Source organism: Bradyrhizobium sp. 21, assembly GCF_023073335.1.
GTDB lineage: Bacteria > Pseudomonadota > Alphaproteobacteria > Rhizobiales > Xanthobacteraceae > Bradyrhizobium.
This window is the reverse complement of sequence record NZ_JADPJG010000003.1, coordinates 37,789-92,207: the sequence shown is the minus strand read 5'-3', so window position 1 is coordinate 92,207 and position 54,419 is coordinate 37,789. Positions and strand designations below refer to the sequence as shown.

Genomic DNA, 54,419 nt, shown 5'->3' with positions numbered 1-54,419 from the left:
TGAATGCGGTTCAGGGTGGAGTGTTGAGTTTTCTGTTCGTGATCTCAGACCATAACGCGGCTTCCAGCCGCTTTAGAAAGACAGCTATGTCCAAGATGATTCTGATCAACCTGCCTGTACGCGACCTCGCCGCATCAACAGCGTTCTACGTGGCGCTGGGTGGCACGGTGAATCCTCAATTCTCCGGCGCAAATTCGACCTCGCTCATGTTCACGGACGCGATCGGCGTGATGCTGCTGACCCACGACCACTATCGTGAATTCACCCGACGCGAGATCGGCGACGCGCGGCGCGACAGCCAGGCTATGTTCGCCCTTACGGTCGACGACCGCGACGCCGTCGATGCAACGCTGGCTCGCGCGGTGACTGCGGGCGGTCGCGCCGACCCCAATCCCGCGCAGGATCTCGGCTTCATGTACAACCGACACATTGAAGACCCCGATGGCTATGTTTGGGAGATGGTATGGATGAATCCGTCAGCGAACGCTTGATCGCAGACGATCGGACAGTCAGGGGCGATGAGGTCGGACCCATCCCGACATGTGCAACGCGATGGGTCCCGAGCCTAGCTCGTCTGCTTCCGTGATGCCACGAACACGCCGGCCAGCACCAGTGCGAAGCCGATGAAGTGGAACGCCTGCGGGTGCTCGCCCAAAAACGCCATCGCCATGATCGAGCCGAACACCGGCACCACATGGAAGAACGGCGCGGCGCGGTTGGCGCCGATCAGCCGGACGCCGCGATTGAAGCAGAGATAGGCAAGCGTTGACGGAAAGACGGCAACGTAGAACAGGGTCAGCAGGTTGGGTCCGTCGAGCTTCATCACGGGACGCGCGGACAACTCCCAGATCTCCAGCGGGATGAGACAGGCAGCACCGCAGCCGAAGGTGAAGGCGAGGAACGACAGGCCGTGCATCGGCGGCCGCTTCAAGGTCAGCACCGAATACAGCGCGAAGAAGATCAGCGCGACGAGGAAGATGAGATCGCCCTTGTTGAAATCGATGTTCGACAGCGTGGTGAAGTCGCCATGCAGCAGGATGATCAGCACGCCGCACATCGACAGCAGCACGCCAAAAGCCTGCGCCGCGGTGAGCCTGATACCGAGAATGGCCAGCGACCAGAGTGCCACGATGAGCGGTGCGGCGGATTGCAACAGGAGAGTATTGAGCGCCTGGGTATGCTCCAGCGCCCAATATTGCAGCGTGTTGAAGGCGCCGATGCCGGTGATCGAGAGCGTGACCATCAGGCCGAGCTTGCCGCGGATCGCGGGCCAGTCCTGCGCAAGATGTTTCCAGGCGAACGGCAGCACCAGCAGAAAAGCGAAGAACCAGCGCAGGAAAGACAGCGTGACCGGCGGGATATGGCCGGCGGCGAGCCGCCCGACGATGGCGTTGCCGGCCCAGCACAGTGCAGTGATGCCGAGCAGCAGGTAAGGCTGGTTGGCGATCCAGCTGTGGCCGGATGTCTCCGCGTTCGTGGTCTGGCTGGTGGCGGACATTGTGATTGTTATGGCCCCGCGTGGCGTACGCCGGAGGCGTCCCGCCCGGTGAGACCCGGGCCGGCTCATAACCCGGCACCGCCCAAAGACACGGAAATCGAGGCTGCATCAACGGGGGGCAGATGCATCGCGACCATGCAGTGGCGGATGCAGCCTCTCGCGCTTTGGTCGAAGCCATTGCGCTCGCCACGAAGGTTTCTGGATTTTCGGGGGATATCAAAGGCTTGGAGTGCGGTCCACGCCCCGAAAAAGTCCCCTTCTTGCTTGCCTAGAGAGGCTGCTTCCTTTATCCGGTTGGGCTGCCTCGCGTGCGAACGGCCTCTGGCCGGGAATCGGGCTGGGTGCAGGTATGATCCGGGAAAAGTGGGTACCGGTTTTCCGTTGGGTCATGCCACTTACAGAGAAATCTTCGAAGGATTACCCGCGAATGGCCAATGTTGTCGTCGTCGGCGCCCAGTGGGGCGACGAGGGAAAGGGCAAGATCGTCGACTGGTTGTCGGAGCAGGCGGACATCGTCGTCCGCTTCCAGGGCGGCCATAACGCCGGCCATACGCTGGTCATCAACGGCAAGACCTACAAGCTCGCCCTGCTGCCCTCCGGCGTGCTGCGCGAACACAAGCTGTCGGTGATCGGCAACGGCGTGGTGTTCGATCCGCAGGCCTTCCTCGACGAGGTTACCAAGCTGCGCTCGCAGGGCGTCGCGATCTCTCCGGACAATCTGCGCGTCGCCGAGAACGTCACCCTGATTCTGCCCTTGCACCGTGAGCTCGATGCGCATCGCGAATCCGCCAATGCGGCGACCGCGATCGGCACCACGCGCCGCGGCATCGGTCCCGCCTACGAGGACAAGGTCGGCCGCCGTGCCATCCGCCTGATGGACCTCGCCGATCTCGACACGCTGCCGCACAAGATCGACCGGCTGCTGGCGCATCACAATGCACTGCGCCGTGGCCTCGGCCTGACGGAGTTCGACGGCAAGGAGATTTTGAAAGAACTGACCGCGCTCGCGCCTCAGCTGCTGCCCTATGCCGAGACGGTGTGGCGGCTGCTCGACATCAAGCGGCGCGAAGGCAAGCGCATGCTGTTCGAGGGTGCGCAGGGCGCGCTGCTCGACGTCGACCACGGGACCTATCCTTACGTCACCTCGTCCAACACGGTAGCGGCGCAGGCCGCGACCGGCTCGGGCATCGGACCGGGCGCAGTCGGCTATGTTCTCGGCCTGTGCAAGGCCTACACGACCCGTGTCGGCCAGGGCCCGTTCCCGACCGAGCAGGACAACGACATCGGCCGCAAGATCGGCGAGCGTGGCCGCGAGTTCGGCACCAATACCGGGCGGCCCCGCCGCTGCGGCTGGTTCGATGCGGTGCTGGTCCGCCAGGCGGTGCGAACCTGCGGCATCAACGGCTTGGCGCTGACCAAGCTCGACATCCTCGACGGCTTCGACACGATCGAGGTCTGCACCGGCTACAGGCTCGACGGCAAGGAGATCGACCATTTCCCCGCCGGCGAGGGGGCCCAGGCCCGGGTCGAGCCGATCTACGAGACGATCGAAGGCTGGAAGGAGCCGACCGCCAACGCCCGGTCATGGGCCCAGCTGCCGGCCCAGGCGATCAAATATGTCCGCCGGATCGAGGAATTGGTCGGCTGCCCGGTCGCGCTGCTTTCCACCAGCCCCGAACGCGAAGATACTATTCTGGTGCAAAATCCGTTTGAGGCTTAACGATATCTTACCGGGACGTGCGCATAGTTGAGTTGAAATGGCTGATTACTATCCGCTGATCGCCCGCGCCATCGCCGCCCTGGATCCCAATGCTCCCGGCGAAAGCCGTCGCGCGCTCTACGAGCGGGCGCGCACGGCGCTGATCGCGCAGCTCCGCAGCGTGCAGCCCCCGCTGTCCGAATCCGAGATCACCCGCGAACGGCTGTCGCTGGAAGAGGCTGTCCGCAAGGTCGAATCGGAGGCTGCCCAGCGCGCCCGCGAGGCCTCGCGTCCCGGTGGCGGCACCCGCAGCAGCGGCAGCGGCGACGCCTTCCGCCGCGCCAGTACCCGTGCCACCGAGGGCAACTCGCCCGCCCCCCAAACCGCCGGCCCGCCGCGCACCCGCCCGGCTCCGCCGCCGCCGCGCGCCGACCGGCCGTCCTTCAACGTCGACGACCAGGGCGATGCCCCGCGTGCGCCCCGGGCCCCGCGTTTCGACGCACCGCGCCAGCCGGGTCCGTCGGCACCGCCGCCGGAGCCGCCCGCGCCTCCGCCGGCCGGACGTGATCGCGCCAGTGGGCGCCGCCCGCCGGACGTCGGGCCTCCGCCGCCGTTGCCGTCTGCGCCGGGCGTGCGCGGCTTCCGCGATATCACGGCCGATGCCAATGATCTCGGCGGCGCCGCCGCGCAGGCCAACCGCGCCGCGCGTCGCACCTACGCCAACGTGCCCTCGCCCTCGCCGGAATTCGACCGGCTCGAGCCGAGCCTGGAAAATCGCGCCGCCGGGGCGGACGCGCCCTATTCCTACGACGAATCGATCGAGGAAGCCGAGCGCTACGCGCCGCAGTCGCAGCCGCCCTCGCAGCGTCCGCACATCCCCGTTCTCGACCGCGAACCCAAGAAGAAGCGCGCCCGCACCGGTTCCGTCTTCCCGTTCAAGAGCGCGATCGCCGTCGGCATCGTGCTGATCCTGGTCGGTGCCGGCATCCTCTGGGGCAAGCAGCTGGTCCAGACCGCGAGCGGCCTGTTGAAGTCTTCCCCGACCCAGGTGGTGGAGGCGCCGAAGGATCCGTCTCAGCCGCAGAGCAAGCCCAAGATTCCCGATCGCGTCGGCCAGCCTTCGGCCAGCGACCAGCCGGTGGCGCCGGTGGCGCAGAAGGTCGTGCTCTATGACGAGGATCCGTCCGACCCGAAGGGCAAGCAATATGTCGGCTCGGTGGTGTGGCGCCTCGAGCCGATCAAGGCGTCCGGCAACCAGAAGGCCGATGTCGCCGTGCGCGCGGACATCGAGATCCCCGACCGCAAGTTCAAGATGACGATGTCGTTCCGCCGCAACACCGACTCCTCGCTGCCGGCGAGCCACACCGCGGAATTGACCTTCATCCTGCCGCAGGATTTCACGGGCGGCGGCGTCTCCAACGTGCCCGGCATTTTGATGAAGTCGAACGAGCAGGCGCGCGGCACGCCGCTCGCCGGCCTCGCCGTCAAGGTCACCGACGGCTTCTTCCTGGTCGGCCTCTCCAATGTCGACGCCGACCGCAGCCGCAACGTCCAGCTCCTGAAGGAGCGCTCCTGGTTCGACGTGCCCTTGGTCTACACCAACCAGCGCCGCGCGATCATCGCCATCGAGAAGGGCGCTCCAGGCGAGCGCGCCTTCAACGACGCGTTCGCGCAGTGGGGCGACTAGATCTCTACTCCGTGAGACCTCGGCCTGCATGGTTCGAGACGCCCGCCTTGGCGGGCTCCTCACCATGAGGGTTTGATATCTCGCCGCGAAACGAGACCTCATCCTGAGGGCCCGCCCCTTGGGCGGGCGTCTCGAAGGATGGCCGCAGGTACGCTCTCTCTATTGCGCGGCAGCTTCCCGCTTGCGCGATCCGGTCGCGGCTGCGTGCTCGCGGTCCATCACGGCGCGGCAGCCGGGGCTGACCTGCGCCTTTTTCTGCACCATGCAGGCCCTGATCCTGGGAATGTCGGGGATTTCGCTCGAGCACAGCCGCATCGCGTCGCCTGAGCACATCTGTTGCGCTTCGGACGAGAAGGCGAGGCCGGGCGATGTCTGGAATGCGACGGCGGTGGTTGCGACGGCGAAGAGAGTTGCGATCGTCTGGTAGCGTGTCATGCGGAATGCGTCCCCGAGTTCCGTGGATTTGAGCCACTTGGTTTTGGGGCGCCGCACGCGGCTTGATCTGCCGCATGTCACAGCCTTCACGCCGGGACCTCAATCCCGGATGTGGTCGCTCGATCTCTCGTGATGTTCGAATCGAAAAGTGCTGCGCCGCCCAAGCCAAGTATGCGCCATTGTCGCGCAGCCGCAATGGCAAGCAAAAAGGAATTCGCAATTGTTGCGTGCACGTCACGCACAAAAGGCGCGTGCAATCAGATCAACCGATCGGAGGAGGCGCTCGGCGGTTCGGTCTCGCTTGCATCGACGGCTGCGTGCTCCTCCACAGCGGTGACGCCCTTGGCCGTGAGCTCGAACAGATCGCCGTCCTTCATCACGTAGCCGTCGGCAATCAACTCGCCGATCTTGCCGTGCCGGTCGTCGGCAAAGGCGATCGATTGGCTGATATCCCTGAGAATCGAGAGCTGTTCATCGCGCAACATGTTTCACTCTCCATTCTCCGGGATCGATCTCATACTCACATGCCGTGGCTCTGGAACACCTTGCTGCACGACCGCGACAGCTTGGCTCTGTTGGCTTGCAAGCAGCCCTGTACCGCCATGTCATTGCCAAGGTCTTTGCGGCAGAGCCGCGAAGCGTCGCGTGAACAAGCCTGCTGCTCCTGCGGCGAGCCCATATGGCCTTGCGCGAGAGCCGGGGCAGCCGACAGACTGCTCAGTGTTGCCATCGTCAGCGTCGCGAGGAGAAACTTACGGGTCATCGGAGCTCCAGATCCAAAATGATTTCAAGTCCTGTCTGAACTCGTCGCTATGCCGCTTGTTCCCAAGCCGGGCCCGCGCACCCGCTATTCAAGGTTCCCGGGGCGCTGCTATAACAGGGCGAAGGATGAGGGTGCTCGATGAAACGCTATTTCGTGTTTGCGCTGGTTGGTCCGTTCGTCGGCGGGTTCCTGCTGCTGCTGACGACGACCTATCAGTCCGGCTACTGGACGCAGACCAATCTCGGCGAGGTCGGCAAGCTGTTCGCAGTGTTCTTCAAGACCCTGCAATACAGCTATCTGTTCGGCTTCCTGCCCTCGCTGATGATCGGCGCGGTCGACGACATCCTGGTCCACATCCGCCGCATCGGCCCGGTGCTGCGGATGCTGCTGGTCGGGGCGTTCGCCTTCCTCCTGGCCTCGCTGACCTACAGCTCGCGCGGCCCGGATTCGGGCGCGGTGCAGTTCATCCTGTACGGCCTCGTCGGGTTCGTGCCGGCGGTGATTTCGTCCTGGCTCGTGCATAAATATGTCGAGGAGCCGCAGCCAGTGACGGCGCCGACCTGAGGGCGCGACCTTCGATCACGCCGCAGCAACCTCCGCCGCCCTGGCGCGTTTCGTGAAGGCCATGACCATGCCCGAGGACGACATTCTTGCTCCACGCCGATCCGGTTCGGGAAACCGCTCGGGCGCGGCCGCTTCGGGCACCCAGGCGCGCGGGCCGATCATCGATCAGGACGGTCACGAGATCCGGCCCGAAACGCTGGAGCAGGGGTTTCGCGAGTTTCGCTTCGAGTTTGGCAAGAACAATCCGTTAGCTGGCAACCCGTTCGGCAATCTGACCCGCGAGCAGCGGATCGCCCGGATCGAGGCCATCGCCAAGCTGCTCGATGTCGCCTTCATCCTGCCCGGCACCAATATCCGCTACGGGATCGATGGGCTGATCGGCCTGATCCCCGTCGTCGGCGACATCATCACCACCGCGATCTCGCTCTGGCTGGTGCGCGAGGCGAGGGCGCTCGGGGCGCCCTGGTACATCACCGCGCGCATGCTCGGCAATGTCGCGGTCGACGGCGTCGTCGGCATGGTGCCGTTCGCTGGCGACGCCTTCGATGTCATGTTCCGCGCCAACATGCGCAACGTGCGCCTCTTGCGCCGCTGGCTCGACAAGCAGCCGCGGACCTGACAGGTCCCAAACGCAAAAAGCGCAACAGCCTTTCGGCTGTCGCGCTTTCAGTGCACATCGGAGTGCCTTGCGAAAACTTACGCCGCGTCGGCGGCCTCGGTGCTGGCCTCCGCCGGCTTGGGGCGGCGGGGCAGCGGGAAGGCTTCACTCTCATAAAGCGAGCGGATGCCGTTCTGGTCGAAGCGCGCTTCCTCGACCTGCAAATAGGCGCCATTCAGCGAATCCGTCGGCAACTGCTCCATCGCGAACTGCACCGCCTCAGCCGCGGTGCCGAACCGGCGATAGGTGAAGCCAGCGCGCTTCTTCTTGCGGATCGCGGCGGGAAAGAGTTCGGCGGAGGTGTTGAAGTTGAACGGACGCAGTGGACGCATGGTCAAAGACCTCGTGATCTTGTCTGGGGCTTTAAGCGCGTGGGGTTTTGAACGGCGGGGGCCACGATCGGTCGGCCCGCCGCACATGTCATTTTCGCCCTCTAATATAGGCCGATTTGACAAAATTGCGACCCCTGCGATGGGAGATGATGAATCCGTGCATGGCAGCCCCGCAGCCGAAATAAAATGTTTATTTTCAGTGACTTATAAGGCTTACAGCTTGCCAAGCAGCAGCAGCACCAGCAACACCACCAGGACGAGGCCGCCAATCCCCATGCCGGAATGGCCCATCCCATAGCCGTAGCCGCCAACGCGGCCCGACAGGCCGCCGACCAGATAAATGATCACCAGGATGATCAGGATGGTTCCAAGGGTCATGGCATCCTCCCTGGCGGCCGCCGAAAGGCGAGGGTCGGCCACCGCCAGCAGAGAAAAGCACATCGCGCCGCTGGGTTCCACGGGGGAACCCGGCGGCGCGCGGCGTTTTATTTCGGCTCGAGCTTCAGCGCCGCCGAGTTGATGCAGTAGCGCAGGCCGGTGGGCCCGGGGCCATCGGGGAAGACATGGCCGAGATGGCCGCTGCACTTGGAGCACAGCACCTCGGTGCGGATCATGCCGTGGCTGACGTCGCGCTCCTCGTCGACATGGCTCTCGACGGCGGGCTGGGTGAAGCTCGGCCAGCCGCAGCCGGAATCGAACTTGGCATCGGATTCGAACAGCTCGTTGCCGCAGCCCGCGCAGGTATAGATGCCGGCGCGCTGGTCATGTTCATATTCGCCGGAGAAGGGACGCTCGGTCGCCTTCTCGCGCAGCACCGCGTACTGCATCGGCGACAGTTCCTGCCGCCACTGCTCTTCGCTCTTGATGACCTTGTTATCCGTGGTTTTCGTCTTGGTGTCGGGCATGGGTCTCCCGTTGATTTGGTGATCTCGCGATCAGTTGGTGGCCTTGCTGGCACTCACCAGCGTCGGCTTCTCGATGTAATTATCCGCGAACAGCTTTTTCAGGTTCTCGACCTTCGGGAGATCGTTGTAGGCGATATAGGGCTGGTTCGGGTGCAGCGTCAGATAGTCCTGGTGATAGGCCTCCGCCGGATAGAACGCCTCCAGCGCGCCGATTTTGGTTACGATCGGCTTGTTGAAGACCTTGGCGCCGTTGAGCTGGGCGATATAGGCCTCGGCCACCTTCTTCTGCTCGTCGGAGGTGGTGAAGATCGCCGAGCGATATTGGGTGCCGCTGTCGGGGCCCTGCCGGTTGAGCTGGGTCGGGTCGTGCGCCACCGAGAAGTAGATCTGGAGGATCTTGCCATAGGAGATCTTCTTCGGGTCGTATTTGATCTCGACAGCTTCTGCGTGGCCGGTCCGGCCGCTCGATACGGTCTGGTAGTCGGCTGTCGCCTTGGTGCCGCCGGCATAGCCGGAGACCGCGTTGACGACGCCCGCGGTGTGCTGGAATACGCCCTGCACGCCCCAGAAGCAGCCGCCGGCGATCACGGCAGTCTGGATCCCGCTTGCGGGCGCCGCATCCATTGCGGGGGTGGGGATCACGACCGCATCCTCAGCGGCCCGGGACGGTGCGGCAAAGGCCAGCGTCAGGGCGGTGGTTGCGGCGAGCAGGGACAGGATGGCAGGTCGGCGCATGGCGATCCTCTTTCGGAAGCTCTGGCAGTCTAGTGCGGTTGGAGCCGGGCGAACAGCCTGCCCGGCTTTTCAGACATTCGAGATACGGGCCGGCAGGGCGATTGTTACGGCCGGACGGACACGAGTCTGTGAAAAATGCCGCCGAGGAAAGCCCGGCTTGGCGAGGCCGGGAACTCCGCGCTACATGAACCGGCGCGACCGATGATCGACTTAAAGAATGATGGCTGGAGCTGACCTGACAACATGCTGCGCGTCATATCCCTGACCCTCGTCGCCGTGTTCGCCGTCTTGGCCACCTGGTGCGCGATCGCGGCGGCCGATCCGCAACCCGGCGACGACCTCGTCACCTGCCGCGACCGCCAGGCCGATACGCAGGCCAGGGCGCAGGCCTGCGACAACTTGCTCAATGCCGACCGTGTCACCGGCAAGGACAAGGCTGTCGCGCTCTCTGTTCGCGGCAATGCGCTGATCAACAAGCGCGACTACGTCCACGCGATCGAGACTTTGTCGATGGCCGTCGACCTCGATCCCGACAATGTCGTCACGCTCAATTTGCGCGGCCTCGCCCATGAACGGACGGGCCAGGACGACCTTGCGATGGCGGACTACAACCTCGCGCTTCAGAAGCGCCCGACCTACGGCGTGCCCTACAATAACCGCGGCATCATCCAGTTGCGCCGGGCGGCGCTGCAAAGCGCGCTCGACGATTTCAACCTGTCGATCAAATACGCGCCAAAGTTCCTGCTCGGCTACACCAACCGTGCCCGCGTGCGCACGCTGATGAAGGATTATGACGGCGCGCTCGCCGATTTCGCCGAGGCTGAGAAGATCGACCCGACCGCGCAGCAGATCGCCGGCAACCGCTGCATCACCTACGGCATGATGGGCAAGTTCGACCAGGCTCTTGCCGACTGCAACGGCTTGATCGAGAAGCAGCCGAAGAACACGTACGCGATCAACAATCGCGCCGACGTCAACACGATGAAGGGCGACCTCGACGCCGCGCTGAAGGACTACAACACGGCGATCCAGATCAACCCGAACAATGTGCGGGCACATTCGGGTCGCGGCCAGGTCTACGAGCGCAGGAAAGACCTCGCCCAGGCCCGCGCCGACTATCGTGCGGCGGCCTATTCGCTGACGAAGTTCGACGAGCTCGACGTCGCACGCGCCCGCGCGATCGCTCAGGAGCGGCTCGCCGCGCTGACGACGCAAACGCCGGCGGGCGCGCCCACCGGCCGCCGTGTCGCGCTGGTGATCGGCAACGGCGCCTACAGGAACGTCCACGCCTTGCCCAATCCGCCACGCGATGCCAAATTGATCGCAAATGTGCTGCGCGATGTGGGTTTTCAGACCGTGATCTCGGTCAGCGACCTCACCCGCGACAAGTTCTTCGAGGCGCTGAAGACCTTCGCCGACGAAGCGGAAAAGGCCGACTGGGCTGTGGTTTATTACGCCGGCCACGGGTTTGAGATCGGCGGGGTGAATTATCTCGTCCCTGTCGACGCCAAGCTCGCCGCCGACCGGGATGCCGAGACCCAGGCCGTTGCCCTGGAGCAGGTGATCGCCGCGGTCGGTGCCGCGCGAAAAGTGCGTCTGGTGATGCTGGATGCCTGTCGCGACAATCCGTTCGCGCCGGCCATGCAGCACACGCTGTCGCTCAAGCTGGTGGACAAGGGCTTTTCCAACATCGAGCCCGGTGCCGGCTTCATGGTGGTCTACGCGGCCAAGCACGGCGAGACCGCGATGGACGGCGACGGCGGCGCCGACAGCCCCTTCGCCACCGCGCTCGCCCGCGAGATCAAGACGCCGAAGGTCGAGATCCGAAAACTGTTCGACATCGTTCGCGACGACGTCTGGGGTGTGACCAAGCACGAGCAGCAGCCGTTTTCCTACGGCTCGCCGCCGGGGCGGGAGGATTTCTACTTCGTTGCGGGGAAGTGAGGGCTACGTGTGGCGCGCGACGACGCATCCACATGACCATTGTCGTCCCGGCGAAGGCTACACCACAATGCTCAGCCGCTTCGCCGCCCGCGTGATGCCCGTGTACAGCCACCTCGCGCGGCTCTCCTGAAACGCAAAGCTCTCATCGAACAGCACGACGTCGTCCCATTGCGAGCCCTGCGATTTGTGCACCGTCAGCACGTAGCCGTAGTCGAACTCGTCATAGGGCTTGCGCTGCTCCCAGGCGATCGCCTCGACGCCGCCCTCGAAGCAGTCGGCGCGCACGGACACCTTCGTCACCTTGTGACCAAGATCCTCGTCCGGCGACAGCCGCATGCTGAGAATGCGCGACTTCGAGCGCGAGGTGTTGCGCGACTTCACGCGCCACAGCCCGCCGTTGAACAGGCCCTTCTTGCGGTTGTTGCGCAGGCACACCAGCTTGTCGCCGGCGACCGGGAAAACGTCCTCGATGTTCTGGCGCTGCCGCACCCGCATGTTGTACGCGCGTCGCGTGTTGTTGCGGCCGACCAGGACCTGGTCGGCACTCATGACGCGGTCGGGATCGAGCTCCTTGCGTGAGACCACTTCGCTCTCGCCGTAACGGCCGATGTCGAGTTCGCGGCCCTCGCGAACGTCCATCGACATCCGCACGATCGGGTCGTCCTGGGCCTGGCGGTGCACTTCGGTGAGCATCGCGTCGGGCTCGGAATTGGTGAAGAATCCGGCGCCCTGGATCGGCGGCAGCTGCGCGGGATCGCCGAGCACCAGCAGCGGACAGTCGAACGACATCAGGTCGCGGCCCAATTCGGCATCGACCATCGAGCACTCGTCGATCACGATCAGCTTGGCCTTGGAGGCCGGCGCATCGTCCCACAGCTCGAAGCTCGGCTGCTCCTCGCCGGATTCACGGGCGCGGTAGATCAGCGAATGGATCGTGGAGGCCTCGTCGCAGCCCTTGTTGCGCATGACCAGCGCCGCCTTGCCGGTAAAGGCGGCAAACTTCACCTCGCCGTCGACACCGTCGGCGATATGCCGCGCCAGCGTCGTCTTGCCGGTGCCGGCAAAGCCGAACAGGCGGAACACCGGCGGCGTGCCGTTGCGGCCGGGTTTGGCCTTGAGCCAATCGCCAACGGCTTTGAGCGCGGCGTCCTGATGAGGGGTGAAAGTGGCCATGTCTGTCTTGAGGAGGGAGCGAAACGGAGCGATTCGCCATCCCCAAAACTAACCATTCGCACCGCCGGTTCAAGCGCAGCACAAACGCATTGAAGGTCGTTTCCCTGCCGCCCATCCTTCGAGACGCCCGCCTTTGGCGGGCCCTCAGGATGAGGACGGAGTCCGCGGTAGCAATTTCGGCAGGCAAAGATGTCGCTCAGCCTCATCCTGAGGAGACCGCAAAGCGGTCGTCTCGAAGGACGAGGCGCTTGCTCAGGCCAAGCGGCTCAAACCGGTCCTATTGCCAGCCTGGAACGCCGCGCATGTCGGGCAGATGGTGGGCGATGCCCTTGTGGCAGTCGATGCAGGTCTTTTCCTTGGTGAACAGGAAGCGCTGGTGGGCGACCGAGGCCCGCGGCGACTGTTTTGTGATGTCCATGGAATCGGCGCTGTGGCAGTTGCGGCATTCCAGCGAATCGTTGGACTTGAAGCGCGCCCATTCATGCGCCGCCAGCTCGAGCCGGTGATCCTGAAATTTCTCCCGCGTGTCGATCGTGCCGAAGATCTTGCCCCAGACCTCCTTGGAGGCCTGCATCTTGCGCGCGATCTTGTCGGTCCAGTTGTGCGGAACGTGGCAGTCCGGGCAGGTCGCCCGCACGCCGGACCGGTTGGTGAAGTGGATGGTCGACTTCAGCTCGGCGAAGACGTTGTCCTTCATCTCATGGCAGCCGGTGCAGAATTTTTCGGTATTGGTCAATTCCAGCGCGGTGTTGAAGCCGCCCCAGAAGATCACGCCGGCAACGAAGCCCGCGAGCACCAGCGTGCCGAGTGCGAAGACCGAGCTCGGCCGGATCAGCACCTGCCAGAGCTCGAGTGCGAAGTCCCAGCAGCGCAGGACGAAGCCGCGCTTGGACTTCAAGTTTTCCCGTGGCTCGTCAGCCGTCGTCATCGGCGGCCACCGGGGCTTGCGCGCGACAGCAGTGTGTCTATGTCGATGAAGTCGTTGCTGACGGGCGGATTGGCGCTGTTCTGCGGCACGTGGCATTCCGTGCAGAAGAAGCGGCGTGGCGAGATCGAAGCCAGGAACTGGCCGTCGCGGTCCATGAAGTGAGTGATCGAGACCATCGGCGCCTGCGATTCAGCGGTGCGCGCCCGCGCGTGACAGGACAGGCACTTGTTGCCGTTGAGATCGATCTGGTAGCCGTCGATATTGTGCGGGATCACCGGCGGCTGCTCCGGATAATTGCGCGCCTCCTTCTCGGACGTATTGCGGTTCGGCAGCATCGGCGGCGCCGGACCTTCGTCGTTGAGCGGCGTCGGGCCGCGCAGGCCCGACGTCACCGTCTGCGCGGTCAGCGAGCTCGCGCCTGCGGCGATCGCGACTGCGAGCAGCGCGATTCCAAATCGTTTCATCATGACACGTTCACCCGCTCGATGCGCACGGCGCACTTCTTGTAATCGGTCTGCAGCGAGATCGGATCGGTGGCGTCCAGCGTCACCTTGTTGATCAGCTTGGATTCGTCGAACCACGGCACGAATACGAGGCCACGCGGCGGCCGGTCGCGGCCGCGCGTCTCGACGCGGACACGGATGAAGCCGCGGCGGGACACCACCTTCACCTCGTCGCCGCGGCGGATCTTCGCCTCCTGCGCGTCGTCGGGATGCATGAAACACACGGCCTCAGGAAAGGCTTTGTAGAGCTCGGGCACCCGGCGCGTCATGGTGCCGGAATGCCAGTGCTCCAGCACGCGGCCGGTCGAGAGCCAGTAGGGATATTCATTGTCGGGCGATTCCGCCGGCGGCTCGTAGGGAAGGGCGAAGATGCGCGCCTTGCCATCGGGATATCCGTAGAACTGCACGTCCGTGCCCTGCTTGACATAGGGATCGCTGCCCTCGCGGAAACGCCATTTGGTTTCCTGGCCGTTGACGACGGGCCAGCGCAGGCCGCGCTCGCGATGATAGGTCTCGAACGGCGCGAGGTCGTGACCATGGCCGCGGCCGAACGAGGCGTACTCTTCGAAGAGCCCCTTCTGCACGTAGAAGCCGAACGCCTTGGACTCCTCGTTGGCGTAGCCTTCCTCGATCTCTGAACTCGGGAATTTGTCGACCTGCCCGTTCTTGTAGAGCACGTCGAACAGCGTCTTGCCGCGAACGTCCGGCTTCTTGGCGATCAGCTCCTCCGGCCACACCTCCTCGATCTTGAAGCGCTTGGAGAACTCCATGAGCTGCCAGAGATCGGACTTCGACTCGCCGGGCGCGGGGACGAGCTGATGCCAGAACTGTGTGCGCCGCTCGGCATTGCCGTAAGCGCCTTCCTTCTCCACCCACATCGCGGTCGGCAGGATCAAATCGGCAGCGAGCGCCGTCACTGAGGGATAGGCGTCCGACACCACAATGAAATTGTCGGGATTGCGGAAGCCCGGATAGGTCTCCTCGTTGGCGTTGGGACCGGCCTGGAGGTTGTTGTTGACCTGCACCCAATAGGCGTTGATCAAGCCGTCCTTCAACATCCGGCTTTGCAGCACGGCGTGGGCGCCGGGCTTGTCGGGAATGGTGCCTTCGGGCAGCTGCCAGATGTGCTCGGCCTTGGTGCGGTGATCCTTGTTGGTCACGACCATGTCTGCCGGCAGGCGGTGCGAGAAGGTGCCGACCTCGCGCGCGGTGCCGCAGGCCGAGGGTTGGCCGGTGAGCGAGAACGGGCTGTTGCCGGGCGAGGAGATCTTTCCGGTCAGAAGGTGGATGTTGTAGACGAGGTTGTTGCACCAGACACCGCGGGTGTGCTGGTTGAAGCCCATGGTCCAGAACGAGACTACCTTTGTCTTGGGATCGGCATAGAGCTCGGCAAGCGCCTCCAGGCGATTGAGCGGCACGCCGGACATCTCGGCGGCCTTCTCCAGCGTGTAGTCCGAGACGAACTTGACGTATTCGTCGTAGCTCATCTCGGTGGAGTCGTTGGCCTTCGCGGCGCCCGTCGCCTTCTTCTGCAGCGGGTGTTCGGGCCTGAGGCCATAGCCGATGTCGGTTTGGCCGCGCCGGAAGATCGTATGCGCGGCAACAAAATCCTTGTTGACGCGGCCGGTCTTGATGATGTGGTTGGCGATGGCGTTGAGAAGGTAGAGATCGGTCTGCGGCTTGAACACCATGCCGATGTCGGCGAGGTCGAACGAGCGGTGCTCGAAGGTGGAGAGCACGGCGACGCGGACATGTGGCGCGGAGAGCCGGCGGTCGGCCAGACGCGTCCACAGGATCGGATGCATCTCCGCCATGTTGGAGCCCCACAACACGAACGCATCGGTTGCCTCGATGTCGTCATAGCAGCCGGCCGGTTCGTCGATGCCGAAGGTGCGCATCATGCCGGCGACGGCCGAGGCCATGCAGTGGCGTGCATTGGGATCGATGTTGTTGGTGCGGAAGCCGGCCTTGAACAGCTTCACGGCCGCATAGCCCTCCCAGACCGTCCACTGGCCGGAGCCGAACATGGCGACGCCGTTCGGCCCGCGCTTCTTGATCGCCTCCTTCCACTTCACCTCCATGATGTCGAAGGCTTCGGTCCAGGACACCGGCGTGAACTCGCCGTTCTTGTCGTATATGCCGCCCGTCTTGCGCAGCATCGGCTGCGTCAGGCGGTCGTGGCCGTACATGATCTTGGAGAGGAAGTAGCCCTTGACGCAGTTGAGGCCGCGATTGACCTCGGCCTTGATGTCGCCGTGGGTGGCGACGACGCGGTTGTCCTTGGTCCCGACCATCACCGAGCAGCCGGTGCCGCAGAAGCGGCAGGCGGCCTTGTCCCATTTCATTTCGCTGTTACCGCGTTCGGCGACGAGGTTGGCGGCGAGCGCAGGGGCCGGCATGCCGGCGGCGGCCGCTGCGATTGCGGCGGCCTCGAGCTTCAGCATCTGGCGGCGGTCGAGCTTCGGCGATGTCATGACGACTCTTCCTGACTCAAGCGGTTTCAATGGCGTGGAAGACCAGCGCCGCGGAATAGACGTGCGGCAGCGACTGGATGGTGTTGAGCATGGCGCCGAGGCTGCCGGCATCAGGCGCTTCGGTCACGACAATGAGCTTGCCGCGTGGATCACGGCCGTGGATTTCGCACCCGGGCAGAGCAACGATCCCAGCCTCGACCTCGGCGAGGCGCTCGGGACGCGCCTGCACCACCATGCTGGCGATCTCGCAGCCGGGCGGTGGCACGATACGGTCGGCGCTGAGCACCCGGCCGGTGATCAATGCACGGCGGTTGAGTGTGGTGTGGGCCATGATGCCTGTCTTTCGCTGTTCGGGGATCAGTGCGTGGAGGGTGGAGGGCCGGGAGGGCCGGCAAACATCTGGTAGATCCAGACGCCGAGGCCGTAAGAGCCGACCGTTCCGACCGCGAGGACGGGCATCACGATTGCAGTCAGGAACAGGAACGCAAAAATCTCCATGCGCTTACGGCGCACGCGCGGTGTCGTGTCGTTGCCGGGGGCCGACATCTTCGGTCTCTCTGAAATGCTATGGGAATCGGGACGGCATCCGGGCCGTTACCTTGCTGCACTTTAGATGCAGTAGGGCCGCTAACGCGTTGATCTGGATCAATCGGTCGAGTTGGACCCACCCTGTAGCGCGCGCCGGAATCGGGCCCTCACGGCTACGTGCGGTCGAAGGATCGATCTCCCGCGCGGCGGAATTGCTGCTCCGTAGACAGCGGCGGCTCACCCATTAAGATGCGTACAACAAAAATAAGCGGGAGAGGCGTCATGAAGTTCGGCATCTTCTACGAGCTGCAACTGCCGCGGCCCTGGGTGGCCGGCGACGAGCTGAATCTCTACCAGAACGCGCTCTCGCAGATGGAACTCGCAGACCAGCTCGGCTACGACCACGCCTGGGTCGTCGAGCACCATTTCCTCGAAGAATACTCGCACTCGCCCTCGCCGGAATCGTTTCTTGCGGCAGCGAGCCAGCGCACCAAGAACATCCGGCTCGGCCACGGCATCCTCCAGCTCACCACCAACCATCCGGCGCGTGTCGCCGAGCGCGTCGCGGTGCTCGATCTTCTCTCCAACGGCCGCTGCGAGTTCGGCATGGGCGAGAGCGCCTCCATCACCGAGCTGACGCCGTTCGGTCGCGACATGGAGACCAAGAAGGAAGTGTTCGAGGAGGCCGTCGCCGCGATCTTCCCGATGTTCAAGGACGCGGGAAGCGAGCATCACGGCAAGTATTTCGACATTCCGCTGCGCAATGTCGTGCCAAAACCGGTGCAGAAGCCGCATCCGCCGCTGTGGATGGCCTGCTCGCAGCTTCCGACCATCGAACGCGCCGGCCGCCACGGCTTTGGCGCGCTCGGCTTCCAGTTCGTCAGCGCCGACGCGGCGCACGCCTGGGTGCACGCCTATTACAACGCGATGACCAAGCGTCTCGCCAAGCTCGCCGACTACGAGATCAACCCGAACATGGCGCTGGTGTCGTTCTTCATGTGCGCCAGGACCGACGAGGAGGCCCGCGCCCGCGCCGACGGCGCCACCTTCTTCCAGTTCGCGCTGCGTTTCTACGGCGCCTCGCAGAACCGCCAGCGGCCTGCGCCCTACACCGTCAACATGTGGGACGAGTACAACAAGTGGAAGCGCGACAATCCCGAGGCGCAGGAGGCTGCGCTGCGCGGCGGCCTGATCGGTTCGCCGGAGACGATTCGGCGGAAGCTGAAGCGCTTCCAGGGCTCGCATATCGACCAGGTCATCCTGCTCAATCAAGCGGGCAAGAACAGCCACGAGCATATCTGCGAATCGCTCGAGCTGTTCGGCCGCGAGGTGATGCCGGAGTTCCAGAACGATCCGGCACAGGAGAGCTGGAAGAGAGCCGTGATGAGCGGCGAGATCAAGCTGGAAGAGATCGACACGGAGGCTTTCAGCGACCGCTACGGCAAGCTCGCGATCAACGTCGCGCCGGCGAAGGCCGCGGCAGGGTAGGGCAGGATTCGTGGCATGGGCTCCGGCGCTGGGTCCGGGGCACGAGGCTGCCGCCGAATTCGCTCACCTCGTGTCGTCCCGGATGCTGCCGCATTTGATGTGGTCTCCAGCCTCGCTTTGCTTGATCGTGAAAGGCGGGCTGCAGCTGGGCCAGGCTTTCGCGAAGGCGCAGATCAGTCGGGCCACGGTCATTGACACCGACAGCGGCGTCGCCGACTTCAGTTTCGGGCAGTTGTGACGGAGCGCGACAGCATCTATCTCGTCAATGTCACCGGGTGCGCAACCGCGCCGGAACGTGCTTCCATCGACACGCTGCGTGATTTGCAGCTCACCGGGCTCGGCGGTCAAGCTGTGCCGCTCGGGGCCGTGGCCAATCTGCGTTACGAGCTCGAGCAACCGACGATCTGGCGGCGTGCCCGGATCCCCACCATCACGCTGAAGGCGGGCATCATTGGCAATGCGCAGCCCAAGACCGTCGTGGACTAGCTCGCGCCTGAGGTGGCGGAGTTCAGCAAGACACTGCCGGCGGGCTATTCGGTGAGGATCGGCGGAGCCGTGGAGGAAAGCGCCAAGAGCCAGGCACCGATCGTCGCCGTCGTTCCGCTCATGCTCTTCGTCATGGCGACGATCCTGATGGTCCAGCTGCAGAGCTTCCATCGCTTGTTTCTGGTGTTCGCGGTCGCTCCGCCTACACCGCAGGCGCTTACGCCGGAGCCGCTGCGGCCTACACCTATGATAGCTCACGCTATTCGTCGGATAGCGACTGCTACTACGTTTACAGGCATTATCGGCGCGTTATGGTGTGCGAATAGACAGGAGTGCACGAACGAGAGGGTCCGGCTCCGTCGCGCATTCAACAACGTCCTGCGGCTCAAATTCGACCTCCCGTGACAAGCCGTCCCCTGGAGCGCTCATGGCAAAACATCGGATCTACACAACGAGCTTCGCAAGCGTGTACCCGCTCTACGTCGCGAAGGCGGAGAGAAAAGGACGCACGAAAGCGGAGGTCGATCAGATCATCTCCTGGTTGACGGGCTATGGTCAGAAGGAACTCGAAGCCCAACTGGAAAAACAGACGGACTTCGAGACCTTCTTTGCGACGGCTCCCAAGATCAACCCTTCGCGGGCCCTGATCAAAGGCGTGGTTTGCGGCGTCCGGGTGGAGGACGTCGAAGAGCCGACGATGCGAGAGATACGCTACCTGGACAAGCTGATCGATGAGCTGGCCAAGGGAAAAACGATGGACAAGATATTGCGAAAAAGCTGATTTCCGCAATCGCCATCCGCCGGCCGCCTGGCTTGGCGCACCTTGCGCGGCGTGTCCCTGTGAAACCCATCTTTCGCCGAGCCGCCATTGCTGATAACTTTCAGCAAAAGGCGACAGGGAGAAATCGATGCGCCCTCACGGGACGCCCGCAAATCCGACGGCTGGCGCTGTCACGTCCGCGGTGCTCGCCATCGGCAGGCCGGATTTCCCAAAAATCCTGATCGATACGCTGCGCCGGCAGGCCGACGTCGGCCATTGCATGGTGTTCGCGCTGAGCCGAGCCGGCGCCGCGCGCTGCCTGCTCGATGCCGGCAACATCCCGACCGGCGGCGACCTCGGCGCGGCCTATGCCGGACAATTCCACCAATCCGATCCCAACCGCGATGCGCTGTTCGAGGGCGAAGGCAGCGCCCCCATCATGCTGCCGGCTTTCGCACCGCGCATGTACGGCGCCCGCTACCGAAAAATGTTCTTTGTGGATTCCGGCATCGTCGACAAATGCGCGACGGCGCTCTGGACCGGCGATACCTGCTTCTACGTCAATTTCTATCGCATCACATCCCAGGGCCGCTTCAGTGATGCCCAGCGTGCGCGGCTTGAGGCCATCGCACCGGCCATCAGTGCGAGCGTGGCATGCCATTTCCAGCACAGCACGGCGGCGACCACCGAGCAGTCTCTCGCCGCGCTATTCGCGACCCGCGCGCCGCTCGCCAGCCTCACGCCGCGCGAGCAGGAGGTCTGCCGTCGCATCCTCGCAGGCTTCAGCTCCGAGGCGATCTCGACAGGACTCGGCATCAGCCTGCATTCGACGCTGACCTATCGCAAGCGCGCCTATCAACGGCTCGGCATCTCCTCGCAAAGCGAGCTGTTCGCGATCGTGCTGCGCCTGCTGGCCGGGCCGCAAGGCCTGAACTGAGGCTGTCCCAATCGCTGGGGACAGACACGTGCGCCTGAAGGCGCTAGCCTCGGCAGGAACAAGGGAGCCAACGCTTGAGCACCGCGCCGCGCATCGACATCGACCTGGCCGCATTCTGGGCCGACCCCTATCCGATGCTCGCGACGATGCGGAAGGAGGCGCCGATCGCCTTCGTGCCGCAGCTCGGCTCGACATTGCTGACGCGCCGCGACGACATCTCGATCTCGGAGAAGCAGATCGACGTGTTCTCCTCGCACCAGCCCGCAGGCCTGATGAACCGGCTGATGGGCCACAACATGATGCGCAAGGACGGCGAGGCGCATCAAATCGAGCGCCGCGCGATGTTTCCGACGGTGTCGCCAAAGACGGTGAAGGCGCACTGGACCGCGCTGTTCCAGGCCCATGCCGACCGCATCATCGACGCGATCGAGCCCGGGCGGATTGATCTCATGCGCGACTTCGCGTTGCCATTCTCCGGCGAATGCCTGAAGTCGATCACGGGGCTCACCAACATCGGCTTCCAGGACATGGATGCGTGGTCGCAAGGCATGATCGAGGGCATCGCCAATTATGCCGGCGATCCCGCGGTCGAGGCGCGCTGTCATGCGGCGACGTCCGGCATCGATGCCGCGATCGACGACATCCTGCCGGTGCTGCGTGAGAACCCCGACCAGAGCATCCTCGGCGTGCTTCTTGCCTCCGGCATGGCGATGGAGAGCGTGCGCGCAAACGTCAAGCTCGCGATCTCCGGCGGCCAGAACGAGCCGCGCAAGGCCGTCGCCGGCACGGTGTGGGCGCTGCTCTCCCATCCCGACCAGCTCGATCTCGTGCGCAGGGGCGAGGTGAGCTGGCTCCAGGCTTTCGAGGAATATGCCCGCTGGATATCGCCCATCGGCATGTCGCCGCGGCGGATCGCGAAGCCGTGGAGCATCCGCGACGTCGCCTTCGAGACAGACGAGCGCGTGTTCCTGATGTTCGGCTCCGCCAACCGTGACGAGAAGCACTTTGAGCGCGCCGACCAGTTCGACGTGCGGCGTGATACGGCCAAGAGCGTCGCCTTCGGCGCCGGCCCGCATTTCTGTGCCGGCGCCTGGGCCTCGCGCGCCATGATCGCCGACGTCGCACTGCCGACATTGTTTGCGCTTGCCGGCCGGCTCGAGATCGCCGATGACGAGCCGGTACGGATCGGAGGATGGGCGTTCCGCGGACTGCAAAATCTGCCCGTGCGATGGCTGCATTAGGCAGGCAGGGACCGGTCCATCCGCAACGCCGCCATGATGACATTCTGCTCCTGTTTTGCCCGACGAGTCAAACGAGCTTCGGATAATACGTAAGTCATTGTTTTCGCACGCCTCGGCTACTGTGCATGGGGTTGTTTTCGCGATTTTTTGAATCTTGGCCGGGCGCGTGCGTTTTTCACATTCGCGTGCGGAAAAATATCCCCTGCATTCGCGCTTTGGATCGAAAGATTAATCATGCGCTCCGCCACGCGCGCAGTGCTTGCATCACTATTTTTCCGCGCGTCTCGACACCTCCGGTAAGCCGCACCATCATTCCCGAGCACGAATGAATGACGGCCGCACGCGGTCGGGAGTGTCAGATGCAGCGTCGGGACTTTCTCAAACTATCCGTTGGAACTGCGGCCGCCGCCGCATTCGCTTCAAGTGCCAAAGCACAAGGCGCGGTGAAGGAAATTCGTATCGGCTACCAGAAGACCGGCGTGCTGGTCATCACGCGCCAGCAGGCAACCTTGGAAAAACATTTCACCCCGCAAGGCATCGAGGTGAAATGGGTCGAGTTCTCCTCGGGTCCCCCGATGATGGAGGCGATGAATGTCGGCAGTGTCGATTTCGGCGCGGTCGGCGATTCCCCGCCGGTGTTTGCCCAGGCCGCGGGCGCGGCGATCGTCTATGCCGCCGGCCAGCCTATCACCAACGGCCAGGGCATTCTGGTGCCGAAGGAGTCGCCGATCCGCTCCATCGCTGACTTGAAGGGCAAGCGTATCGGCTTCACCAAGGGCTCCAGCGCGCACAATGTCGTGGTGCAGACGCTGGAGAAGGCCGGCCTCACCTATGCCGACATCACGCCGGTCTATCTGACGCCGCCGGATGCCGGGCCTGCGTTTGCCAATGGCAGCATCGAGGCCTGGGCGATCTGGGATCCTTACTTCGCGATCGGCGAGACCAAGCAGAACGGCCGCGTCCTGATCAATGCGCGCGAGGTCACCAAGACCAATTCCTTCTTCATCGCCAACCGCGATTTCGCCAAGAACCACGGCCCCATCCTGCAGCAGATCGTCGATGTGACGACCGCAACCGGTCAATGGGCCGAACAGCACCGCGACGAGGTCGCCAAATCGCTCGCCGCAATCACCGGCGTCCCGCTGGACATCCAGACCGTCGCCGCCAATCGCGCGAACTTCGCGGTCGGCCCGGTCACCGAGGACATCGTCACGACCCAGCAGGGCGTCGCCGATCGCTTCACCAAGCTCGGCCTGATCCCTAAGCCGATCGTGATCCGCGACATCGTCTGGCGCAACCCCGCAGCCTGATCGTGCCAACCAATCTCCCCATTTCAAAGGGTTTAAACATGAGACGTATCATTCAGCGTCTGATCGCGGCCATCGTCCTCTCGGTCGGCATCGGCGCCGCCGCGGTCGGCACCTCCTACGGCTAGTCATCGGGCAGGAGACGTTCATGAGCCAATCCAAAAGCAACATCCTCTGGTTCCTGCCGACCCACGGCGACGGCCGTTATCTCGGCACCGGCATCGGCGGCCGCGAGGTCAATTTCAACTATCTGCGCCAGATCGCGCAGGCCGCCGACCAACTCGGCTATTACGGCGTGCTGCTGCCGACCGGGCGATCCTGCGAGGATTCCTGGATCGTGGCTTCCTCGGTTGCGCCGTTCACCGAGCGGCTGCGCTATCTCGTGGCGGTGAGGCCCGGTCTGCAATCGCCCAGCGTCGCGGCGCGCATGACCGCGACGCTCGACCGCATCACCAATGGCCGGCTGCTCGTCAACGTCGTCACCGGCGGCGATCCTGTCGAGAACAAGGGCGACGGCATCTTCCTCGGCCATGACGAGCGCTACGAGGTCACCCGCGAGTTCCTCAGCGCCTATAGCGACCTGCTCGCTGGCAAGACCGTCAATGTCGAGGGCAAGCACATCCATGTCGAGGGCGGCAAGCTCCTGTTCCCGCCGGTGCAGTCGCCGCGTCCGCCGCTGTATTTCGGCGGCTCGTCGGATGCCGGTATCGACGTCGCGGTCGATGCCGTCGACAAATATCTCACTTGGGGCGAGCCGCCGGCGCTGGTCGCGGAGAAGATCGCGAAGGTGAGGGAGGTCGCGAGCGCGCGTGGCCGAAAACTCTCCTTCGGCATCCGGCTCCACGTGATCGTCCGCGAGACCCATGAAGCGGCCTGGCAGGCCGCCAACGAGTTGATCAAGCATGTCAGCGACGACACCATCGCGCTGGCGCAGAAGAACTTTTCGCGCATGGACTCCGTCGGCCAGCAACGCATGGCGCAGCTCCATGGCGGCCAACGCGACAAGCTCGAGATCGCGCCGAATCTGTGGGCCGGCGTGGGCCTGGTGCGCGGCGGCGCCGGCACGGCGCTGGTCGGCGATGCCCCGACCGTCGCGGCCCGCATCAGGGAGTATCAGGATCTCGGCATCGATACCTTCATCATGTCGGGTTACCCGCATCTGGAAGAAGCCTATCGCTTCGCCGAGCTGGTGTTTCCGCTGCTTTCGCTGGAGCAGCCGAGCAACGTGACCAGGCTCCACTTCAACGGCGGTCCCTTCGGTGAAACCGTCGGCAGCGACTTCCGTCCGCAGCACAAGGCGTCGCAGTCATGAGCCTGATCGACAGCGTTTCGTTCCCGCGCAGCTTTCGCGTGCCGCGCCTCGACGGCCTGATCCAGTGGATCGTGCCGCTCGCCATCATCGCGATCTGGCAGGTTGCGAGCGTCACCGGCTTCGTGCCGACGCGCGTGCTGCCGGCGCCGAGCGACGTCTTGCTCGCGGGCTGGAAGCTGCTGCTCTCCGGCGAGCTCGCCCGCAACATCTGGGTCTCGTTCTGGCGCGCCTCGATCGGCTTCCTGATCGGGGGCGGCATCGGCTTCGCGTTCGGTCTCGCCAACGGCCTGTCGCAGCTTTCCAACAAGCTCACGGACACCACGCTGCAGATGGTGCGCAACGTGCCGCATCTGGCGCTGATCCCGCTGGTGATCCTGTGGTTCGGCATCGACGAGAGCGCAAAGCTGTTTCTGGTGGCGCTCGGCGTGTTCTTCCCGATCTACCTCAACACGCTGCACGGCATCCGCACCGTCGATCCGCAGTTGATCGAGATGGGCCGCATCTACGGCATGACCGACGGCGAGCTGTTCCGCCGGGTGATCTTCCCGGGCGCGCTACCCTCGATCTTCGTCGGCATCCGCTTCGCGCTCGGCATCATGTGGCTGACCCTGATCGTCGCCGAGACCATCGCTGCGTCCTCAGGGCTAGGCTACATGGCGATGCAGGCGCGCGAATTCATGCTGATCGACGTCGTGGTGCTCTCGATCCTGATCTACGCCCTGCTCGGCAAGCTCGCCGACAGCGCCTCCCGCGTGCTGGAGCGCCTGACGCTCTCCTGGCACCCCGCCTATTGGAAACGTTGAGCAGAAATACTGGGAATCACATGCAGACAGCGCTTCGTACCTCCCTTCCGGAAACCGAGCTCGCCAGCCGCGCCAATTTCGCGCCGCACGCCCGTGTCGTGCGCGAGGAGCGCCCGGCGCACAGCAGCGGCCTTCCGCTCAGCATCCGGGCTTTACGCAAATCCTACGGCGACAACGAGGTGCTGCGTGGCATCGATTTGCACATCCCCGCCGGCCAATTCGTCGCCATCGTGGGTAAGAGCGGCTGCGGCAAGAGCACGCTGCTTCGCCTGATCGCCGGCCTGGAGAAGGCCGATTCCGGCAGCATCTCGCTTGGCGACGCGGTCAAGCCCGAGGATATCCGCGTGATGTTCCAGGAGCCGCGGCTGTTGCCTTGGGCCCGCGTGCTCTCCAATGTCGAGGTCGGTCTCGGCCGCGATCGTGCCTCGTCCGACGCGCATTCACGCGCCGAGGAGGCGCTGACCGAGGTCGGCCTGATCGACAAGCGCGACCAGTGGCCCTCGGTGCTGTCGGGCGGCCAGAAGCAGCGCGTTGCCCTTGCCCGCGCGCTGGTCTCGCATCCCCGCGTGCTCGCCTTCGACGAGCCGCTCGGCGCGCTGGACGCGCTGACCCGCATCTCGATGCAGCGGCTGCTGGAGCGCGTCTGGCGCGATCAGGGCTTTACCGCGATCCTGGTGACCCACGACGTCGCCGAGGCGGTCGCGCTGGCCGACCGGGTGCTGGTGATCGACGAGGGCCGCATCGCCCATGACGTTACGGTTAACGCGGCCCGGCCGCGTGAACGCGGCTCCGCGGAGCTTGCCGCTCTCGAAGGCTCGATCCTGGGCCACCTTTTGTCGGCGGACGATCGTACCTAAATAGACAGGGACCCCCGCTTGGGGACGAAGCCATGAATGTAGTGCCCCGCGATCTCATGACCGAAACTGTCGTCTCCTCCGCCGATTTCCGCGGCGCCATGCGCCATCTCACCGGCGGGGTCAGCGTCATCACCGCCGGACGGGGCAAGGACATCACCGGCATGACGGTCACGTCGGTCAGCTCGTTCTCGGTCGATCCGCCGACGCTGATCGTCAGCATCAACCGCGATGCCTCGTCCTTCCCGCTGATCCGGCGCCACGGCGCCTTCGGCGTGAACATCCTCGCGGCGGACCAGCTCGACGTCGCCGAGCGCTTTGCCGGCAAGGGCGGGCTCAAGGGTGCCGATCGTTTCGCGGGCGCCAGATGGGTGACGGCGGTCTCGGGCGTTCCGCTGCTGGTCGGCGCATTGTCCGCAGTGGATTGCGAAGTCGAGGAGATCGTCGAGCGCCATTCGCACGGGATCATCATCGGGCGGGTGCGAGACGTCAGGAATTCCACCCGCAACGCCGCGCTGGCTTATTGGCACGGTCGGTATGTGGCGGTCGATCAGGACGAAGACGCAGCCAGGCTCGCGGACGTCAGCGTTCCCACGCACGGTCGGCGCGGGGTTTGATCGCCGCCCGCCACGAGCCGCTCAGGCTGGCCTTTTTCCTGTCATCGCTCTAGAAGCACCTCGGCCTTCCCGTCGGGACGGCAATGGAGCGCAATGATGAAACGCGTCGCGACCTGGGCCTTCTACGCCATCGGCGCGCTCGCGATCGCCTATCTCGCGCTGCACGCCTATGCGATGTTTACGGGCCAGCCGATCGTGCCGGGCGACCCCATCCACATCTTCCGCAAGCCGGACGCACCGAGCTATTCGTGAGCTCTCGCGGACGGGCACTGTGTGGGGTGGGTTAGCGTAGCGTAACCCACCACTGTCTATATGCGCGGGAGCAGAAGAGGTGGGTTACGCTACGCTAACCCACCCTACGGCACCTGTTTTCACCCCCGCAAGATCGCCAGCGCCAGTGCCTGCGCGCGCGGCACGATGCTGTCGAGCTCGAGATATTCCTCCGGCGTGTGCGCGAGCCCGCCGACCGGACCGAGCCCGCAGATGGTCGGCGTGCCGACCGCAGCCGTAAAGCCGGAATCGGCGCAGCCACCGGAGAACTCGCCCTGGAGCGTGGTGAGGCCGGCCTGCTTGGCGGCGGCCTGGTAATTTTCGAACAGCGCCTTCGAGGCCTCGCTCTGCACCACCGGCACGAACTCGCCCTTGATCGTCAGCGCAGCACTCGTGCCCGGCACATAGGACGCTGCGACAATGCTCTCGATCGCGGCCATCACCGTCGCACGATCGGCCGGATCGCCATAGCGCAGGTCGATCTGCCCTTCCGCGTAAGGCGCCGTCGTGTTGACAGACTGCCCGCCCGCGACGAGGCCGACATTGAGCGTGATGCCCTTGTCCAGATCGGTCAGCGCGTGAATGTGCACGATCTTGTGCGCGAGCTCGCCGATCGCGCTGACGCCGGCGGCGAAATTGGCGCCGGAATGTGCGGCTTTGCCGGTGATGGCGACATGCATGAAAATGCCGCCCTTGCGCCCCGTCACGATATTGCCTGTGGGGCGGCCCGGCTCGGAATTGAACACCGCGCGCGCGGCGCGTCCTTCGCGCTCGATCACCGGCCGCGAGGAGGGTGACCCGATCTCCTCATCCGAGGTGATCAGTAGCTTGATCGGGTGCGGGTTGCCGCCGAATTTGTGGAAGGCGGTCGCCACGAACATGTTCATGACGACGCCGGACTTCATGTCGGCAACGCCGGGACCATAGGCTCGCTTGCCCTCAATTGTGAACGGACGCCGCCCGGCCTCGCCCTTGCCGAACACGGTGTCGCGATGCCCCATCAACAGCACCGGCTTCTCGTTGCTGCCGGGTTTTGCCACCTCGGCATGGATCGCGTCGCCGAAGGTGCCGTGGCTTTCACGGCGGAATGGAATGCCGTGCTCGGCAAAATGCCGCTCGAACCGCGCCCCGACCGCATCGACACCTTCCTTGTCATAGGACCCGGAATCGATGTTCACGACATCGCGCAGCAGGTCGATCATCGCCTGCCGCTGTGTCGCCAGCCAGTCCGTGATGTGAGCTTCAGACATGTTTACCCTCGCGTGGTTTTCAGGCGAGGTTATAGGGCCTTGCGCTGGCGCGACCTAGTCGCCGGATGCGGTGCGGCCATGTCGCGTGCTGTGGATGGGACGCACAATGCTCTCCAGCGTCGTCCTGGCGAAAGCCAGGACCCATACCACGGAATCTATCGGTATGGGCGGTAGGTGTACCGGACCACTATCTTCGCCAAATTTTTCCCTGTGGTAATGGGTCCTGGCTTTCGTCAGGACGACATCAAGGGCGCGGTGCGCGCGTTCGCTCTGCCGGCAAAACGAAAATGCCCGGGACTAGCCCGGACATTCGCATCCAAATATTCGCCGGAGGCTGACCCTACGCCCCCACCATCGGCATCCGCGGATATTCACCCGGCGTTCCCGCCGGCGTGATCGGGATGCCGCCGTCGGAATATTCGTTGAGCTTGTTGCGCAACGTGCGGATCGAGATGCCGAGGATGTTGGCGGCATGGGTCCGGTTGCCGAGGCAGTGCTTCAGTGTCTCCAGGATCAGGTCGCGCTCGACATCGGCGACGGTGCGGCCGACCAGGGCCCGAGTCACCTGCTCGGCGGCCATGGTCGCATGCGCCACGGCCGGCGCGGTCTTGGCGAGGTCGAGGCGGTCGCCGTCCGGGGTGAGAATGGCGTCGGCGCCGATCTCGTCGCCCTGCGCCATCAGAACCGAACGGTGCATGGTGTTTTCGAGCTCGCGGACGTTGCCCTGCCAGCGGTTGGCGGACAGCACGCGTCGCGCGTCCGCCGAGATCGGCCGCAGCGGCACGCCGTTGGCCTCGGCATATTTCTTGGCGAAATGCTGGGCGAGCTCGAGAATGTCGGCGGGACGCTCGCGCAGCGGCGGGATCTTCAAATTCACGACGTTGAGCCGGAACAGGAGGTCCTCGCGGAACGTGCCTTCGCGCACGGCCTCGACCAGATTGCGGTTCGAGGTTGCGATGATGCGGATGTCCACTGGCACGGGCTTGGTGCCGCCGACACGGTCGATCACGCGCTCCTGGATGGCGCGGAGCAGTTTCGATTGCAGGCGGACGTCCATCTCCGAGATTTCGTCGAGCAGCAGAGTGCCGCCGGTTGCTTCCTCGAACTTGCCGATACGGCGGGCGACCGCGCCTGTGAAGGCGCCCTTCTCGTGGCCGAACAGCTCGGATTCCAGCAGATGCTCGGGGATCGCGGCGCAGTTGATCGAGATGAACGGGCGCTTGGCCCGGGCCGAGCGGGTGTGGACGTAGCGGGCCAGCACTTCCTTGCCCGTGCCGGATTCGCCGGTGATCATCACGGAAGCGTCCGAGCCCGCGATCTGCTGCGCCAGCTTGATCACCCTGGCCATCGCCTCGTCGCGATAGACCAGCTCGCGGGAATCGTTGGCGACGGCGGCCAGCACGGCTGCGATCAGTTCGGGGTCCGGCGGCAGCGGGATGTATTCCTTGGCGCCGGCATGGATCGCGGCAACCGCGGCGCGGGCGTCGTTGGTGATGCCGCAGGCGACGATCGGCGCATGGATGTGCTCGGCCTCGAGCCGCATCACGAGATCGCGGATGTCGAGGGCGACGTCGACCAGCAGGAGGTCGGCGCCCTTGCCGCCGCGCAGCACGCGCATTGCCTGATCGAGATCCTCGGCGTGGGTCACGGTAGCGCCGTTCGCCATCGCGATCTTGGTGGCGGTGGTGAGCTGGCCCTTCAATGTGCCAACGATGAGAAGCCGCATGTCAGTCTCCTGTCCGTCTGGTCGCGCTGCCGCGCGTCATTCCCTGTGGTCGCTAAGCGCGTTCGGTCTTGATGATTTCGGTCATGGTCACGCCGAGCTTGTCCTCGACCAGGACGACTTCGCCGCGGGCGACCAGCTTGTTGTTGACGTAGATGTCGATGGCCTCGCCGACGCGCCGGTCGAGCTCGAGCACGGTCCCGGGCCCGAGCTTCAACAGCTCGCTGACGTCCATCTTGGAGCGGCCGAGCACGGCCGAGACCTGCACCGGCACGTCGAACACGGCTTCGAGGTCGGCGGCGGCGCGCGTCGCATATTCGTCCTCGTTGTAGCCGACGTCGGTGCCGCCAAGCGGCATCGGGCCGTTGAGATCGGGCAGCGGGACCTGTCCGTCGGTGTCGCTCATGGCTTAATTCCCCCTGCGGGACGCAACATAGCGTCCGACCATTTCGTCGATCTTGGCCACGATGGCGCCGCGCTCCAGCACGACGCCGCCATCGGCCCATTCGATCCGGCAGTCGCCGGTGGCAATGTCGGGCTCGGCCAGAATCACCAGCCGGCCTTCGAAGCCGCTCTGCTTGGCCAGCCGCTCGATGTTCTCGCGCGCGGCGTCGTAGAGCGCGTCGTTGATGCGGACGACGAGATGCGGCGTCGCGACCAGATGCGAGAAGCAGTCCTTGACCAGCGCGACGATCTCGCCGAGTGGCTCGGCGGCGACCAGATCGGCGCACAGCTTGCGCGCGACCGCGACCGCGACGTCGACAGCCTCGGTCTCCATCTTGGTTTCGATGTTGCCGATGCCCGAGGCGATGCCCCGGATGCCGATATTGATCTCTTCCATGGCGAGCGCGACGCGACGGTCGCTCTCGGCCTTGGCCTCGCGCTGGCCGGCGGCAAAGCCGTCCTGATAGGCGCGCGCCTCGGCTTCCGCGACCTTCTGGGCGATTTCGGCCGCAGTCGCGGCCTTCTCGCGCGTCCGATCGGGCGCGGCGAAGTCGTTATCAAACAGGAATTTTGCCGGAGCGGCCATCAATACACCAGCTCGTCGTCGGCGCGGTTCTTGGTCAGCATGATCTCGCCCTTGGCGGCCAAATCCTTGGCGAGGTTGACCAGCAGCGCCTGGGCCTCGTCGACGTCGCGCAGGCGCACCGGACCCATCGCGGCCATGTCGTCCTGGAGCATTTTGGCCGCACGCGAGGACATGTTGCCGAAGAAGAAGTTGCGGACGTCCTCGTTGGCGCTCTTGAGCGCGACGCCGAGCTTGTCCTTGTCGACGTTGCGCATCAAAGTCTGGGCGGAGCCGGAATCCAGCTTCACGAGGTCGTCGAAGGTGAACATCAGCGCCTTGATGCGCTCGGCCGATTCGCGGTTGTCCTCTTCCAGCGAGGTGATGAAGCGGGTTTCGGTCTGGCGGTCGAAATTGTTGAAGATTTCCGCCATCACCTCGTGGGCGTCGCGGCGGCGGGTCTGCGACAAATTGGACATGAATTCGGTGCGCAGTGTCTTCTCCACGCTCTCGATCACCTCCTTCTGCACCGCCTCCATCTTCAGCATGCGGTTGACGACGTCGAGCGCGAGATCCTCGGGGAAGATGCCGAGCACGCGCGCGGCGTGCTCCGACTTCAGCTTCGACAGCACCACCGCGATGGTCTGCGGATATTCGTTCTTGAGGTAGTTGGCCAGCACCTCTTCCTGCACGTTGGAGAGCTTCTCCCACATGTTGCGCCCCGCGGGGCCGCGGATTTCGTCCATGATGCCGTTGACGCGCTCGGGCGCCAGATATTGCTGGAGCAGCCGCTCGGTGGCGTCGAAATTGCCCATCAGCGCGCCGGAGGCCGACATCCGCGAGACGAATTCGAGCAGCATGTCCTCCACCGTGTCGACCTCGACGGTGCCGAGCGTCGACATTTCCAGCGAGAGCTGGCGCACCTCGTCGTCGTCGAGTAACTGCCAGATCTTGCCGCCATATTGCTCGCCGAGCGCCAGCATCAGGATCGCGGCGCGCTTCGGCCCCGCCACCGCTTCGGCCTTGGCGCCGCTTGCCGCACGGCTGCCGGCACGCTGACCGAGCGTGGAGATCACGCTGGTGATGTCGTTGGAATTGGCGTTTTGCAGATTGGCGGCCATGTCAGGTCACTTCTTGATTCACTTGACGCGGGTTATTTGGATGGTTCGGTCAGCCACTGGCGGATGATGGCGACGGTTTCGTTGGGGTTGCGTTCGGCGAGTTCGCCGACGCGATGAACGGACTGGGCATGGACCTGGCCCTGGATGGTGGCGACGTCGATCGCGCTGGCGGCGCCGCTCGGGAGCAGCGCCTGGCCGGCGGCCGGCGAGGCTTCGTCGGAATCGGCGGGGCCGGAGAGGACGCCGGAGATGGCGGCGGCGACTTCGTCGGATGCCAGGATGCGCTTGACCAGCGGGCGGATCACCAGGAACAGCACGATCAGGCCGAGCAGCATCATCACGCCGAGCTCGACGAAGTACATGACGTCGTCCTTGGTGAACTGCAGCATGCCGAGGAAGCCGCTTGGCTCGGCGATCGGGGTGGTGGAGGGGGCATCGGCAAAGCGCAAATTGACGACCTCGACCTGGTCGCCGCGCTTCTGGTCGAAGCCGATCGCCGAGCGCACCACCGTGGCGATGCGGTCGAGCTGCTCCTTGGTGCGGTCGGTGTAGGCGAGCTCGCCCTTGTCGTTCTTTGTGTAGATGCCGTCGACCAGCACCGCGACCGAGATGCGGTTGACCCGGCCGGCCTCGGTCACCTCGGTCTTGGTGGTGCGGGAGATCTCGTAATTGTTGGTCTCTTCGCTCTTTTTGCTCTGGTCCTTGGCCGCGACGCCGCTGTTCTGCTGGTTGCCCGGCAACTCGTTGTTGACGGTGACCTGGCCGTTGTTGTCGGCGGTCATGCTCTGCTCTTCACGGGTCTGGCTCGAGCGCAGCACGCGGCCTTCGGGATCGAACTTGTCCGAGGTCTGGGTGATCTTGTTGAAGTCGAAATCGGCGGAGAGCTGGACCCGCGCGCGCCCCGTCCCCACCACGGAGGAGACGATGTCCTCGACCTGCTTGCGCATCCGTTTCTCGAAGGCGGTGCGGCGCTCGTCGCCGACGGCCTGCTCCGGATCGTTCGCGGCGCCGTCGGCCAGGAGCTGGCCGGCCTCGTCGACGATCGAGACCCGCTGCGGCTTCAGCCCGTTGACGGCAGAGGCGACGAGGTGGCGGATGGCGCGGATCTGCTGGGCTTCGAGCGCGCCGCGGACCCGGACCACGATCGAGGCCGACGGCTCCGGCGCCTCGCGCGAGAACAGCGGGCGCTCGGGCAGCACCAGATGGACGCGGGCGGCCTGGATGCGGTCGATGGCGCGGATGGTGCGGGCGAGCTCGCCTTCCAGCGCGCGCAGGTGGTTGATGTTCTGGACGAAAGAGGTGGTGCCGAGTGCGTCCGACTTGTCGAACACCTCGTAGCCGACGCCGCCGCCCTTGGGCAGGCCGCCCTCGGCGAGCTTCATCCGCAGGCGGGTGACCTTGTCCTTGGGCACCATGATGATGGTGCCCTCGTTGCGCAGCTCGAACTGGATGCCCTGGCGCTCCAGGTCCTTGATGATGCCCGAGGAATCCTCGACGCTGAGGTCGGTGAACAGCGTCGTCATCTGCGGCGTGGTGACGCGCATGATGACGAACGCGAAGAAGCCGACGAGCGCGGCGGTGACCGCGATCATCGCCCCGAACCGGGCGGCTCCGATACCCTTCAGAAAGTCCGCAAGACCTTGCAAGCAACCGCCCCGAGAGATTCGGCTGCTTTCACAGGAAAGGCCGACTGGGCAATTATTGCCTAGGTGATGGTTTCGATATGGTTAACGAAGGTTAAGAGCTGGGACAAAAGTCGCGCCAAAACCAAACATGAAAAAAATCGGCCTCGCGGGGCGAGGCCGATTTTCGTCAAAAGCCGCAGATTTCCGGATTGCCTACTGGCGATATTGCTGGATACGGGTGGTGCGAAGTCCCGCCAGACCATGCTGGTCGATCGAAAACTGCCAGGAGAGGAATTCGTCAACCGTCAGGGTATAACGGCTACAGGCCTCCTCGAGGGAGAGAAGTCCGCCACGAACTGCGGCGACGACCTCGGCCTTGCGGCGGATGACCCAGCGTTTGGTGCCGGGTGCAGGCAGATCCGCAATCGTCAACGGACTACCGTCCGGCCCGATGACGTATTTTACCCTCGGGCGATGGGGTTCTGTCATGGCGTACTCACAAACTCTCAACCACTGAACTCACTCAGGAACCCTACGCGTGCCGGCTTAAAAATCCGCTAAGCCTAAGGCTTCAATACAATTCTCGTTGAAAATGGCTGGAACGCAGCCGTCTCGACCGGCGGGACGGGGCGTCCAGGCCGGCCGAGGGGGGTGTTCGTAAATACATTACTAACGAACAAGGCCTGCGGGGGTGTCGCCAAGCCTCTCAACGTCGTCCTGGCGAAAGCCAGGACCCATTACCCCAGCGCGAAGTTTGGCGAAGACTCGGGGTTACTTCCTCGCGCCAAAACGACTTTCGGTGGCTATGGGTCTTGGCTTTCGCCAGGACGACACGGAATGTGTGGATCGCGCGCCGCCTTTAATTGCTGGCGGTGGCGATGATGCTCTTGACCTGGCTCATCGTATAGCTGGCGCCGTCGATGGTGAGCAGCGGCGGCGACTGGGTCAGGTCGACGGACGATACCGTGCCCTGCACCTGCGCGGCGATGCCGACATTGTTGTTGGCGACGTCCTTGCCCGTGGCCGAGATCGTGTACTTGCCGTCGGGCCATTGCGTGCCGTCGTTGCCCTGGCCGTTCCAGGTGAACGGAACGTCGGTGCCGGCGCCGGCGGTATATTTGCCGGTGAACACGGTCTGGCCGCTGGCATTGGCGATGGTGATGTCGACGGTGGCGTCGCTCGGCACGTTGAGATGCCAGGTCGCCGACGAATTCGTCATGGTCCCGGTCGTGCCGTCGACCAGGGCGGTCTTGCCGACGAAGCCGAGCGCCTGGGTCGCCTGCGTGGTCTGTTGCAGGGTGACGAGCTGGGACAGCGAATCGTTGGTCTTGAGCTGCTGCTCGACGCCGGCGAACTGCACCAGCTGCTGCGTGAACTGGTTGGTGTCGAGCGGATCGAGCGGGTTCTGGTTCTGCAGCTGCGTCGTCAGCAGCGTCAGGAAGGTCTGGAAGTTGCCGGCCAGCGTCGCGCCGGTGCTCGAGCCCAGGCTCGTGTTCGACGAGGAGGATTTCGGCAGGTCGGTCGTGCCCGAGACGACGGACGGGGCGGTGGCGGCATTCGTGGTGGTCATGTTCGAATACTCCTCACACTCTGATATCGACGCCGCTGCTCGATCCGAGCATGCGGCCGTAGCTGCGCCCGACGGGCGCGGCGGGAACTGCGTCCTCGTCGCTGATGATCAGCCGGCGGGCATTGCTGCCATTGTCGTTGTTCTGGCCGGAATTCTGGCCCGACGAATTCTGGTCGCGCAGGCTGAAGGACAGCCCGTTGCTGCCGGTCTTGAGGCCGGCATCGTCGAGCGCGCGCTGCAATTGCGGCGCGTCCTGCCGCAGCATCTGCAGCGTCTCCGGCTTCTCGACGGTGAGATGCGAGGTGACCTGGCCGTTGCGGTCGACATTGATGCGGACGTCGATGCGGCCGAGGTCGAGCGGATCGAGGCTGATGTCGAACCGGGTTTTTCCGGAACGCGCGGCGGCGGCGATCTCGATCGGCACGCCGCTGATCGGAATGGCCGTATTGGTCGCGGCGGTCGCGGTCAGCGTCGCGGTCGATGCGGTCGCAGCCGAGGTCGTATTGGTGATTGGCGCCTGGATCGCGGAGGCGGCCTGCGCGCTGGTGTCGGTGGTGGGGACGGCGGCCTCCGCGCCCGCATGGGCGTGCGCAGGCGTGGCTGAAGCCGTCGCGTCGGCGGAGCGGTCTGGTGCGCCGGCCTTCGCATCGATGGTGCTGGCATCGGCTTCCGGCTTCGTTGTGTGCGGATGCGTGGCGGCGTTGGCGGCCGTCGGCGGGGTCTGCGCGGCGTTGGCCTTGCCTGCGTCCTGGCCGATATTGGAGACGTCGCTCTCGCCTTGCGCGGTAGCGACGGCCTTGAACGAGGGTTTTGGCGTGCCCTGGTCGACGGGGGCGATCAGGCCGCCATTGCTCTTCGCGTCGGTCGCGGTCGCGTCGGTTGTCCCGGTGGCGGCATCGGCCAGCGTCGCCGAGGTGGCGGCATCGACCTTGGCGCCCGCGATCTTCGCGCTCTTGTCTCCCGGCGTCGCGGTATCGGTCTTGGCGCCCTGGATCTGCGCCGCAATGGAGGCGCTGGCGGCGATGCCGGCGGCGGCGATCGTCAGCGGCGAGGAGGCGGAGCTGGCGGCCTGGGTCGCGGCCGCGTTCGGATCGAGCGGCACGACCGGCGCGGCCACCACGATTGCATTGGGATCGGGCACGGCCGTCTGCGTCGCGTCAATCTGCGCGGTTGCCGCGGCATCGACGGCGACGGCGAGGCCATCAGTGCCGTCGGTCTTGTCCCCCTTGGTCTCGTCGGACTTGTCCGCCGATTTGGCGTCGGAGGTCTCAGACTTGTCCTTGGTCTTGGTGGGCTTGGCCGGATCGGCCGTCGTGTCGCTCGTGCTGTCGTTCTTGCTGTCGTTTTTGGCGGGCGCGGGATTGTCGGTGTTGTCGCCGGCCTTGCTCTGCGAGGGCCGGTCGGTCGCCGAATGATCGCGCGAGCTCCTGTCCGAAGCGGAGGACGACGAATCGGTCCGGCGCGGGCTGTCCTGCACGGCGGACGTCGCGCTGTCGCCGATGGCCTGGGTGTTGCTGTCGACCAGCGAGCCGAAGGAATCGTTGGCGGAGCTGTCTTTCGGGGCTTGCGAGCGGGCAGGCTTTTGCTGCGCGCTGGGAACCTGCACGCTTGCCACTACATCTGACGTACGACCGACCACAGGCAACCCCTTCACAACATCTTCGGTAGAAGAGGTAGCAAGGAGCGGGCCAGCCTCGCCAACAGGTGTTTTATATAACAAAATCAATATCTTGAAGAATCGGAGCGGCCGCCCCGAGGCCTTTCAACCCCCCGCCATTTCTGCCTCCCCGGCAAGAATTGCCCTAACCTGGCAGCCCGTGATTGCTTCACCGCTAGGCCGCCTATATTAAAGAGACAGCTCTCAGCCGCTTTCGACCGGGCAAGCCGCGCTCTTCGGGAACTCTCAGGTCCCGGGAATCGCCGATGTCCCGCCGGAAGCACCCAGCGGATCGCCCCACGCCGCCGTCACAACGCTTTAAGGCCCATGCTCAACAGTCTGGATCTCGAAGGCCGTCCTGAGGATACCAGGGTCGTCGTTGCCATGTCGGGCGGCGTCGATTCATCGACGACGGCTGCGCTTTTGAAGGCGGAAGGCTACGACGTCGTCGGCATCACGCTGCAGCTCTACGACCATGGTGCTGCGACCCATCGCAAGGGCGCTTGCTGCGCCGGCCAGGACATTCACGACGCCCGCGACGTCGCCGCCAAGCTCGGCATTCCCCACTACGTGCTCGATTACGAGGACCGCTTTCGCGAGTCGGTCATCGACGTCTTCGCCGACAGCTACGCGCTCGGCGAGACGCCGGTGCCGTGCATCGAGTGCAACCGCTCGGTCAAGTTCCGCGACCTCTTGAAGACCGCGCGCGAGCTCGGCGCCACCGCGCTCGCCACCGGCCATTACGTCGCCTCGCGCCGGCTCAATGACGGCTCCCGCGCGCTGGTCTGCGCGGCCGACAGCGACCGGGACCAGAGCTATTTCCTGTTCGCGACCACGCGCGAGCAGCTCGACTTCCTGCGCTTTCCGCTCGGCGACATGACCAAGCCCGAGACCCGCGAGCTCGCTCGCCGCTTTGGCCTCGCGGTCGCCGACAAGCACGACAGCCAGGATATCTGCTTCGTGCCGACGGGCCGCTACACCGACATCATCACCCGCCTGCGGCCGAACGCGATGGACCCCGGCGACATCGTCGATCTCGCCGGACGCGTGCTCGGCCGGCACAACGGCATCGCCAATTTCACCATCGGCCAGCGCCGCGGCCTCGGCATTGCAGCCGCCGCGCCGCTGTTCGTGGTGCGGCTGGAGGCCGCCAACCGCCGCGTCGTCGTCGGCCCGCGCGAGGCCTTGAAGATGCATCGCATCGTGCTGCGCGACGTCAACTGGATCGGGAGCGGCGACATCGACCGCGCCATCGGCAATGGCCTCGAAATGTTCGTGCGCGTGCGCTCAACCCGCGCGCCCCAGCCCGCCTGGCTGCGCGGCGAAGGCGGCCACTACGAGGTCGAGCTCGTCGCCGGCGAAGAGGGCGTCTCGCCCGGCCAGGCCTGCGTGTTCTACGACGCGCCCTCCGGCCAGGCCCGCGTGCTCGGCGGCGGCTTCATCCAGAGCGCCGCGGCGAAGGTCGCGAGCAGCACGGCGCGGCCGCTGGTGGAAGTGGTTCGCGGTTGATCATGAGATTGGATCGCGCTGCCGCGGCACCGCAAGTGCGCCCCCTCTCCCGCCTGCGGGAGAGGGTTGGGGAGAGGGCTCTCTCCACCAGCGATATCTCGCGAGCGGAAAGAACCCTCATCCGCCGCGCTCTCACGAGCGCGTCGACCTCCCCCGCAAGCGGGGGAGGTGCACCAACGTCGGGGTTGGCATCGATCTCACTTTTGTTCATGACACTCTAAAGAAACGCGCAGGGCAGGGGGCATGGCAGCAGACATCTCGCGGGCCGGGGTCGAGAAGGCCTATGGCCGCTGGGCGCCGGTCTATGATCTCGTGTTCGGCAAGGTGTTCGACGCCGGACGGCAGTCGACCATCGCCGAGGCCGACCGGATCGGCGGCCGCATCCTCGACGTCGGCGTCGGCACCGGCCTGTCGCTCTCGGACTATGCGCGCACCACAAAAATCTGCGGCGTCGACATTTCCGAGCCGATGCTGCGCAAGGCGCAATCGCGCGTGCGGAGCTTGCGGCTTTCCAATGTCGAAGTGCTCTCGGTGATGGACGCGAAAAACCTCGCCTTCCCCGAAAACTTCTTCGACGCGGTGGTCGCGCAATATGTCATCACCGCCGTGCCCGATCCCGAGGGCACGCTCGACGAGTTCGTGCGCGTCTTGAAGCCCGGCGGCGAGCTGATCCTCGTCAACCACATCGGCGCGGAAAAGGGTTTTCGCAAACTCTCCGAGCTCGCGTTCGCGCCGCTTGCCCGCCGCCTGGGCTGGCGCCCGGAATTCCCGTGGGCCCGCCTCGTCAACTGGGCCGCCAGACACGGCGGCGTCACGCTGGCCGAGCGCCGCCCCATGCCGCCGATGGGCCATTTTTCGCTGATCCGCTACCTCAAATCGTAACGAGATTTGCCCGGCGCGCAGCCAAGCCCGCGGTGCGCTTCCTCCCCCGCGAGCGGGGGAGGGTCGGGGAGAGGGCTCTCTCCACCCGCGACATGTCGCGAGTTACTCCGTCATCGCGAGCGTAGCGAAGCAATCCAGACTGCCTCCGCGGAGGGATCCTGGATTGCTTCGCTACGCTCGCAATGACATGCGGAAACCTGAGGGGGTCCAACCCCGATCACATCGCATTTCCCCGGGAACATCGCCCCCGATCCCGGCGTTTCCCTCTCATGCGCACGACATCAAACATCATTCTTGCGGGCCTCCTGATCGCCGCCTCAGGCGTCGCGATCGCGCAGGCCCCACCCGCCCCGGCGACGCCGCCGCAAGCGACCGCGCCGCCATCCCCACAACGCGCCGCCGGCTGCGCGCCTTCGGACCGGTTGACCACGACCCCCGAGGGCACCACCACCGGCCAGTCCCGGGAACCGCTTGGCGACAAATTGGCAAAATCCGACGGCGTGCTCTGCCCGCCCTCCGGCGTGGACCCCGACATGCACGCCCCCGCGCCCTCGACGGACGGCGCCATGCCGGTCATCCCACCCCCCGGCAGCCCCGGCGGCGACTCAACCGTCCGCCCAAAATAGGCGGATTCGCTCTTTCTTCCGCCTCTCCCCGCCCGCGGGGAGAGGCCGAAATCCGCGCAAAGCGCGAATTTCGGGTGAGGGGGAGTCTCCGCGAGTCTGGTCCCGAAAAACGGCCAGTTGGCCTTCAAAATCCCCGCTTTTCACTCTCCCGCGGACTTGTGGTGCCGAAGCGTAGCGAAGGCGGATTGACAGCCCGCCGCCCCCTTCCTTATATGCCGCGCGTTCGCGAGATCGGCTGTTCCGCCGTTCGCGACCCTGTGGCGGGGTAGCTCAGCTGGTTAGAGCACGGGAATCATAATCCTGGGGTCGGGGGTTCGAGTCCCTCTCCCGCTACCAAACTCCGGCTAATTCCTTGATTTCCCCATAGTCAGCCTATCCAGCTGGCGACGCCGAGGATGGGGCGCACGAAGCCGGGGCATGGGCGGTCGTTGCCTCGATTAGGCTTATCGCCGTGGCGCAACCCGCATTTTCTGAATTGTCCGTGGACCCGCAGTTGGGGCTGCGTCGGCTTGGCTTTGTCAGGGCTCTCGCACGCGCCGCAGCAAACGGTGCTTACCAACAGTAGCGAACACAAAAGCGCTCGCGTTTACGGCAACCTTCGGTATCAAATAGCACCTGAGAAAAACTAATACGGGTTGATTCAGGGGGCGCCGTTGAGGATTTCGAAGAAGTTTCGTTTGGGCCTTACTCAACCGTCATTGGACTTTGTCGACGTTGATACGAGAAACGACACGAAGGTTTTTATCAGCCCGTCCGCACTGGCAACGGTGCCGTCTGATTGGGGCAATAATTGCGTTCATCTAATTCAAAGCTTCTTTCGCCAAGTGCTTGGTTTAATCAAGGCTGGCAAAAATCGCGAGGCGGAGGAGTTACTTTTGGTTCTCCGTGAACCGAATGAAACTCATCTTGGATTATCCAAAGGGAAGTCTCAAGGTCGAGCGCTTGGCAAAGGTTCAGCCAGGGTTCTGTGGCACGCCCTGAGCACTAGCGAGGCGGCAAAGAGCGGCCTTCTTACTGATCTGGAAGATGCTGCCCTAATGATCGAGGGGATCAGCGTCGACATTATTTCTGATATGACCACGAATATCATTCGAGGACCGTTGATCGAGTACACTCAACGCATGTGTGACCAACACGGCATACCAACGACGCAAGGCGTTGATACAGGCCCGCTGTGGGACTCTCACAGCAAGCTTTGGGTCAGTCGACTGGACAGGCTGCCGTTAACTGAGAGTGGCAAGCTTCTGCTCGTACCGAAAGCCATTGTAAGGCAACAGCCCGACTTCGACGCGGGAGAGTACTATCGTCATTTCTTGATTACGCATATGCGACATGCCGAGCTAGATGGCGGTTCTGCCCTTGTTGAGCTTTTGAAGAACGGCAGACGCCGAGTTACGAAGAAGGCGCTTGTTGAGAAGTACGGTGGAAACAAAGCGGCCATTGTGCGCGAGTCGCTGAAATACCCGGCGGCTCTTAGAGAATACAAAGAAAGCAAGGAGGCGAAAAAGCGTCCTCCCCTGTCTCTCGAAAAGATTGCCGAGCTACAGAAGGCAGCTCAACCCGATTGGGCAAAGCTCCTGGATGATGTCGTCTCCCTCAGTCCAGGAAAAGACGACGCAGATAGATACGAAAAGGCAGTCGAAGCGCTGTTTACAGCCTTGTTTTACCCGGCACTGACATCGCCTGTTTCTCAACACAAGATTCATGACGGTCGAAAACGAATCGACATCACCTATACAAACATGGTGACTGCCGGCTTCTTTAGGTGGATTGCGGCGCATTATCCTGCCCCGCAGATATTCGTCGAATGCAAAAACTACACCCGCGATCCAGAAAACCCTGAATTAGACCAACTTATAGGTCGGTTTTCGCCGAGCCGAGGGCGGGTCGGGCTGCTGGTATGCAGAACTTTTAAGAATAAGGCGCTTTTCGAACGGCGGTGCCGAGATGGTAGAATTGACGACCACGGCTATATCATCGCGCTCGATGACACCGACCTCAAAGCGCTGGTCAAGTTTCGTCAGGAAAACGATCTTTACGAGGAGTTTCCGCTGCTTAGATCAAAGTTCCAGAAATTGATCGATTGAGGGAAGCTCAAGCGACAGGTCGTAGGGCGGGACTCAAGGGCGGTTGTCGTGCATCCCCGAAACCAACGCTCCCGTAGACTTTAGGGTCGCCTCCGTGAGGCTTGGGGATCAGCCGATCGCTTGACCTTATCTATCCGGTGCTGATCGTTCGATAATTGCATCAAAGGCCCACAGCCTATCGTCGTCCGAAGAGCGCAATAGCGTCGGCTGCGTCCTATGTCTGAAGACTCTCTAATCGCCGTGCAGAAGCCTTATTGCGCCCGCCGAGGGAGGTAACACATGAATGTTGGAAATAGTCCGCAGGTAAATGTAAGGCCCCTGAGTGGGGGGACGACGAAACCTTCCCGCAAATGTCGCCATGTTCTCAGAGTTGAAGCCGACACGTCCAAGTTCTCAGAGCTCTACGATCAGATGAAACTGTTGGCAGGCGATACACAACGGTTTGTCGAGGTGTTGCCCGGTCACGCCGCCTTTCATTTTGAAAAGTTCGACGTTTACACCGCCTTTCGATCTTTGGTGGTCAGCAGGCATGTTCGGATTCTGCGGCCCGGGGAGGACCTTGCGCCCGAGAAAATGATGATCGTCGCAACTCCTATGAGTGATAAATTCAAGGAGTGCAGACTTCGCGTTCATGACGACGCGTTTGAGGCTCGGCTTGCGCAGCACATAATGGGTCCAATTCTTTCGAGGCTAAACGAGGTTTCGGTCGATTACATATATGAACCTAGCATATTCTTGCGCCGCTCTATGGTGCGCTATCTCGTTCTGGCGTTGTACCGACTCCTAGATAAGCCAAACGAGAAAGGAGCAACCGGTGTAACAGCGTCGATTCAGAGCCTTCTGGAGATGGCGAGATCGGAAGATATCCTTCTGCCAGAGCAACTCGCTGCGCTTGAGCGGGACTTTGAAAAAGTCAAAGCAGATGGAGCGGATGGAGAATACGACATCCTCACTGCCATCCGGGAAGTAAGGAATATCCAAGTCGCTCATAGTCTCATCCCTCACTCCGATCCGACAGATCAACTGTGGGCGCACCACCTCGACAACTTTGCCGATGAAGTATTCCGCCTGATGGTAGAGTTGGAAGGAGTGCTCACTGAAGCCACGGGAGCGGCCTTGAATTGTTTGAGAAACAATGCAGATCGGTTCCGCGATAACACGGGAGCATTCTGGCAGTTGCTCGTTACCGAGAGCACGCCATACGAAGACGTCTGGCGCCGCCGTTCGCCTAAGGTGAAAGCAGCATTGTCAAAATAGGAAACACGGGCAGGCGCAGTCGTCGGTAAGTTGCGAATGCCTAGGGCACCACAAACCGTGAACCCTCATTGCTGTTGTCTGGAGAACGGCCGAGTGTGCTATGTCATTTGATCCGACCAATATGCTTGCGGTAAGCCGAACGGCTGGCCGCTTGGCGTCAGGATATTACGCTTTCCTCGTTGCTCAGTATGTGGCGGCAAATCCCCTTTCCATAAACGCCTTGCCGCCAAATGGAGAACTGGGGCAAAGCCCGATCGGCAAGATAGCGAGGAAAGATGGCACGTTTCACACGCTTAATTTGCGTTACTACCTCGACCTCTTCCGAGAGGATCAGAAAATACAGACCGAAATCTTGCGGGCGTGGGCTTTGGGCGCGCTAATCTCGCTGGGCGACGAATTATCGGCGCATCGGTATTTTGATCGAGCACCAATTTTGGAGCTTGTGTATCACCTCCGCAATGGAGTTGCTCACGGTAACCGATTCAATACGACTGGAGGTGGTCTCCGTCGACTGGCGCAGTTTCCTGCTCACAATCGCGCAGCCATGTCAAAAAGCCCGACGGGTATCACCTATGAGATAACGCCAGCACTGAGCGGTTCCGTCCTATTCGGCTTCATGGGGCCGGCTGACGTTATCGACCTACTGCAATCAGTCGAACTGCATTTGTCGAAGGCGGCTGGAGCCAGACGGTAGCTCATGAAATAACGGCGATCACTAATTGACCGCAAATCAGAATTTCGATGTTGCGGTTTTCCGGCGGCGAATGGCCCAAGTCTTGTCTTCGCTCAACCCTGAAACGAGTCGCCTCCTTAATGTCTCCGCCTCTTGCCCGTCGGGCAAAACACCCGCTGCCCCGTCAATCCCTCGGCACGAAAATATTCCACTTTACCGAAATTCGGGTTTGGCGTATGTGTCGCTCATCCCGGCTCATCCTTGAGGGCGATCTTGTGGTCGTCACGTTCGCGAGCCGGGCTTGCGGTGGACGCGGCAGCGTTCGGGTGCGAGAGGTGTGGGCAGGGCGGATTGCTCTCCGTGAGCCCAAAACTTCGTACCGACGAGCGGCGCTGCTAGGCTTCGTCTCGCCTGTAAGTTTCCGGCTCCGTCGACAGGGCTGGAAAAACTGCGGCGAAATGGCGGGCCGTGCGTACGGCAAAACCGTGTGGTCCTGACCGTCGTTGCTACGGTCAAGCTCTTGCGGATGCGGCATTGGCGTCAACCGGCGCAGTGTCGGCGACTTCTGTGAGAGTGAGGGAGGCCAGCAGGAACTCGGCTCCCGGGAGAGCACGGCATAAGCCGTCCAACCATCGCGCAGGGAAGGCCGAGTGATTGGCTACACCTGTATGCTGCTGTGCGGCTCTTTTGCGCTACATCTTCGCGCAGCGGACCGCGGGTGCCAGCCGGCACCCGGCCTTCCCTGTGCCCTCTTGGACAAGAGGGTGGAATGACGAAGCAAACCTCGGGCGAAACGCGCCGCGAGAACGAGAGGCCATGTCCGCTGTCGGAAAGGTCTCTCGATCATGTCGCGGCATGCAACCGAAGCCTATCCCTGTCGAAGGCAGGATCTGACGAAGCAGGCCTTGATGCGATTTGGAGCGAGTGACCTCACGCGGCGCGGCGGCGAGTCGTTGCCTTTGTCTTGGCCTTTGTCTTGGCCTTTGCCTCTGTTTTTGCTTTTGCCTCTGTTTTTGCCTTCGGATTCTCCGGCGCCGCCGATGGCGAGTTGCGTCGAGCACCAGGGCCGGGGTGGGTATGAACCTCCTTGGCCAAAAGCGGCTCGCCGCATTCGGAGCAAACCATGACCGGATGGAAGTCCTTGCCGCATTTGCGGTGCTCATGCAGCAAAGGCCGCCCGCGGGCGTCGACCATGTGAATGTCGCCCCAGTGCACGATCGCCATCATGATCGGATAGAGATCGAGCCCCTTCTGGGTGAGGATGTATTCGTGCCGCTTGGGCGAGTCCTGATAGGGAATACGGCGCAGCACGCCCTGCCGGACCAGCTTCTTCAGCCGTTCGGCGAGCAAATGGCGGGTAATTCCGAGCGAAGACTGAAATCCCTCGAAACGACGTGTGCGCAGGAAGCATTCACGCAGGATCAGGAGCGTCCAGCGATCGCCGATCACGCCGATGGTTCGGGCCATCGAACATGGCTCTTCCTCCAGCTCACCCCATTTCATTCATGCTCTCCACTCTGCCCGCGGCTTCCACTCTAATCGTCCATGGCCTCTCTTGTTCACGCGATAGTTCTAGATTGGAACTTAACGAGAAACAATCCCTTGCCGGGCATGCGTATTTCCGCACGAGTTCTACCAGAATTGACAGTTCGTTTTTAGAACTATATGAATGATTGGCAGTCTGTGTTCGGCCCTCTGGCGCCGATCGTCCCGCTTCGCACACGACAGATCCAATCTGACCGGGAGAAGGCCCTTGCAAAAGAGAAACGCGACCGTGGCCGTGATCGGCGCCGGTGATTTTATCGGCAGCGAGATTGCAAAGAAGTTCGCCTCCGAGGGCTTTACGGTGTTCGCGGGACGTCGCGACGGCGCCAAGCTCGAACCGCTCGTCAAGGAGATCGAGACGGCCGGCGGCGAAATTCACGCACGCGCGCTCGATGCGCGCAAGGAGGAGGAGATCATCTCCTTCCTCGGCGATGCCGACAAGCACGCGCCACTCGAGGTCTGCATCTTCAACGTCGGCGCCAACGTCAATTTTCCGATTCTGGAGACGACCGAACGGGTGTTCCGCAAGGTCTGGGAAATGGCTTGCTATTCCGGCTTCCTCGCCGGCCGCGAGGCCGCGCGCCTGATGCTGCCCCGCGGCCAGGGCAATATCTTCTTCACCGGCGCGACGGCGAGCTTGCGCGGCGGAAGCGGCTACGCGGCCTTCGCCAGCGCCAAGTTCGGCCTGCGTGCGGTCGCGCAAGCCGCGGCGCGCGAACTGGGCCCGAAGAACATTCATGTGGCGCATCTGATCATCGATTCCGGCGTCGACACGGAATGGGTACGGCAGCGGCGGATCGAGGCGCTGGGTCCGAACGCGCTGGACAATCCCGACCTCCTGATGCCGCCATCGTCGGTCGCCGAATCCTACTGGCTGCTCTATCAGCAGCCCAGGAGTGCCTGGACCTTCGAGCTCGAGATTCGTCCCTTCGGCGAGAAATGGTAGCGGCAGCCGCTGACGATGGAGCTGCTGACGATGGGCTCATGGGCCGTTCGGCAGGCGTTCAGAACGAATTGCCGAAGCGGTGCTCCGGAAGTCCCTGCGCGATCCCGTGAATCGCGAGAACGTGACCCGCCTGGGGTTCAACGCTCAATTGCTCGCGGTCCAGAAACTTTCTGGCCGTCGTCACGAACAAGGTCTTCAGGTCGGCTCCGCCGAAGCACACGCAGGTCGGATTGGTCGCCGGCACCGCAATGACGGTGTCGATGCGGCCGTCCGGCCGATAGCGTATCACCCGGCCGCCGGAGAAGAACGCGGTCCACAATCCGCCGGCGACGTCGACACACGCGCCGTCGGGCCTCTCCCCGGAGCCGCTGTAGTCCGCGAACAGCCGTCTGTTGCGGATCACGCCGTCATCGAGATCGAAGTCGAACTGCCAAGTGCGGTATCGCCGCGTATCGGTGAAATAGAGCGTGCGGTTGTCGGGCGAGAACGCAATGCCATTGGTCACGATGACATCGCCGAACATGTGCGCTGGCCGGCCGTCCGCGTCCACACGATACAGCGACCCGTTCGGCCGATGCAGCTGGTTGTCCATGGTGCCGATCCATAGCCGGCCCCGCGCGTCGACGCGGCCGTCGTTGAGGCGGTTGTTCGGGCCGCTTTCGACCTCGCAGAGCTGGCTTGGAGCACCGTCGCCGGACGAGCGTCGATAAAGCCGCAGATCCTGCGCCAGCAGGTGGGAGCCATCTGCCGTCAGGGCCTGACTGCCGAGGAAGTTGCACGCGTAGGGAAAGACCTGATGAGCGCCGGTCGCCGGATCGAAGCATTGATGCAGCTGCCGGTCGATGTCGACCCACCACAGCTTGCGGGAGCGGTCGCACCACAACGGCGTCTCGCCGAGGATGTCGCCTGCGGCGACCGCGGTCTCGACCCGATGCGCGGGGATCATGCTGGCGGTCATCCCGAAATCCTATTCCAGCCGCGCGCGCTATCGCCGAAAGCCTCATATCCGTCCGCGGTGACGGCGGTCGTGTCCTCCAGCTTGATGAAGCCGCGCGCGTGGGGCAGCGTGGTCTCGATCGAGATCACCATGCCGGCTTCAAGCGGTTCGTTGGCGTCGTCGGCGGGATAGGGGACGGGGCCGCTCGATGTCAAACGCGGCGCTTCGTGGCTGACGATCCCCATGCCATGGGCGACGAAATGCATCTGCTTGCCGTGAGTGGACTGCGCGAGCGCCTCGTTGGCCGCGGCATAAATGCCGCTGCCGGCGAGGCCGGCCCGGATCGGCACGCGGGCTGCCTGCTGCACCAGGTCGATCTCGCCGAGCAGATCGAGCAGCTCGCCGTCGGGCGCGCCGTGGACGGCCATGCGGCAGAGGTCGCCGATGTAGCCCCGGTAGTTGCCTCCCGAATCCAGCGAGATGACGTCGCCCGGTGCGAGACGCTGCTCGGATGGCGCCCTGTTGAGGCTCGTTCCCAGCGTCACCAGCCCGTATTCGAAAATCATGTCGCGCGACAGCTCGGCCCGCCGCAGATGATCGATGATTTCGCGCTTGCTCTGCCCGGGGCGGATCTGGTCGACCGTATCGATCATGGAGGCGACGACGCGCTCGGAGGCTTCGCGGAGAACCTCCAGCTCGGCGGCCGTCTTAACGGCGCGCAGTCTCTCGAGCGGGCGCATCGCCTCGACGAAGCGGCCATGGCCGAAATCTTTGCGCAGCACGTCCGCCGCATCGGCCGGCAGAAACGAACCCTCGATGCCGATACGAGATGCAGATGTCGCGACGGACTTCAGGTGCTTGACGGCGAGCGCCATCGCCTCGACCGTGGTCGACGATCCGAACACGACCGCCGGCATCCAATGGCCGTCGCTCGTCCGGTTCCGGACGCTGTCGCGCTCGTTCCGGTTGGCGATATAGGCCGACTTCTCCAGCGCGCCCTTCACATAGACGAGAACGGGCAGGTACCGGCTGATGCCGATCGCCTCCATGTAGTCGAACTGGAAATGATAGTAGCCGCCAAGCAAATACTGGATGTTGTGCTTGGAGGTGACGATCAGCACGTCGATGCCGGCATCGTCGAGCAGGCGGTCGAGCCTGGCCGTGGAGAAGGGAATGCCGCAACGCATGTGATTCTCGCTGCTCAGTCCTCGTTCCAGGAGGCGAGGGCGTGCGCGACGCAGCCGTTGATGTGCTCGGTGAGCACGGCTCTGGCGCTCTTGATGTCGCGCTTGAGGGCGCATTCCAGCAGCGCCTTGTGCTGGTTGATCGTCTCCGCGCCGCGGTAGCGCAGCGCATAGCGGAAATATTTGTCGAACACGACCGCGTGGGTCTGCATCAGCTCGCGCGAACCGCAAGCCGAGATAAGCGCCTGGTGGAATTCGCCGTCGTAGCGTTTGCGCAGCTCGGGATCGTCGCCTTCGCTGAGCACGGTACGTTCGGTCGCCGCCAGCTTGTGATGCGCCGACACCACGCGGCCTTCCCACTCCACGTCGCCGGCGCGGAACGATTCGGCCATCGCATGATGTTCCAGCAGGATACGGAGACCGGCGAGCTCACGCAGGTTCTGGATGGAGATCGGCGCCACCTCGAAGCCGCGCTGGCCCTCCGCGACCACGAATCCCTCGGACGCCAGCCGATTGAGGATCTCGCGCAGCGTGGAGACGCTGACGCCGTAGTCTTCCTTCATGGCGTCGAGCCTGAGACGCACCGAGGGCGTGAGCACGCCAAAAATGATGTCGGAGCGAATCCGCTGGTAACCGCTGTCGCCCGCCGACAAGGGCCGTCCCTCGAGTGACGTCATGCTCTCCGATCCCGCGAACGTGTGCGCAGCGCCCTATGGCCAAGCGCTAAACTACCAATGTCGCCCGCAATATAGCAGACACCGGTCCTCAGATGTATTCCAAATTATCATAGGAATTTCAAATTATCATTTGACCAAGAAATATAGTTATGTTTTTTGGTTGACCTGAGGGTGCAGAAAATAATGGCTGAAGCCGCCGCCGCGCCCCGATCGAACAGGGAGGTCAAAATGAGCTTGTTGGTACGGGCGCTGTCTGCGACGGCAATCTGCGTGGCGCTGACGGTCGGCGCATCCGCTCAGGAGATTCAGGAGCGGACGATCAGGTGGGGGCATCTGAACAACACCGATCACCCCGTCAGTGCGGGGGTGCAGAAATTTGCCGAGATCCTGCTGGCGAAGAGCGGGGGCAAGATGAAGGTTCGCGAGTTCGCGGCCTCGCAACTCGGCAACGAGCTGCAGCAGCAATCGGCGCTGCGCGGCGGCACGCAGGAAATGCTGTCGGCCTCGACGACGTCGCTTGCGACCGTCGTTCCGGAGTTCGGGCTCATCGATTTCCCGTTCCTGTTCAACACGGTCGAGCAGGCCGATGCTCTCGCGACCGGCAAATTCGGCAAGGCGATGATCGACACGCTGCCGTCGAAGGGGCTTATTGGCCTTGGATATTGGGGCCTGGGCTTTCGCAACGTCACCAATAGCACCCGCCCGATCACCAAGCTCGAGGACTTCAGCGGCCTCAAGCTTCGCGTGATTCCGAACCCGGTCTATCTCGAAAGCTTCAGTGCCTTTAAGGCCAATCCGGTCCCGATGGCCTTCGGTGAGCTGTATTCGGCGCTGGAGACCCGAACCGTCGACGGCCAAGAGAATCCCTACACGGTCATACTCTCGAACAAATTCTACGAAGTGCAGAAATACGTTTCCGCCACAAATCACACCTTCACCCTGAACATCATTCTGGTGAGCAAGGTCTTCTGGGACAAGCTGTCGCCGACCGAGCAGGGGCTGATGCGCGAAGCGTATGAGGAGAGCCGCCCCTACCAGAAGGAGCAGACGCGCCTTCAGACCGAAAAGGCTCTGACGGAGCTGCAGGCCAAGGGCATGCAGTACAATGCGATCGCTCCCGAGGAAACGGAGCGCATGCGGAAGGCAGCACAGCCGGTCGCGGACAAGATTTCTGCCAATCTTCGTCCCGAGACGGTGAAGCTCTTCAACGAAGAGGTCGAGCGCATCCGCAAGGACGTGAAGTAGTCGGCCTTTTCAGCATGCAAGAGACGGAGCCGACCGGTCGGTCGGGTCCTAACCTGACTTTGCCTGGACCGCACAGATGGCACGATATCTCGACCTCTATTGCACGCTCCTGAAGGGCATCATTGCCGCGTTTCTTGCGGTGATGGTGGTGCTGGTCTTCGGCAACGTGGTTCTGCGCTACGGCTTCAACTCCGGAATCACGATTTCCGAGGAGCTGTCGCGCTGGTTCCTGGTCTGGCTGACTTTCCTCGGTGCCATCGTGGCGATGCGCGAGCACGCGCATCTGGGAGTCGATACCGTCGTGCGGATGCTGCCGGCCTTCGGCAAGCGCATCTGCTTCGTCATCAATTACGTCCTGATGCTGTTCGCCGACTGGCTCCTGCTCTCGGGAAGCTGGCGCCAGACGATCATCAATATCGACGACCGCGCGCCGGCGACCGGCCTATCGCTTGGCATCTTCTATGGTGTGGGCGTGATTTTCGGCGTTTCGGCCGGAATCATCCTTCTCTACGACCTGTTCCGTGTCGTGTCTGGACAGGCCAGCGAAGCCGACATGGTAGCCGTCAGGGAATCGGAAGAGCACTGATGTCGTCTCCTCGTCTCGTGTCGCCCGGCGCTCACATCCTGACAATCATCGGGATCACGCCATGACGATTGCCGTCTTCACCTTCTCGCTGCTTGGCGCCATGGCGCTGGGCATGCCGATCGCCTTTGCGCTGATCGTCTGCGGCGTGGCCCTGATGAGCACGATCGACATGTTCGACGCCCAGATCGTGGCGCAGAACATCATCAACGGCGCGGACAGCTTTCCGCTGATGGCCATTCCCTTCTTCATGCTCGCCGGCGAAGTCATGAACAAGGGTGGTCTGGCCAAGCGGATCGTCAATGTTGCGCTCGTCGCCGTCGGACATTTTCGCGGCGGACTTGGTTACGTCACCATCCTCGCGTCCTGCATGCTTGCGTCGCTCTCCGGCTCTGCGGCGGCCGATGCCGCGGCGCTGGCCGCCCTGCTGGTGCCGATGATGGTGGCGGCGGGCCACAAGAAATCCTACGCGGCGGGTCTGGTGGCGGCCGGCGGCATCATCGCGCCCGTCATTCCGCCCAGCATCGGGTTCGTCATCTTCGGTGTCGCCGCCGGCGTTTCGATCTCCAAGCTGTTTCTGGCCGGGATCGTCCCCGGGCTGATGCTCGGGGTGGGGCTCTGCCTGGCATGGTCGTGGGTGGTGCGCCAGGAGAACCTGACGCCGCCGCCGAGAGCATCGCTCTCGGAGATGGTGAAGGCGGTGGTCGACGGCTTCTGGGCGCTGATGCTGCCGGTGATCATCGTCGTCGGCCTGCGTTTCGGCATCTTCACGCCGACCGAAGCCGCGGTGGTCGTCGCCGTCTATTCGCTGTTCGTCGCGACCTGCATCTATCGGGAATTGAAGCTGTCGCAGCTTTATGCCGTGTTCGTCTCCTCGGCTCTGACGACGAGCATCGTGATGTTTCTCGTGGCAGCGGCGCTGGTGTCGTCATGGCTCATCACGGTGTCCGAGATTTCGGCCCAAGTCGTCACCCTGCTGAAGCCGTTCATGGGCAACAACACGCTCCTGATGCTGGCGATCATGGTCGTGGTGGTCATCGTGGGAACGGCCCTCGACATGACGCCGACCATCCTCATCCTCACGCCGATCCTGATGCCGATCGTCAAGGCGGCGGGCATCGATCCCGTCTATTTCGGCGTCCTCTTCATCATCAACAACGCGATCGGCCTCATCACGCCGCCGGTCGGTATCGTGCTGAATGTGGTTTGCGGTGTCTCCAGGATCAGCATGGAGGACATCATCAAGGGCGTCTGGCCCTTCCTGATTGCACAGCTCGTGGTCCTGTTCCTGATGGTGCTGTTCCCGGGGCTGGTGACGATTCCGGCCAAATGGTTCGCCGGCTAGGGCCGCGTTGGCGCAAAGTGCGATCATGAAAATACGAGAAGGAAGGGCGCAATGGCCGCAAAGATCATGATCCTCAACGGACCCAATCTCAATTTCCTCGGCATCCGCGAGCCTCATATCTACGGCTCGACGACGCTCCAGGAGATCGAGGCGAGCTGCCAGGCGCTGGCCGATCAGCTCGGCGTTTCGATGTCGTTCCACCAATCGAACATGGAGGGCGAACTCGTCAGCCTGATTCAGTCCGCCCATGGCAGCGCGGACGCAATCATCATGAATCCCGCCGCCTATTCGTTCACCTCGATCGCGCTGATCGATGCGCTGAAGATTTTCGAGGGCGTGAAGATCGAGGTGCATATCTCGAACATCCACGCGCGGGACGAACTGCACCGCCACTCGATCACCTCGAGCGCCTGCACGGCGGTCATTTGCGGCCTGGGTCCATATGGCTATCTCGCCGCGATGCTGGCGGCCGTTCAACGGCTGGCGCAATTGCCTGAAACCATTCCGCCGGCTCTGCACGGGCTTGCGGCCGGCGGCAAGGCGTAGGCACGGAGGGGGCGATGCGCGGCACGGGATTTCTCGCCATCTGGAGCGACGTCGAGGCTCGAGACCTGACCGACTACCTTCACTGGCTGACGCGTGAGCACACGACGGAGCGCGTGACGACCAAGGGCTTCCTGGCATCGCGTGTCTTCCGCGCGGCAAGGGACGACATCAACCGCTTCTTCATTCTGTATGAGCTGGAAACACCCGAGGTCCTCGACGGTGAAGCCTATCTGGCGCGCCTCAACGCGCCGACGCCGTGGTCACAGCGCATCATGCCGAAGCTCGGCAATTTCATGCGCGGCGGGGGCGTCATGACCGCGCGCGCGGGGCGGGGCGAGGGCGCATCGATCATGGCGCTGCGAATCGAGAAATTGCCGAAAGATACCCAAAGTCTGGCTCAGGCGCTGGTCGCGTCCGACGGCGTTGCCGCCGTGCAGATTGGCGCGACCGACGAGGCGCGGACATCAGTGCGGACGACTGAGAAGGGCATGCGGAAGAACGAGGGCTTTTTCGCCGGGCTTTTGCTGATCGAGGCGCTTGATGTCGCGTCGTTGCAGGCTGCCTTGCGGCGGGCGAGCGAGCTTGCGCCCGACGTCTTCGGCCGGGCGAGCGAGCCGGAAGTCTATCAGGCCATGTTTGCGCTCGACGCCCGTATCGCGGACTTCGGCTGATGGCAAATTTCTCGCTCGCCGCGTTGACCGTGCTCGAGCTTGCGCCGCCCGAGATGATCGAATTGGCGGCGCATTGCGGCTATGAGCAAGTCGGGCTCAGGCTATTGCCCGCCACGCCTGGCGGTGTTGCCTATCGCCTGATGGACGATGCGCCGCTCCTTCGGGAGACGCTCCGGCGGTTGGAGTCGACGGGGGTGACGGTCGCCGATCTCGAAGTCGTCGCGTTCAAACCGGAAACCGAGATCGCCTCGTTTACGCCCTTCTTCGAGGTCGGCGCGCGCCTCGCCGCCAAGCACATCCTCGTCGCGGGCTACGATCCGGATCTGGCGCGGTTTTCGGATCGCTATCAGCAATTTTGCGAAGCGGCAGCAAGCTATGGCCTGACCTCCGATCTCGAATTCATGCCCTGGACGAGCATTCCGAACCTGACGACCGCCATGCGGATCGTCGGCGACGTCGATCGTCCCGGAGCCGGCATTCTGGTCGATGCGCTGCATTTCGACCGGTCGCAAAGCTCGCTTGCGGACCTCCGCGCCATCCCGGCACAACGCTTTCACTACTGGCAACTCTGCGACGGCCCAGCCGAACGCCCGGCGACCACGGAGCAGCTCATCCATGCGGCTCGCGAGGAGCGGATGTTTCCGGGCGAGGGCGGAATAGACCTGATCGGGCTTGCAAGCGCGATGCCGAATGGTTTGACGATCAGCATCGAGGTTCCGACCGTTCAACTGGCCAAGAGCGTCGATGCCGCGTCGCGAGCACGACGGGCATTGGCGGCGGGCAGGGCGGTGATGGAGCGGGCGCGCAGCCGGCGTTGAGAATCACCGGACGGGAAGGGGTGTGCGGGATGTCG

58 protein-coding genes, 1 tRNA gene and 1 pseudogene (1 of these 60 running past the window's edge) are annotated in these 54,419 nt (G+C 63.5%); 33 read left to right on the top strand and 27 right to left on the bottom strand.

Annotated elements, in window-relative coordinates:
• Together IVB31_RS05510 and IVB31_RS05505 are read left to right on the top strand one after the other, a co-directional pair.
• A protein-coding gene (locus IVB31_RS05510) for a hypothetical protein (RefSeq protein ID WP_247319622.1) crosses the window boundary here: on the top strand, nucleotides 1-3 show its final stretch. The gene continues 402 nt to the left of window position 1, outside the view; the window shows 3 of its 405 coding nt (coding positions 403-405); the start codon falls outside the window, past its left edge; the stop codon is at nucleotides 1-3.
• A gap of 83 nt (nucleotides 4-86) precedes the next feature.
• Nucleotides 87-491, top strand: a complete 405-nt coding sequence (locus tag IVB31_RS05505) for a VOC family protein (protein ID WP_247319620.1) — start codon at nucleotides 87-89, stop codon at nucleotides 489-491.
• Between the two features lie 74 nt (nucleotides 492-565).
• On the opposite strand, the gene IVB31_RS05500 is transcribed toward IVB31_RS05505, so the two are convergent.
• Nucleotides 566-1,498, bottom strand: a complete 933-nt coding sequence (locus IVB31_RS05500) for a DMT family transporter (RefSeq protein WP_247319609.1) — start codon at nucleotides 1,496-1,498, stop codon at nucleotides 566-568.
• 427 nt (nucleotides 1,499-1,925) lie between these two features.
• On the opposite strand from IVB31_RS05500, the gene IVB31_RS05495 reads away from it, so the two are divergent.
• Nucleotides 1,926-3,218: an adenylosuccinate synthase gene (locus IVB31_RS05495; RefSeq protein WP_247319607.1), complete on the top strand. Its 1,293-nt coding sequence runs from the start codon at nucleotides 1,926-1,928 to the stop codon at nucleotides 3,216-3,218.
• Nucleotides 3,219-3,255: 37 nt separating this feature from the next.
• The gene (locus tag IVB31_RS05490) at nucleotides 3,256-4,884 is read left to right on the top strand and encodes a hypothetical protein (RefSeq protein WP_247319606.1); all 1,629 of its coding nucleotides are present in this window, start codon (nucleotides 3,256-3,258) and stop codon (nucleotides 4,882-4,884) included.
• A gap of 159 nt (nucleotides 4,885-5,043) precedes the next feature.
• On the opposite strand, the gene IVB31_RS05485 is transcribed toward IVB31_RS05490, so the two are convergent.
• The 3 genes from IVB31_RS05485 to IVB31_RS05475 form a co-directional block, all read right to left on the bottom strand.
• Nucleotides 5,044-5,409, bottom strand: coding sequence for a hypothetical protein (locus IVB31_RS05485; protein ID WP_247319605.1), 366 nt, complete (start codon nucleotides 5,407-5,409; stop codon nucleotides 5,044-5,046).
• A gap of 167 nt (nucleotides 5,410-5,576) precedes the next feature.
• Nucleotides 5,577-5,804: a hypothetical protein gene (locus IVB31_RS05480; RefSeq protein ID WP_247319604.1), complete on the bottom strand. Its 228-nt coding sequence runs from the start codon at nucleotides 5,802-5,804 to the stop codon at nucleotides 5,577-5,579.
• A 35-nt stretch (nucleotides 5,805-5,839) separates the two neighbouring features.
• Complete coding sequence (locus IVB31_RS05475) at nucleotides 5,840-6,082, bottom strand: hypothetical protein (protein ID WP_247319601.1); 243 nt, start codon at nucleotides 6,080-6,082, stop codon at nucleotides 5,840-5,842.
• A gap of 138 nt (nucleotides 6,083-6,220) precedes the next feature.
• Between IVB31_RS05475 and IVB31_RS05470 the strand changes: the two genes are divergently transcribed.
• On the top strand, nucleotides 6,221-6,646 hold the full coding sequence (locus IVB31_RS05470; RefSeq protein ID WP_247319599.1) for a DUF5413 family protein: 426 nt from the start codon (nucleotides 6,221-6,223) through the stop codon (nucleotides 6,644-6,646).
• 61 nt (nucleotides 6,647-6,707) lie between these two features.
• On the top strand, nucleotides 6,708-7,265 hold the full coding sequence (locus tag IVB31_RS05465; RefSeq protein ID WP_247319597.1) for a DUF4112 domain-containing protein: 558 nt from the start codon (nucleotides 6,708-6,710) through the stop codon (nucleotides 7,263-7,265).
• A 77-nt stretch (nucleotides 7,266-7,342) separates the two neighbouring features.
• Here IVB31_RS05465 and IVB31_RS05460 read toward each other — a convergent pair whose 3' ends face one another.
• The 4 genes from IVB31_RS05460 to msrA all read right to left on the bottom strand — a co-directional run bounded on the left by IVB31_RS05460 (nucleotide 7,343) and on the right by msrA (nucleotide 9,276).
• Nucleotides 7,343-7,636: a hypothetical protein gene (locus IVB31_RS05460; protein ID WP_247319595.1), complete on the bottom strand. Its 294-nt coding sequence runs from the start codon at nucleotides 7,634-7,636 to the stop codon at nucleotides 7,343-7,345.
• 213 nt (nucleotides 7,637-7,849) lie between these two features.
• A complete protein-coding gene (locus tag IVB31_RS05455; RefSeq protein ID WP_081747975.1) occupies nucleotides 7,850-8,014 on the bottom strand; it encodes a DUF3309 family protein in 165 nt (54 codons plus the stop codon).
• A gap of 107 nt (nucleotides 8,015-8,121) precedes the next feature.
• Nucleotides 8,122-8,541, bottom strand: coding sequence for a peptide-methionine (R)-S-oxide reductase MsrB (gene msrB, locus IVB31_RS05450; RefSeq protein ID WP_247319593.1), 420 nt, complete (start codon nucleotides 8,539-8,541; stop codon nucleotides 8,122-8,124).
• 30 nt (nucleotides 8,542-8,571) lie between these two features.
• Nucleotides 8,572-9,276 carry a peptide-methionine (S)-S-oxide reductase MsrA gene (gene msrA, locus IVB31_RS05445; RefSeq protein ID WP_247319592.1) on the bottom strand — a complete coding sequence of 235 codons (705 nt, stop codon included), beginning with the start codon at nucleotides 9,274-9,276 and terminating at the stop codon, nucleotides 8,572-8,574.
• Nucleotides 9,277-9,519: 243 nt separating this feature from the next.
• Here msrA and IVB31_RS05440 point away from each other — a divergent pair, with 243 nt between their 5' ends.
• Complete coding sequence (locus IVB31_RS05440) at nucleotides 9,520-11,220, top strand: caspase family protein (protein WP_247319590.1); 1,701 nt, start codon at nucleotides 9,520-9,522, stop codon at nucleotides 11,218-11,220.
• 57 nt (nucleotides 11,221-11,277) lie between these two features.
• On the opposite strand, the gene IVB31_RS05435 is transcribed toward IVB31_RS05440, so the two are convergent.
• The 6 genes from IVB31_RS05435 to napE all read right to left on the bottom strand — a co-directional run bounded on the left by IVB31_RS05435 (nucleotide 11,278) and on the right by napE (nucleotide 16,844).
• On the bottom strand, nucleotides 11,278-12,393 hold the full coding sequence (locus tag IVB31_RS05435; RefSeq protein WP_247319587.1) for an ATP-dependent RecD-like DNA helicase: 1,116 nt from the start codon (nucleotides 12,391-12,393) through the stop codon (nucleotides 11,278-11,280).
• A gap of 277 nt (nucleotides 12,394-12,670) precedes the next feature.
• Nucleotides 12,671-13,321, bottom strand: a complete 651-nt coding sequence (locus IVB31_RS05430; protein WP_247319585.1) for a NapC/NirT family cytochrome c — start codon at nucleotides 13,319-13,321, stop codon at nucleotides 12,671-12,673.
• Complete coding sequence (locus tag IVB31_RS05425; protein WP_247319584.1) at nucleotides 13,318-13,788, bottom strand: nitrate reductase cytochrome c-type subunit; 471 nt, start codon at nucleotides 13,786-13,788, stop codon at nucleotides 13,318-13,320. Before IVB31_RS05425 ends, IVB31_RS05430 begins: the two co-directional genes overlap by 4 nt.
• Entirely contained in the window at nucleotides 13,785-16,298 is a 2,514-nt protein-coding gene (gene napA / locus IVB31_RS05420; protein ID WP_247319582.1) for a nitrate reductase catalytic subunit NapA, read from the bottom strand. The genes IVB31_RS05425 and napA overlap by 4 nt, the downstream gene beginning before the upstream one ends.
• Nucleotides 16,299-16,314: 16 nt before the next feature.
• Nucleotides 16,315-16,629: a chaperone NapD gene (locus tag IVB31_RS05415; RefSeq protein ID WP_247319580.1), complete on the bottom strand. Its 315-nt coding sequence runs from the start codon at nucleotides 16,627-16,629 to the stop codon at nucleotides 16,315-16,317.
• Nucleotides 16,630-16,655: 26 nt separating this feature from the next.
• Nucleotides 16,656-16,844, bottom strand: a complete 189-nt coding sequence (gene napE / locus IVB31_RS05410) for a periplasmic nitrate reductase, NapE protein (RefSeq protein WP_247319579.1) — start codon at nucleotides 16,842-16,844, stop codon at nucleotides 16,656-16,658.
• A gap of 264 nt (nucleotides 16,845-17,108) precedes the next feature.
• Between napE and IVB31_RS05405 the strand changes: the two genes are divergently transcribed.
• The 12 genes and pseudogenes from IVB31_RS05405 (at nucleotide 17,109) to IVB31_RS05350 (ending at nucleotide 26,883) form a co-directional block, all read left to right on the top strand.
• Nucleotides 17,109-18,314 (top strand): LLM class flavin-dependent oxidoreductase, encoded by a 1,206-nt coding sequence (locus tag IVB31_RS05405; RefSeq protein ID WP_247319578.1) that lies wholly within the window; start codon nucleotides 17,109-17,111, stop codon nucleotides 18,312-18,314.
• Nucleotides 18,315-18,324: 10 nt separating this feature from the next.
• Nucleotides 18,325-18,552, top strand: coding sequence for a hypothetical protein (locus tag IVB31_RS05400; RefSeq protein ID WP_247319576.1), 228 nt, complete (start codon nucleotides 18,325-18,327; stop codon nucleotides 18,550-18,552).
• A 5-nt stretch (nucleotides 18,553-18,557) separates the two neighbouring features.
• Nucleotides 18,558-19,001 (top strand): annotated as a pseudogene (locus IVB31_RS05395) (efflux RND transporter permease subunit); the annotation flags it as partial.
• 226 nt (nucleotides 19,002-19,227) lie between these two features.
• Entirely contained in the window at nucleotides 19,228-19,581 is a 354-nt protein-coding gene (locus IVB31_RS05390; protein ID WP_247319575.1) for a DUF2200 domain-containing protein, read from the top strand.
• Nucleotides 19,582-19,708: 127 nt separating this feature from the next.
• Nucleotides 19,709-20,497, top strand: a complete 789-nt coding sequence (locus IVB31_RS05385; RefSeq protein ID WP_247319573.1) for a helix-turn-helix transcriptional regulator — start codon at nucleotides 19,709-19,711, stop codon at nucleotides 20,495-20,497.
• A 74-nt stretch (nucleotides 20,498-20,571) separates the two neighbouring features.
• Nucleotides 20,572-21,738, top strand: coding sequence for a cytochrome P450 (locus IVB31_RS05380; protein WP_247319571.1), 1,167 nt, complete (start codon nucleotides 20,572-20,574; stop codon nucleotides 21,736-21,738).
• Between the two features lie 359 nt (nucleotides 21,739-22,097).
• Complete coding sequence (locus tag IVB31_RS05375; RefSeq protein WP_247319563.1) at nucleotides 22,098-23,048, top strand: sulfonate ABC transporter substrate-binding protein; 951 nt, start codon at nucleotides 22,098-22,100, stop codon at nucleotides 23,046-23,048.
• 145 nt (nucleotides 23,049-23,193) lie between these two features.
• Complete coding sequence (gene ssuD / locus IVB31_RS05370; RefSeq protein ID WP_247319561.1) at nucleotides 23,194-24,357, top strand: FMNH2-dependent alkanesulfonate monooxygenase; 1,164 nt, start codon at nucleotides 23,194-23,196, stop codon at nucleotides 24,355-24,357.
• Complete coding sequence (ssuC, locus tag IVB31_RS05365; protein WP_247319558.1) at nucleotides 24,354-25,160, top strand: aliphatic sulfonate ABC transporter permease SsuC; 807 nt, start codon at nucleotides 24,354-24,356, stop codon at nucleotides 25,158-25,160. Before ssuD ends, ssuC begins: the two co-directional genes overlap by 4 nt.
• A 20-nt stretch (nucleotides 25,161-25,180) precedes the next feature.
• The gene (locus IVB31_RS05360) at nucleotides 25,181-26,017 is read left to right on the top strand and encodes an ATP-binding cassette domain-containing protein (RefSeq protein WP_247319556.1); all 837 of its coding nucleotides are present in this window, start codon (nucleotides 25,181-25,183) and stop codon (nucleotides 26,015-26,017) included.
• Nucleotides 26,018-26,049: 32 nt separating this feature from the next.
• Entirely contained in the window at nucleotides 26,050-26,631 is a 582-nt protein-coding gene (locus tag IVB31_RS05355) for a flavin reductase family protein (protein WP_247319554.1), read from the top strand.
• Between the two features lie 93 nt (nucleotides 26,632-26,724).
• A complete protein-coding gene (locus IVB31_RS05350) occupies nucleotides 26,725-26,883 on the top strand; it encodes a hypothetical protein (protein ID WP_247320388.1) in 159 nt (52 codons plus the stop codon).
• 119 nt (nucleotides 26,884-27,002) lie between these two features.
• Here the strand turns inward: IVB31_RS05350 and IVB31_RS05345 are convergent, their stop codons facing one another.
• The 9 genes from IVB31_RS05345 to IVB31_RS05305 all read right to left on the bottom strand — a co-directional run bounded on the left by IVB31_RS05345 (nucleotide 27,003) and on the right by IVB31_RS05305 (nucleotide 36,835).
• Nucleotides 27,003-28,151, bottom strand: a complete 1,149-nt coding sequence (locus tag IVB31_RS05345; protein WP_247319553.1) for a M20 family metallopeptidase — start codon at nucleotides 28,149-28,151, stop codon at nucleotides 27,003-27,005.
• Between the two features lie 340 nt (nucleotides 28,152-28,491).
• Complete coding sequence (locus IVB31_RS05340; protein ID WP_247319548.1) at nucleotides 28,492-29,877, bottom strand: sigma-54 dependent transcriptional regulator; 1,386 nt, start codon at nucleotides 29,875-29,877, stop codon at nucleotides 28,492-28,494.
• A gap of 52 nt (nucleotides 29,878-29,929) precedes the next feature.
• Entirely contained in the window at nucleotides 29,930-30,280 is a 351-nt protein-coding gene (fliN, locus tag IVB31_RS05335) for a flagellar motor switch protein FliN (protein WP_247319546.1), read from the bottom strand.
• A 3-nt stretch (nucleotides 30,281-30,283) separates the two neighbouring features.
• Nucleotides 30,284-30,904 carry a FliH/SctL family protein gene (locus tag IVB31_RS05330; protein WP_247319544.1) on the bottom strand — a complete coding sequence of 207 codons (621 nt, stop codon included), beginning with the start codon at nucleotides 30,902-30,904 and terminating at the stop codon, nucleotides 30,284-30,286.
• Complete coding sequence (gene fliG, locus IVB31_RS05325) at nucleotides 30,904-32,001, bottom strand: flagellar motor switch protein FliG (RefSeq protein ID WP_247319543.1); 1,098 nt, start codon at nucleotides 31,999-32,001, stop codon at nucleotides 30,904-30,906. The genes IVB31_RS05330 and fliG overlap by 1 nt, the downstream gene beginning before the upstream one ends.
• A 32-nt stretch (nucleotides 32,002-32,033) precedes the next feature.
• Entirely contained in the window at nucleotides 32,034-33,647 is a 1,614-nt protein-coding gene (gene fliF / locus IVB31_RS05320) for a flagellar basal-body MS-ring/collar protein FliF (RefSeq protein WP_247319541.1), read from the bottom strand.
• 192 nt (nucleotides 33,648-33,839) lie between these two features.
• Nucleotides 33,840-34,115 carry a DUF1153 domain-containing protein gene (locus IVB31_RS05315; RefSeq protein ID WP_002714638.1) on the bottom strand — a complete coding sequence of 92 codons (276 nt, stop codon included), beginning with the start codon at nucleotides 34,113-34,115 and terminating at the stop codon, nucleotides 33,840-33,842.
• Between the two features lie 370 nt (nucleotides 34,116-34,485).
• On the bottom strand, nucleotides 34,486-35,196 hold the full coding sequence (locus tag IVB31_RS05310; RefSeq protein WP_247319539.1) for a flagellar hook capping FlgD N-terminal domain-containing protein: 711 nt from the start codon (nucleotides 35,194-35,196) through the stop codon (nucleotides 34,486-34,488).
• Nucleotides 35,197-35,209: 13 nt separating this feature from the next.
• Nucleotides 35,210-36,835 (bottom strand): flagellar hook-length control protein FliK, encoded by a 1,626-nt coding sequence (locus tag IVB31_RS05305; protein WP_247320359.1) that lies wholly within the window; start codon nucleotides 36,833-36,835, stop codon nucleotides 35,210-35,212.
• 345 nt (nucleotides 36,836-37,180) lie between these two features.
• Between IVB31_RS05305 and mnmA the strand changes: the two genes are divergently transcribed.
• The 7 genes from mnmA to IVB31_RS05270 all read left to right on the top strand — a co-directional run bounded on the left by mnmA (nucleotide 37,181) and on the right by IVB31_RS05270 (nucleotide 43,908).
• The gene (gene mnmA / locus IVB31_RS05300; protein WP_247319537.1) at nucleotides 37,181-38,362 is read left to right on the top strand and encodes a tRNA 2-thiouridine(34) synthase MnmA; all 1,182 of its coding nucleotides are present in this window, start codon (nucleotides 37,181-37,183) and stop codon (nucleotides 38,360-38,362) included.
• A 243-nt stretch (nucleotides 38,363-38,605) separates the two neighbouring features.
• Entirely contained in the window at nucleotides 38,606-39,244 is a 639-nt protein-coding gene (locus IVB31_RS05295; RefSeq protein WP_247319536.1) for a class I SAM-dependent methyltransferase, read from the top strand.
• A 269-nt stretch (nucleotides 39,245-39,513) separates the two neighbouring features.
• Nucleotides 39,514-39,870 (top strand): hypothetical protein, encoded by a 357-nt coding sequence (locus tag IVB31_RS05290; RefSeq protein ID WP_247319535.1) that lies wholly within the window; start codon nucleotides 39,514-39,516, stop codon nucleotides 39,868-39,870.
• A 259-nt stretch (nucleotides 39,871-40,129) separates the two neighbouring features.
• Nucleotides 40,130-40,206, top strand: a tRNA-Met gene (locus IVB31_RS05285).
• A 317-nt stretch (nucleotides 40,207-40,523) separates the two neighbouring features.
• Entirely contained in the window at nucleotides 40,524-41,957 is a 1,434-nt protein-coding gene (locus IVB31_RS05280) for a hypothetical protein (RefSeq protein ID WP_247319534.1), read from the top strand.
• A 279-nt stretch (nucleotides 41,958-42,236) separates the two neighbouring features.
• Nucleotides 42,237-43,214 carry a hypothetical protein gene (locus IVB31_RS05275; RefSeq protein WP_247319533.1) on the top strand — a complete coding sequence of 326 codons (978 nt, stop codon included), beginning with the start codon at nucleotides 42,237-42,239 and terminating at the stop codon, nucleotides 43,212-43,214.
• A 100-nt stretch (nucleotides 43,215-43,314) separates the two neighbouring features.
• Nucleotides 43,315-43,908, top strand: a complete 594-nt coding sequence (locus tag IVB31_RS05270) for a hypothetical protein (protein WP_247319532.1) — start codon at nucleotides 43,315-43,317, stop codon at nucleotides 43,906-43,908.
• 909 nt (nucleotides 43,909-44,817) lie between these two features.
• On the opposite strand, the gene IVB31_RS05265 is transcribed toward IVB31_RS05270, so the two are convergent.
• Nucleotides 44,818-45,390, bottom strand: coding sequence for a helix-turn-helix domain-containing protein (locus IVB31_RS05265; protein ID WP_247319531.1), 573 nt, complete (start codon nucleotides 45,388-45,390; stop codon nucleotides 44,818-44,820).
• 250 nt (nucleotides 45,391-45,640) lie between these two features.
• On the opposite strand from IVB31_RS05265, the gene IVB31_RS05260 reads away from it, so the two are divergent.
• Complete coding sequence (locus tag IVB31_RS05260) at nucleotides 45,641-46,378, top strand: SDR family oxidoreductase (protein WP_247319530.1); 738 nt, start codon at nucleotides 45,641-45,643, stop codon at nucleotides 46,376-46,378.
• A gap of 58 nt (nucleotides 46,379-46,436) precedes the next feature.
• On the opposite strand, the gene IVB31_RS05255 is transcribed toward IVB31_RS05260, so the two are convergent.
• Genes IVB31_RS05255 through IVB31_RS05245 form a run of 3 tightly spaced genes read right to left on the bottom strand, consistent with a single transcriptional unit; the run spans nucleotide 46,437 to nucleotide 49,176 of the window.
• Nucleotides 46,437-47,336, bottom strand: coding sequence for an SMP-30/gluconolactonase/LRE family protein (locus tag IVB31_RS05255; protein WP_247319529.1), 900 nt, complete (start codon nucleotides 47,334-47,336; stop codon nucleotides 46,437-46,439).
• Nucleotides 47,333-48,502 carry a Xaa-Pro peptidase family protein gene (locus tag IVB31_RS05250; protein WP_247319528.1) on the bottom strand — a complete coding sequence of 390 codons (1,170 nt, stop codon included), beginning with the start codon at nucleotides 48,500-48,502 and terminating at the stop codon, nucleotides 47,333-47,335. The genes IVB31_RS05255 and IVB31_RS05250 overlap by 4 nt, the downstream gene beginning before the upstream one ends.
• Before the next feature lie 14 nt (nucleotides 48,503-48,516).
• A complete protein-coding gene (locus IVB31_RS05245; RefSeq protein WP_247319526.1) occupies nucleotides 48,517-49,176 on the bottom strand; it encodes an FCD domain-containing protein in 660 nt (219 codons plus the stop codon).
• A 228-nt stretch (nucleotides 49,177-49,404) separates the two neighbouring features.
• On the opposite strand from IVB31_RS05245, the gene IVB31_RS05240 reads away from it, so the two are divergent.
• The 6 genes from IVB31_RS05240 (at nucleotide 49,405) to IVB31_RS05215 (ending at nucleotide 54,384) form a co-directional block, all read left to right on the top strand.
• Complete coding sequence (locus IVB31_RS05240) at nucleotides 49,405-50,421, top strand: TRAP transporter substrate-binding protein (protein ID WP_247319517.1); 1,017 nt, start codon at nucleotides 49,405-49,407, stop codon at nucleotides 50,419-50,421.
• A 76-nt stretch (nucleotides 50,422-50,497) separates the two neighbouring features.
• Entirely contained in the window at nucleotides 50,498-51,007 is a 510-nt protein-coding gene (locus IVB31_RS05235; RefSeq protein ID WP_247319515.1) for a TRAP transporter small permease, read from the top strand.
• A 61-nt stretch (nucleotides 51,008-51,068) separates the two neighbouring features.
• Nucleotides 51,069-52,349 carry a TRAP transporter large permease subunit gene (locus IVB31_RS05230; RefSeq protein ID WP_247319513.1) on the top strand — a complete coding sequence of 427 codons (1,281 nt, stop codon included), beginning with the start codon at nucleotides 51,069-51,071 and terminating at the stop codon, nucleotides 52,347-52,349.
• Between the two features lie 51 nt (nucleotides 52,350-52,400).
• Nucleotides 52,401-52,895, top strand: a complete 495-nt coding sequence (locus IVB31_RS05225) for a type II 3-dehydroquinate dehydratase (protein ID WP_247319511.1) — start codon at nucleotides 52,401-52,403, stop codon at nucleotides 52,893-52,895.
• A gap of 14 nt (nucleotides 52,896-52,909) precedes the next feature.
• The gene (locus IVB31_RS05220) at nucleotides 52,910-53,566 is read left to right on the top strand and encodes a hypothetical protein (RefSeq protein ID WP_247319508.1); all 657 of its coding nucleotides are present in this window, start codon (nucleotides 52,910-52,912) and stop codon (nucleotides 53,564-53,566) included.
• Nucleotides 53,566-54,384, top strand: a complete 819-nt coding sequence (locus tag IVB31_RS05215; protein WP_247319507.1) for a TIM barrel protein — start codon at nucleotides 53,566-53,568, stop codon at nucleotides 54,382-54,384. Before IVB31_RS05220 ends, IVB31_RS05215 begins: the two co-directional genes overlap by 1 nt.
• The last annotated feature ends 35 nt before the right edge of the window (nucleotides 54,385-54,419 follow it).

What these genes read in the sequence shown, in the direction of transcription:
- IVB31_RS05505 (WP_247319620.1), top strand. Translation starts at nt 87, where the DNA reads ATGTCCAAGATGATTCTGATCAACCTGCCTGTACGCGACCTCGCCGCA.
- IVB31_RS05500 (WP_247319609.1), bottom strand. Translation starts at nt 1,498, where the DNA reads ATGTCCGCCACCAGCCAGACCACGAACGCGGAGACATCCGGCCACAGC.
- IVB31_RS05495 (WP_247319607.1), top strand. Translation starts at nt 1,926, where the DNA reads ATGGCCAATGTTGTCGTCGTCGGCGCCCAGTGGGGCGACGAGGGAAAG.
- IVB31_RS05490 (WP_247319606.1), top strand. Translation starts at nt 3,256, where the DNA reads ATGGCTGATTACTATCCGCTGATCGCCCGCGCCATCGCCGCCCTGGAT.
- IVB31_RS05480 (WP_247319604.1), bottom strand. Translation starts at nt 5,804, where the DNA reads ATGTTGCGCGATGAACAGCTCTCGATTCTCAGGGATATCAGCCAATCG.
- IVB31_RS05475 (WP_247319601.1), bottom strand. Translation starts at nt 6,082, where the DNA reads ATGACCCGTAAGTTTCTCCTCGCGACGCTGACGATGGCAACACTGAGC.
- IVB31_RS05470 (WP_247319599.1), top strand. Translation starts at nt 6,221, where the DNA reads ATGAAACGCTATTTCGTGTTTGCGCTGGTTGGTCCGTTCGTCGGCGGG.
- IVB31_RS05465 (WP_247319597.1), top strand. Translation starts at nt 6,708, where the DNA reads ATGACCATGCCCGAGGACGACATTCTTGCTCCACGCCGATCCGGTTCG.
- IVB31_RS05460 (WP_247319595.1), bottom strand. Translation starts at nt 7,636, where the DNA reads ATGCGTCCACTGCGTCCGTTCAACTTCAACACCTCCGCCGAACTCTTT.
- IVB31_RS05455 (WP_081747975.1), bottom strand. Translation starts at nt 8,014, where the DNA reads ATGACCCTTGGAACCATCCTGATCATCCTGGTGATCATTTATCTGGTC.
- msrB (WP_247319593.1), bottom strand. Translation starts at nt 8,541, where the DNA reads ATGCCCGACACCAAGACGAAAACCACGGATAACAAGGTCATCAAGAGC.
- msrA (WP_247319592.1), bottom strand. Translation starts at nt 9,276, where the DNA reads ATGCGCCGACCTGCCATCCTGTCCCTGCTCGCCGCAACCACCGCCCTG.
- IVB31_RS05440 (WP_247319590.1), top strand. Translation starts at nt 9,520, where the DNA reads ATGCTGCGCGTCATATCCCTGACCCTCGTCGCCGTGTTCGCCGTCTTG.
- IVB31_RS05435 (WP_247319587.1), bottom strand. Translation starts at nt 12,393, where the DNA reads ATGGCCACTTTCACCCCTCATCAGGACGCCGCGCTCAAAGCCGTTGGC.
- IVB31_RS05430 (WP_247319585.1), bottom strand. Translation starts at nt 13,321, where the DNA reads ATGACGACGGCTGACGAGCCACGGGAAAACTTGAAGTCCAAGCGCGGC.
- IVB31_RS05425 (WP_247319584.1), bottom strand. Translation starts at nt 13,788, where the DNA reads ATGATGAAACGATTTGGAATCGCGCTGCTCGCAGTCGCGATCGCCGCA.
- napA (WP_247319582.1), bottom strand. Translation starts at nt 16,298, where the DNA reads ATGACATCGCCGAAGCTCGACCGCCGCCAGATGCTGAAGCTCGAGGCC.
- IVB31_RS05415 (WP_247319580.1), bottom strand. Translation starts at nt 16,629, where the DNA reads ATGGCCCACACCACACTCAACCGCCGTGCATTGATCACCGGCCGGGTG.
- napE (WP_247319579.1), bottom strand. Translation starts at nt 16,844, where the DNA reads ATGTCGGCCCCCGGCAACGACACGACACCGCGCGTGCGCCGTAAGCGC.
- IVB31_RS05405 (WP_247319578.1), top strand. Translation starts at nt 17,109, where the DNA reads ATGAAGTTCGGCATCTTCTACGAGCTGCAACTGCCGCGGCCCTGGGTG.
- IVB31_RS05390 (WP_247319575.1), top strand. Translation starts at nt 19,228, where the DNA reads ATGGCAAAACATCGGATCTACACAACGAGCTTCGCAAGCGTGTACCCG.
- IVB31_RS05385 (WP_247319573.1), top strand. Translation starts at nt 19,709, where the DNA reads ATGCGCCCTCACGGGACGCCCGCAAATCCGACGGCTGGCGCTGTCACG.
- IVB31_RS05375 (WP_247319563.1), top strand. Translation starts at nt 22,098, where the DNA reads ATGCAGCGTCGGGACTTTCTCAAACTATCCGTTGGAACTGCGGCCGCC.
- ssuD (WP_247319561.1), top strand. Translation starts at nt 23,194, where the DNA reads ATGAGCCAATCCAAAAGCAACATCCTCTGGTTCCTGCCGACCCACGGC.
- ssuC (WP_247319558.1), top strand. Translation starts at nt 24,354, where the DNA reads ATGAGCCTGATCGACAGCGTTTCGTTCCCGCGCAGCTTTCGCGTGCCG.
- IVB31_RS05360 (WP_247319556.1), top strand. Translation starts at nt 25,181, where the DNA reads ATGCAGACAGCGCTTCGTACCTCCCTTCCGGAAACCGAGCTCGCCAGC.
- IVB31_RS05355 (WP_247319554.1), top strand. Translation starts at nt 26,050, where the DNA reads ATGAATGTAGTGCCCCGCGATCTCATGACCGAAACTGTCGTCTCCTCC.
- IVB31_RS05350 (WP_247320388.1), top strand. Translation starts at nt 26,725, where the DNA reads ATGATGAAACGCGTCGCGACCTGGGCCTTCTACGCCATCGGCGCGCTC.
- IVB31_RS05345 (WP_247319553.1), bottom strand. Translation starts at nt 28,151, where the DNA reads ATGTCTGAAGCTCACATCACGGACTGGCTGGCGACACAGCGGCAGGCG.
- IVB31_RS05340 (WP_247319548.1), bottom strand. Translation starts at nt 29,877, where the DNA reads ATGCGGCTTCTCATCGTTGGCACATTGAAGGGCCAGCTCACCACCGCC.
- fliN (WP_247319546.1), bottom strand. Translation starts at nt 30,280, where the DNA reads ATGAGCGACACCGACGGACAGGTCCCGCTGCCCGATCTCAACGGCCCG.
- IVB31_RS05330 (WP_247319544.1), bottom strand. Translation starts at nt 30,904, where the DNA reads ATGGCCGCTCCGGCAAAATTCCTGTTTGATAACGACTTCGCCGCGCCC.
- fliG (WP_247319543.1), bottom strand. Translation starts at nt 32,001, where the DNA reads ATGGCCGCCAATCTGCAAAACGCCAATTCCAACGACATCACCAGCGTG.
- IVB31_RS05315 (WP_002714638.1), bottom strand. Translation starts at nt 34,115, where the DNA reads ATGACAGAACCCCATCGCCCGAGGGTAAAATACGTCATCGGGCCGGAC.
- IVB31_RS05310 (WP_247319539.1), bottom strand. Translation starts at nt 35,196, where the DNA reads ATGACCACCACGAATGCCGCCACCGCCCCGTCCGTCGTCTCGGGCACG.
- mnmA (WP_247319537.1), top strand. Translation starts at nt 37,181, where the DNA reads ATGCTCAACAGTCTGGATCTCGAAGGCCGTCCTGAGGATACCAGGGTC.
- IVB31_RS05295 (WP_247319536.1), top strand. Translation starts at nt 38,606, where the DNA reads ATGGCAGCAGACATCTCGCGGGCCGGGGTCGAGAAGGCCTATGGCCGC.
- IVB31_RS05290 (WP_247319535.1), top strand. Translation starts at nt 39,514, where the DNA reads ATGCGCACGACATCAAACATCATTCTTGCGGGCCTCCTGATCGCCGCC.
- IVB31_RS05275 (WP_247319533.1), top strand. Translation starts at nt 42,237, where the DNA reads ATGAATGTTGGAAATAGTCCGCAGGTAAATGTAAGGCCCCTGAGTGGG.
- IVB31_RS05270 (WP_247319532.1), top strand. Translation starts at nt 43,315, where the DNA reads ATGTCATTTGATCCGACCAATATGCTTGCGGTAAGCCGAACGGCTGGC.
- IVB31_RS05265 (WP_247319531.1), bottom strand. Translation starts at nt 45,390, where the DNA reads ATGAAATGGGGTGAGCTGGAGGAAGAGCCATGTTCGATGGCCCGAACC.
- IVB31_RS05255 (WP_247319529.1), bottom strand. Translation starts at nt 47,336, where the DNA reads ATGACCGCCAGCATGATCCCCGCGCATCGGGTCGAGACCGCGGTCGCC.
- IVB31_RS05250 (WP_247319528.1), bottom strand. Translation starts at nt 48,502, where the DNA reads ATGCGTTGCGGCATTCCCTTCTCCACGGCCAGGCTCGACCGCCTGCTC.
- IVB31_RS05245 (WP_247319526.1), bottom strand. Translation starts at nt 49,176, where the DNA reads ATGACGTCACTCGAGGGACGGCCCTTGTCGGCGGGCGACAGCGGTTAC.
- IVB31_RS05240 (WP_247319517.1), top strand. Translation starts at nt 49,405, where the DNA reads ATGAGCTTGTTGGTACGGGCGCTGTCTGCGACGGCAATCTGCGTGGCG.
- IVB31_RS05235 (WP_247319515.1), top strand. Translation starts at nt 50,498, where the DNA reads ATGGCACGATATCTCGACCTCTATTGCACGCTCCTGAAGGGCATCATT.
- IVB31_RS05230 (WP_247319513.1), top strand. Translation starts at nt 51,069, where the DNA reads ATGACGATTGCCGTCTTCACCTTCTCGCTGCTTGGCGCCATGGCGCTG.
- IVB31_RS05225 (WP_247319511.1), top strand. Translation starts at nt 52,401, where the DNA reads ATGGCCGCAAAGATCATGATCCTCAACGGACCCAATCTCAATTTCCTC.
- IVB31_RS05220 (WP_247319508.1), top strand. Translation starts at nt 52,910, where the DNA reads ATGCGCGGCACGGGATTTCTCGCCATCTGGAGCGACGTCGAGGCTCGA.
- IVB31_RS05215 (WP_247319507.1), top strand. Translation starts at nt 53,566, where the DNA reads ATGGCAAATTTCTCGCTCGCCGCGTTGACCGTGCTCGAGCTTGCGCCG.